The following is a 57,027-nucleotide window of genomic DNA, read 5'->3' as shown; positions in this document are numbered from 1 at the left end:
TAGCCCGTCGTGCCATCGATGGGCCAATCCCCGCGCAGATATTCGTGGGGCGCAAGGATCTTTTCGACAAGAAGGTAGATGGGCCGGGGAGCCTTGGCGCGCAGGGTCTGGAGATAAGCAAGCGGATCGCGCAGGCCATCGATATGGTCGATGCGCAGGCCGTCAACGAGACCTTCCGCGATCAGAGCAAAGATCAGCTGGTGGGCATGATCGAACACCTCTTCGCGGTCGATTCTGATGCCAGCCAGTTCGCTATTGATGAAGAAGCGGCGATAATTGATCTCGTCGGCCCCGGTGGCGTAGTGCGCGAGGCGCCAGTGCTGGCGCGAGATCAGGGCGTCGAGCCGATCCGGGCTGGCATGGGCGGCAATGATGGCTTCGACACCCCCATGCTGGACCAGGAGGGAGGAGAGATCGTCCGGCCGGACCGGAAGCTTCTCCTTGCCATAGACCCACACGGCGAGTTGCACCCCATCGGCCTTGAGCCCGATGTCGCCGTCCGCCAGGGTCTCGGCGTAGGATTTGCCGAGAAAGGGCACCAGCAGTTTCCCATCCATAAGGGGATGGGGCGGGTGCCAGTCGATATCGAACCAATCGGCATAGCGGCTTGCCGGACCATTGCGCAGCACGTCGAGCCAGAGCTCGTTGCTGGCACCGCCGACGCCCATGTGATTGGGCACGAAATCGAGGACGATCCCCATATCCGCAGCCCTTAGCGTTGCAGCAAGAGCGCGGAAATCATCGAGCGAGCCGATCTCGGGATTGATGCAGGTGTGATCGACCGTGTCATAGCCGTGGGTGCTGCCGGGCTGCGCCTTGAGAACCGGCGAGAGATAGACGTGGCTTATGCCGAGATCGGCAAGGTAAGGCACAAGGGCCTGGGCGTCGCGCAGGGTGAAGTCGGCATTGAGCTGCAGGCGATAGGTAGAGCGCGGCGGCATCACTGGCGCACCTCGGTGCCGAGGAGGAGCGCGCAGTCTGAAGGCAGGATCCAGAACTGCTCGGGATCGACCGGGCGGCGGCCCGCCCCATCATAGGCCGGATGTTCGCTCGACCAAGCAAGGGACCAGCGATGACCTTCGGGGGGAGCAAGGAGCGGTTCTGACGTAACGGCCATGGGCAGGTCTCTACCGAGATTGAAAAGGATCAGGCGGTGATCGGCGGGATTGGGCGTGAGGTAACGCAGCACGAGGGCATGCTCGCCGAGCACGGCGCCATCGATCCGCCTTTGCGATCGCTGGGAGAAAGCTTGGTCTTCACGCCGGATCCGGAGGAGATCGCGGTGCAGCTTGACCAAGTGCGCGCGGCTCACGGCTTCGGACCAGTCGAGCTTGCTGCGTTCGAAGGTGCTTACGTCGGTGGGATCGGCAAGAGCATCGCCCATGGCTGGATCGGCGACGCCGGGGAAATTCGCGAGCGAGGCCTTGCGCCCCTCGATCACCGCGCGGGCATGATCGCCATCGACGCCAAAGAAATAGAAGAATGGCCGCGTCGAGCCGAATTCCTGTCCCTGGAAGAGCGACGGAGTTTGCGGACCGAGCAGCAGCAAAGCCGAGATGGCACGCAACCGGGCTGGGCTGACAAGGCTCGACAGACGAAAGCCACGGGCAGAATTGGCCACCTGATCGTGATTTTCAAGGAAATGGACGAAGTGGCGGGCTGGGGTGTCCAGATTATAGGTGCCATAGGCCTTCTCGCGCATATCCGAGCGCTGGCCCTGATAAAGAAACCCATATTTAAGGCTCGAAACCAGTTCCTGCGCGGTGCCGCGATAATCGCGATAATAGAAATCGTCGTGTCCGGTTGCAGCGACGCGGACGGCATGCTGGAAATCGTCGTTATACATGCCATCGACGCCAGAACCGCCATTGTCAGGCGCCTCGATCATGCGGCGTTCCTGTGGCTGGTTCTCGACCACCACATAGGCGGAGCGCGGACTGGCCGCCTCGCGAACCGCGCGGGTGAGCGCTGAAAGGATATGATCCTCGCTCCCGTCGATCATGGCCTGGACGGCGTCGATCCGCAAACCGTCGATGTGGAAATCCCTGATCCAGTAGACGGCATTGCCGATGATGAAGTCGCGCACCGCCTGGGCGTGCTCACCATCGAAATTGAAGCCCGAACCCCATTCGTCTTCTTCCCGGCTCGTCAGGTAGTGGTCGGAATAGGCATGGTAATGCTCGCCAAGCCCGACATGGTTGTAAACGACATCGAGAATGACCCCGATCCCCAGGCTATGGGCGCGGTCGACAAAGACGCGCATGTCTTCCGGCGTCCCATAGGGGCCATGGGGAGCATAGGGCAGCACTGTGTCATAGCCCCAGCCGAAGGGTGCCGCGAAGGCACCCACGGGCATGACCTGCAGCACGGTCACGCCAAGATCGCTCAAAAAGGGAAGTCTTTCCGCCGCTGCGCGCCACGTACCTTCGGGCGTGAAAGTGCCGATGTGGACTTCGTAGATGACCTGGTCATGGTCCCGGACGCCAGGCCATTTTTCGTCGGTCCAGGCAAAATCAGAGGAGACGATAACCGAGGGCCCGGCGCTGTCCTCTGGCTGCCAGCGCGAGGCGAGGTCTGGAACTGCCGGTCCACCATCGATGCTGAAAGTATAACGCGCGCCCACCCCTGCTCCCGCGACCTCGGCGCTGAAATAGCCTGCACCTTCCGCCGCCAACGAGAAAGTGCCTAAGCCTTCAATGGTGACGGTGACATGATCGCGGCCCTGAGCCCAGACGCGAAAATAGGCACCGGTATCGTTGGGAACGGCACCGAATACTTGGACAGACGACATGACACGTTCCGGCGAAAAGGTGTTCTGACAACGAGCGCCCTCCCCGCTGGTTCCGCTGCGAACGTGTGTGTTGCCCACTGCAAACGGAAACGGCCACGGACGCATCGGTCGCCCACAGTTCTGCCGGGTCGAAGCTGACTTTGGCATCCTCGGCCAAGGTCGAGGTATTGGAAGTGTTAAGCGGATGCGTCGACATGAACAGCTCTGAACAGTCTGGGCATCCTAGGCAAGGTTGCGGGCACAAGTGCTGGACTGGCGAGGAGGCGCAGCATCAAGATGACCTAGCCTATGCGACTGTCCTTTTCGTCGCGCCACCGGCCGAAGCTGACTGCTCGGGGCGGGAGTAAAACAGCGTTGTGACGATCGTTCTGTATGCGAATGACGATTGGACGCCTGTGCAAATCGATGCGCGGCAGACAATTGCGGACTTGGCGCTGTTCGGACGGAACCAGAAGCCACGGCAACAATTTTCAATGGGCCAAACAGACGCTGTCCCTCCCCCGGTGGCGTGGTAAGAGGCATGACTCGTTGTTGCCGGAGACTTCATGCCGTTCTTGTCCAATCTGATTGCCGGCTACGAGCCCATCTTTGCCCTCCTAGTTTTGGCGGGGCTTTTTGCCGCCTTCGTGTGGGAGAAATATCCGCCTGAAGTGCCCGCGATTGCAGCTGCTGCGATCTATGTGGTTTTCGGGTTTCTCGACACCTCCCAGGTGATGGCGGTGTTCTCCAACTCAGCCCCGATCACCATTGCCGCCATGTTCGTCCTCTCCGGCGCGCTGGTGAGAACCGGTGTGATCGAAGCGGTGGCGGGCGCGATTACCGCCCGCGCAGGCGACCGGCCGATGCTGACGGTTGTGGTGGTGCTCGCCTGCGTCATGGTCGCCTCGGCTTTCATGAACAACACGCCCATGGTGCTGATCATGATTCCCATCGTGGTGCGTCTCGCCAAGGCGTCGGGCATCGCGCCGACCCGGCTTTTGATGCCGCTGTCCTTTGTCGCCATTCTGGGCGGAACCTGCACGCTGATCGGCACATCCACCAATCTCCTGGTCGATGGCGTCGCGCGCGACAACGGCATGCCGGCAATGAACATCTTCGACATCACGCCGGTGGGTATCGTTACAGCGCTCACGGGCTCTATCGTGCTGCTGCTGCTCGGCCCCTTGCTGCTGCCGAGGGTGGAAAAAGAAGCCAAAGCGGAGGGCGATCTCGAATTTCTTTCCGAAGTGCTGATCCGCGACGCCTCGGTCTTCGGCGAACGGACACTGTCCCAGATCGCGCGCTTCAACCGGCCCGGCGTGCGGGTGACCGGCATTCGCCGGGGCGGGGAAATCCTGCGCAGCGAGATCGGAGAGCTGCAGCTCCAGGACAAGGACGTGCTGATCGTTATGGGGACGACGGCCGAACTCCTTACGCTGAACGACATGCCCGACCTTTATCTCGGACGCGGCCGCAGGGGCGAAGGAGAATCCGTCATCGTCGAGGCGGTGGTGGCTCCCAACAAGCGCAGCGTCGGCTCCAAACTGTCCGATCTGTCGCTGGGGCGGCGCTTCGGCGTGCGCGTTCTCGGAGCCAATCGCTATAACCACATTCCCGGCCCAGACCTGGGCAATGTACGGCTCAAGCCGGCCGACAGGCTGCTGCTCGAAGGGCCGCCGGACGGCTTCGACACGCTTGCGGAGGATGCGACGCTTGTTTCGGTGACGCGCCCGACGGGCAGAGCGTTCCGCCGCTCGCGCGGCCCCATCACCATCGCAGCGCTCGCAGCGGTCGTGTCGCTTGCCGCCATCAACTTCATGGATATCGGTGTTCTCGCAATGATCGCCGTGGCCGTCATTCTGCTGATGCGCTGCATCGATGCGGACGAGGCGTGGGGCGCCATTGACGGCGCGATCCTGGTGCTGATTTTTGCCATGCTGATCGTCGGCCAGGGGCTCGAGAATGCCGGCGCGGTCAACTTGATTGTTTCTTGGCTTACGCCCTTTATCGCGCAATTACCGCCGCTTCTGATCCTGGGCGCGATCTATGTTCTGGCTTCGGTTTTGACCGAAACCGTCACCAATAACGCGGTGGCGGTGGTGCTGACCCCAATTGGGATCCAACTGGCCAATCAGCTGGGTATCGACCCCCTGCCGATCGTCGTCACCATCATGTTCGGTGCCAGCGCCAGCTTCGCAACACCGATCGGGTACCAGACCAATACCCTTGTTTATGGCGCTGGCGGCTACCGCTTCCTCGACTTCGTCAAGCTCGGCTTGCCCATGAATGTCATCGTCGGGATTGCCAGTGTCCTCGCCATCTCCGTCTTCTTCCCCTTCTAGGCGAAGGCGGCGCCCGTGAAGGATTATCCAGCCACGCCGGACGGGCGCTACTTCGTCGTGCGGGGCAGGCTCTGGCGGAAGAGCGATCCGGGGCTGAGTGCTAACATGCGGGAAGAACTTGTGCGCGAGCTGATGGCGGCGCGCAGCGCGGTGCGGCAGGCGCGCGACGACGGAATGGCACTCAAGATGGCACGCGCGAGAGTGCATGCGGCCAAGGTGGCGCTCGGTGAGCGCGGTGCGCCCTGGTGGACTGATGGCGCGCCCGACTATAACCGTCATATGGCGCGCAACACGCCCTATGCCGACTGGTTCGCCCAACTCGCCATGCGGGAGGAGTAACAGGCAGGACGCAGCGCACTGCGCCCGACCCAGAGGGAAAGTGCTGGATCAGTCTTTCCGGATCTGACTGATGAACTTGTTGATCCGATCCTGCTGCGGGGCAGTCAGCGGCCAGGCGGAGGGTGGTCGGGTTGGGCCGCAATCAAGTCCAATGGCCTGCAACGCTGCCTTGACGCCGGTGACATTGGTGCCGTTAAGCTCTTCAGCACGCACGGCCTCGAAATCGCTCATGCGGGCGATCAGCGCGTTGGCCTGCGTGTAATCGCCGCTTGAAAGTGCCGCGTGAATGGCGACGGAGTGCTCGGGCCAGATATTGATCAGGCCCGAAGTGAACCCCCTCGCCCCAACCGCATAGAGTGGCGGCGCCCAGACTTCGGCAAGTCCGCCGACCCAGACGATCGAGGGGTCGCAGGCAGCGATAGCATCGGCCAGCTTGAGGGGATTGGGCGTTGCCCATTTGACTCCCTTGACGCCCTCGACCGCACAGAGTTCGGCAATGGCTTTGGTGCCGATCGCATCATTGCGCAGGTAGAGCATCATCGGCAGGCCGGCAGCATCGGAGACGGCCTTGAGGTAATCAACCGTGCCGCGCGGGGACACGAACGGATCGGGCGGTTGGTGGATCATCAGCGCAGTCGCGCCCGCCTTTGCTGAGGCTTCCGCCAGGCGGCAGGCATCGCGAATACCGCGGCCGACACCGGCCAGAACCGGAGCGCGCCCGTCAACCATGGAGACGACCTCGCGCACCATGGTGCAGGCTTCATCCGTCGTCAGAGCATAAAATTCGCCGGTATTGCCATTGACCACGGGCATGTGCATGCCCGCACTCAGCGCGCGATCGATGATCGGCACCAGCTTTTCGGGCGCGATATCGCCCGAAGCGTCATAGGGCGTTACCAGAATTCCGGAAATGCCCGTAAGGGCCTGATCGAGTGTGAGTGTCATCAAAAATCCTCAGAAGATATCGGGTTCGCCGGCTGCGGGGCCGAAGCTGCGTTCCAGGAAATCGAAGTCGCAGCCCTTGTCGGCCTGGGTGACGTGCTTGGAATAGATCCAGCCCCAGCCCCGTTCGAAATGGGGGACCGGCGGGATCCAGGCCTCACGACGGCGGGCGATCTCAGCCTCGTCGACCAGCATGTCGAGCCGACGATTGGGCAGGTCGAGGCGGACGATGTCCCCGGTCTTGAGAAGGGCCAGCGGACCGCCCACAAAGCTTTCGGGCGCGACATGAAGCACGCAGGCGCCATAGGACGTGCCGGACATACGCGCATCTGAAATGCGCAGCATGTCGCGGTGCCCCTGCTTGATCAGCGCCTTGGGGATGGGCAGCATGCCCCATTCAGGCATGCCCGGCCCCCCTTGCGGACCGGCATTGCGAAGCACCAGCACGTGGTCGGGCGTCACCTCGAGATTTTCGTCCTCGATGGCCTTCTTCATCTCCGGATAGCTGTCGTAAACAAGGGCCGGCCCCTGATGGACATGGTATTTGGGATCGCACGCTGCAGGCTTGATCACCGCGCCATCGGGGCAAAGATTGCCCCGCAGCACGGCCAGCGAGCCCTCGGCATAAACCGGATTCGAAAGCGGGCGGATGACGTCGTCATTATAGATTTCTGCTCCTTCGAGCCCTTCGCCAAGGGTCTTGCCGGTGACGGTGAGGCAGGAGGTGTCGAGGCGCGCTTCGATCTGCTTCATCAGTGCACGCAGGCCGCCTGCATAGAAGAAGTCTTCCATGAGATAACCGGTGCCCGAAGGACGGACATTGGCGATGAGCGGCGTGGTGCGGCCAAGCGCATCGAGCGTATCGAGATCGAGATCAACTCCGGCCCGGCGCGCCATGGCGATGAGGTGAACGACCGCATTGGTCGAGCAGCCGGTCGCCATCGCCACAATGGCGGCGTTCTGGACAGCCGCTTCGGTGACGATTTTGTCGGGCGTGAGCCCTTCCCAGGCCATGTCGACGATACGCCGGCCGCAATCGGCGGACATGCGCTGGTGGCCTGAATCGACAGCCGGGATCGAGGATGCGCCGGGCAAGCTCAGTCCCATGGCTTCGGCGATGGCGGTCATGGTTGAGGCTGTGCCCATAGTCATGCAGACCCCGGCCGAGCGGGCAATGCCACCCTGGATGCCCAGCCATTCGGCGTCGGAAATATTGCCGGCGCGCCGCTCGTCCCAATATTTCCAGGCATCCGATCCCGAGCCGAGGATCTTGCCGGCATAGTGCCCGCGCAGCATGGGACCAGCGGGCAGATAGATGAAGGGTACCCCAGCGCTCAGAGCCCCCATGACGAGGCCCGGCGTGGTCTTGTCGCAGCCTCCCATCAGCACCACGCCATCGAAGGGGTGCGACCGGATCATCTCCTCCGCTTCCATCGCCAGCATGTTGCGATAGAGCATTGATGTGGGCTTGGTGAAGCTCTCGTCGACCGAAAGCGAGGGCATTTCGACGGCAAAGCCGCCGGCCTGCGCCACGCCGCGCTTGACGTCCTGGGCACGCTCGCGGAAGTGCGAATGGCAGGGGTTAATTTCGGACCAGGTATTGAGGACGCCGATCAGCGGTTTGTTCAAAAAGTCCGCTTCCGAATAGCCCAATTGCATCAGGCGCGAGCGGTGGCCGAAGCTGCGCAGATCATCGGGACCGAGCCAGCGAGCGCTGCGTAGTTCGTGGGGCAATTTGCGGTTCGATGTCATCGGAACGCCCTCCGGGCAAACAGGCTAAAGTCAAGGCGTGGCGGCATGGTCAATTCGAGACGTAGCCCGCTCCATGGGCGGCACGATCCCATTCAACGAGGGGCGCGCGCAGGGTCTCAAGCGCATCGAGATCGAGCTCCATGCCGAGCCCCGGACCGGTCGGAATGACGAGGCGGTTGCCTTCGAACCGAATGCGCTCCTTGACGACGTCTTCGACATAAAGGAGCGGCCCCACAGTGTCGGAGGCGACATGCAGATCCGGCACGGAAGCGCCGAGATGAGCATGGGCTGCACTGCCAATGCTCAGCTCCTGCGTGGTGCCGATCAGCACCCTGATGCCGGCGAGCTCGGCCAGCGCCATGAGCTTCTTGACCTGCAGGAGGCCACCGGAATTGACCGTGATATTGAACACGTCCACGGCACCGGCGCGGATCATCTGCATGGCCTGGGTTGCCGAGGAACAGTGTTCGGAAATTTCGACGTCGACACGCCGGCGCAGCTCCGACATGCCCTCGAAATCCTCGCGCCAGCTGGGGCTCTCGATCAGCTCGAAGCCAAACTGCTTGAGCCGGTCATAGGCACGGAGCGTGTCTTTCCAGTAATGGCGGGCCTGGAAATCGAGCGCCTTGAGCATGACGCGGTCGCCGAAGCGCTCCCGGACGGCGGCGAGAAATTTTCCGTCCTTGTTGAAGTCGACGCCGACATAGTAGCGGAAGCGGGAAATGCCCTTTTCCAGCAGTTCGGCTATATAGCCGAGGTTCTTTTCGTAATCCTCTTCTGCCCGGACCTGGAACAGCGGGTAGCAGATCTCCATCGTATCCCGGCTCTTGCCGCCGAGCAGATTGTAGACCGGAGTGTCCAGCGCCTTGCCCACGATGTCGTAGCAGGCCATGTCGATGCCCGCAGCGATCTGGGAGGCAGGCGTGAATGGCGGATAGCTCGGCGCGGACAGGAAATAGTTGTGCAGATACTGCGCCATTTCAGTGTGCAGCGCCTGAATGGCGAAGGGGTCCCGCCCGAGCACGATCTTCTCGATACCCAGCCGCACTGCGTCCACATCGGGCATATACATGCGGTAGCAATCAAGATCGGAAATTTCCCCGATGCCCGTCAGCCCCTCGTCGGTATGCAGCTGCAGGATCAGATGGGAGCTGATCGAGCCGGTGCGGCGATGGGTCTGGATGGGTGTAAGGGTGATGGACGAGATTTTCATGTAATATTCCGATAGGCTCCCAACGGGCGGTCATTGGGCTAGAATTGCAACGACTGGTGCGGAGGCAGTGCGGTCGAGATCAGGCCGCCGCCTTGCGCCGGCTCCGAATGGCACTCCAGACGCTGAAGACAAAGAACAGGGCGGCAAATGCAAGAAGCACCGCCGAGATCGGCCGGGTGACGAAAGTGCTCCAATCCCCATTGGCGAACATCAGCGCCCGGCGGAAATTGGTTTCAAGGATGGTCCCGAGAACGAAGCCGAGCACAGCCGGGCCCAGCGGGAAGCGGAAGCGCTCCATGCCATAGCCAAGAATGCCGAAGCCGAGCATGAGCCAGAGCTCAAAGGTGCGATATTCCGAGGCATAGACACCGACGACCATCAGGAGCGCTAGGATCGGCATCAAATAGTGGCGCGGCACCATCAGCACCTTGGGGAACAGCCTGATCGTTCCGAGCTGAATGACCAGGAGCATGATCGTGGCCAAAAAGAAGGCCGCATAGATCATGGCGATCAGATCGGGGCTTTGCTGGAACAGCATCGGTCCCGGCTGCAGTCCATGTATGGTAAAGCCGCCAATCATGACCGCTGTGACGCCGTCACCGGGAATGCCTAGGGTCAAAAGCGGCAGCAGCGCGCCGCCGACAGCGGCATTGTTGGCAGTTTCCGGCGCATAGATGCCGGCAACGCTACCCTTGCCGAACTCTTCAGGCTTCTTGGCCGCCGACCGGGCAGCGCCATAAGCCACGAGATTAGCGGCAGAACCGCCAATGCCCGGCAGAACGCCGATACCAATGCCGATAGCGGCCGACCGGAGCATGTTGGGAATATTGGCGATGAACTCTGCCGCCTTGATGCCGCCGCCGATCAGCTTCTTGCCGCTGCGCATGGAAATGCTGGACGAGGTCCCATCGCGAAGCAGCTGGGAAACGGCAAAGAGCCCGACCATGAACGGTATGATGCCGATACCCGCCATCAGATCGACATTTCCGAACGTGAAGCGCGAGGTTCCACCGATAGGCGCAAAGCCGATGGTGGCCAGCGACAGGCCCAGAACCGCTGAAATCAGGCCCTTGATGATGTCGGACTCGGATAGGACGATTACCAGCATCAGGGCCGCAACGGTGAGCGCGGTATATTCAGCCGGGCCGAACTGGATGGCATAACGGGCAATGACGGGCGCGAAGGCCACGAGCACCATTAGCCCGAGCATGCCGCCAACCGCGCTGGCCACCATGCCGGTAGCGAGTGCCTTGATCGGGTATCCCTTCTGCGCCAGCGGATAAGCATCAAAGGTCGTGGCAATGGAAGATGGCGTTCCAGGAATGCGCAGCAGCGTCGCGGCGACCAGCCCGCCTGAAACGCCACCGATATAGGTGCCCACGAGCATGGCGATGCCGGTATTGGGCTCCATGGCAAAGGTGAGCGGCAGCAGCAACGCCAGCGCCATGGTGGCCGAAAGGCCAGGCAGCGCACCGAAGATGAGACCGATACAGACACCAAGCGCCATCAAGCCCAAAGTGCTGATTTCAAGAAGGGCGCCGAAGCTGGAAAGGAAGTGATCGAACATGGAAGAAGCCTCGTTAGCCGATCCAGACGCCAGGAATTGTCAGGCCCAGAAGTCCGTTGAGGACATAGCCGACCGCCAGAGCAACGGCTGCCGACAAGAGGGTCGCGCGCACGGCATGAGCCAGAGTGAGCGGGCCGAGCAGCATCATGGTCGAGACCAGAAAGAGCAGGCTCGAGAGGGTGAAACCCAGGCGATCGAACAAGGCGATGTAAGCAACGAATGAAACGCCAAGAAGGATCTGCCTGAGCCGGGTTGGCGCAGCAATGCGCAACACCTGATCGTCGCTCGAGGCGCTGTCTGCTTCACCGTCCGCCGGTGTGCCGACTTCGGTCACTGCGAGCTTCGTCCGCCGAAACGCCAGAGCAAGGCCAAGGATGGCCAGAAGCGCGCCGAGCACCTGAGGCAGGATTGCCGGGCCCACATCGCCGCTGTTGGCGAAAGGCGCCGGAATGGTCGTGCTATAGGCGGCCATGGCGGCGCCCAGGACGGCGAGAAAGGCGCCGATCACCCGATCTTCAGACATCGTTTTCCCCTTGCATCAGGGACCGGCACGACTGCCGGTCCCCACCGCATCAATTGGCGAAATAGCTCTGCATCGTGTTGTATTCGCTGTCCAAGAACTGGGTCGTCTCGGCAGCATCGCGCAGCGCCAGTGTCTGGCCCTGCCGCTCGACCGTGGCCTTGAACTCGGGATCTTCGCGCATCTGGGCGACCAGCGCCTCGATGGCGGCGACGGCGGCCGGATCCATGTCCTTGGGGCCGTAAACGGTCTGCACCAGCGGCAAGGAGATATCGACGCCTTGCGACACCGTGGTCGGAATCTCGGGGGCAGTCACGTCTGCCACCTCGTTCATCACCGCCAGAGCCTTCATTTGCCCGGCTTCCACATATTGCCGGGCACTGCCGACGCTCATGGAGATCACATCGACCTGGCTGCCCAGAAGCGCCGCCACGCGGTCGGATTCGGTACCGGCATCGACGATGCGCATGGTGTTGTCAGCGGCAACGTTGAGCGCCTGCGCCTTGACCTGGGTCGTGCCACCCAGTTGGGTGCCGATGCTGAGGGTGTTGGGGCTTGCCTTGGCCGTTTCGATCAGATCGGCAAGCGTTTCATAGGGGGTATCTGCCCGCACCGCATAAACTTCATTGCTCTCGGTGACGGTGGCGACGGGCGTAAACTGATCCCATTTGAAGGGCGAATTGCCCGAAAGATTGGCGGTGTGGAACGCGGCATGGAAGAACAGCAGCGTCGCGCCATCGGGACTGGCGGTAGCAACCGTCTGTGCAGCAACGACGCCGCCCCCGGCTGCCTGATTGACTACGGCCGTGGCGGCATCGGAATGGCGCTGGAAATATTCGGCAAAGATGCGCGCGGCAGCATCAGTACCACCACCGGGATTGGCGGGAACGATAATGCGCACGGAATCGACAGGATAGTCGACCTGGGCAAAAGCAGCCTGCGGCACGAAAGGCAGGGCGAGGCAGACCAGGGTTTTCAGCAGTTTTGACATAACTTCCTCCTCAGGGGCAGCTCGGGGCGGTGGGCCGACATGACGGAGGACATAGGCGTCCGATCCGCAAAATAGCTTTGCGGTTCAATCCCTTCGGGATCGGTTAGCGATGTCAGCTGGTCCCCCAACCTGCCCCGATTTGTAGAAGCGGGCAGCGACCTGTGTCAATGGTCTTACCAATACAAAAGTTGATTTACCTTTTGCAGGGCAGCCGCTCTTGCGGGCTAACAGTCTGGTCGTGCTATAGGAAGCTCGGATCGGATAACTCGCTTACCGGAGGCGTCATGTCAGGACAAAACGATAGGCGCAGCGCCCCCGGCTCGCTCAGCGATGGGGTCTACGAGCACATCTATAAAGCGATCAGTGCCGGGGAATGGACGGTCGGCGCCAAGCTGCCGACCGAGGTTGAACTGGCGGTGCAATTCGGCGTTTCCCGTCCGGTCGTGCGCGAAGCAATGGTGCGGTTGCGCATCGACGGGCTGATCGAAAGCCGGCAGGGCGCGGGCACACGCGTGATCAGCGTGCCCAGCCGCTCGGTTGTCGAATTTGCCGAACCGGGCAGTATCGCGGACCTGCAGCGCTGCTACGAATTCCGGGTAGGCGTGGAAGGCGAGGCGGCGTTTGTTGCCGCGCAACGACAATCGCGCGCCAAGATCACCGAGATCCTCGCCATCGTCGACAAGCTGCGGATCGCAGCGCTTGAAGAGCGCGACATTCCCGCAGAGGACGACATCGCCTTTCACGTCGCGGTTGCTGAAGCCACAGAGAACAGCTACTATTTCTCCTCTGTCAAGGCGGCGACCGTGGCCCTTTATATCGGAACAAAGATTGCCCGGACGCTCGCTCACTCAACGGTGGGGCGCATCGCGCTCGTCTACGAAGAACATAGGCTCATCGCCGAAGCGATTTCGAGCGGGGATGCCGAAAGCGCACGGTCGGCCATGCGCGCTCATATCGAGAGCGCCAGGCGGCGCGTCTTCGTGGGCGCCTGAGCCTCAGCCCAGCGCTTCACGCACCGGCGCCACCAAGGCCGCGCCGATGGCCCGCGTATTGGCAGGGTCGAGATGAACCCCATCGACATCGCTGGCGCTCGCAACCGTTGCGGCGTCGAAGAAGCTGCAGCCCTGAGCCTGCGAGAGAAGCTGGTAGCCTTCTGCAAGCTTGTGCGATTCGGACACGAGGCGGCCAGATTGCGGCCCTTCGCCATTGGCGCGATTGCAGAAATGGGGCGGGGAAACCAGCATCACTTTGGGCGCCGCCATGCCCCAGCTATAGGGAAAGGTGCGAATGATTTCGACCAGCCGCGTCATGCCGGCAATTGCGCCATGGGCGGTGGGACTGATCTGCGCCTTGAGATCGTTGGCCCCAAGCATGATGATCACGAGATCAAGCGGAGAGTGGGTCGCGAGCAGCATCGGCAAGGCGCGGGCACCATTGCGCTCGAAGGCTGAGGTGAGGTCGTCAAATGCCGTCGTCCGCCCTCCAAGCCCCTCGGGGATGATGCGATATCCCGCGCCAAGGCCCTCGCCCAGAACGCTGGGCCAGCGATCTTCGTAGAGATGGCGCCCACCTGCGACGGGATTGGTACCCCAGGTCAAACTATCGCCGAACGCCATGATGGTCTTCATTATCTGTCCTCTCCCAAGCCGACCCAGAGCGTACGGTGCCGCATGAGTCGGCCGGCAAACTATGCAAGCGAATCTGCCCCTGCAAGCCGCAGCGGAGTGAATCCGCCTAATGGCCAATAGAGGGTCGGCTCGTGCCAGGAGATGGAACTCGGCGGCCTCCGCATTCTGAGAGGGGTGGTCTTCGTCTCGAGCTTTTCCGGCCGAAATAGGTGTTGGAGACGACGCCGGCTGTGCGCCTTGACCTAACGATAGTCGACCCAGACCCCACCCTGATCGGCAGACCGCACGCAGTTTTCCACCCAGCGAACCCCTTCAAGGCCCGCCTCGATACCCGGAAAGGTCAGAGTCTGGGACGAACCAGTGATGGCAAGGGCGAAGCGGCGATAAAGATTGGCCCAGGCATCGAACAGCCCTTCTGGGTGCCCTGCCCCGATCCGGTCTTCTTCTAACGCAGTTCCATGCAGATACGGCATGCCGCGATCCAGAAGGCGCGGTGGCTGTCCCTGTATCTCGAGGGAAAGCTGATTGGGATGCTCGTCCCACCACTCAAGGCTGCCGCGTGAGCCAACGACGCGGATTTTCTGGCTGTGCATGGCGCCTGCATTGACGGCTGAAATCCAGGCGGTGGCGACGGCGCCACTCTCGTATTCCATCAACACGGTGGCGTTGTCCTCAAGCGGCGCGCGGGACCCGACAAAGCTCTGGCGCGTGCACAGGAGGCGTTTGATGCGCAGGTGCGGCAGAATGACTTCCGAGAGGTAGAAGGGGTGCGTGCCCAGATCGCCCAGCACATAACTGGGGCCAGCAAATTCCGGCGTCACCCGCCAGCGGGTGGAAGGGCTTTCCTGCTCCACCGCCGTGTTGTGAAAGCCATGCGAGAACTGGAAATTGACAACGCGGATATCGCCGAGCTCGCCCGCCGCCACGAGCGCCCGCGCCTCTTCGATCATCTGGTAGCCCGAATAGCCATAGGCCACACCGACGGTGCGCTGGCGCGATTTCGCAAGACCCGCCAGCTCTTCGGCCTCTGCAACCGTGAAGCAAAGCGGCTTTTCGCAGATGACGTGAAGGTCGTGTTCGAGCGCTGCCTTGCAGATGACGAAATGGGTATTGTTGGGCGTCGCGATCGAGACGACCTCGATGCCGTCCTCGCGCCCGGCTTCGGCTGTAAACATGACTTTGTAGTCGGGATAGCTGCGGGAGGGGTCCATGCCGAGGGCGATGCCGAAGGCCCGTCCGCGTTCGCCGTCGACATCAAGCGCACCTGCGACCAGCGCGAAAATGCCATCGCGCGTGGCCGCCGAACGGTGCACATAGCCGATCTGGCTGCCGCGTCCTCCGCCCACCATGCCCCAGCGCAGCGATCGTCCACCGACACGGTCACCCACGATCATGTTGTCCTCCTTGGTCCCGTTCGATCGACTTGGCCAGGCGCTGGTGTCGCCTCGTAGCTTCATTTGCCTTTGGGCGGCTCCATCAACCACTCGTGCCGGGGATCGGCGACGAAGCGCCAGGCCCGGCGGGGACCGGCCATCACATTGAGGTAGTACATTTCGTAGCCATGCACCGCTCCGCATGGATGATGACCGCGCGGCACCAGCACCACGTCATGGTTCTGAACGGCCATGGTTTCATCCAGCGTTCCATCATCGGTATAAACGCGCTGCACCCCGAACCCCTGCTCGGGATTGATCCGGTGGTAGTAGGTCTCTTCGAGATAGGTGATGAGGGGAAAGTCATCCTCGTCGTGACGGTGGCTGGGATAGGAGGACCAGTGACCGGCGGGCGTAAAGACCTCGGTCACAAGCAGGCTGTCGCAATAGTCCTCGGCTTCCATGGCGATATTGTTGATCCAGCGTTCGTTGGACCCGGAGCCGCGCGCCGTCAGAGTGATCCCGTCCGGCCCGATCCGGCGCGCCGAGTGGCCGCTCCTCCCAGGCGCCGCGCAGACGGCCAGAGTGCAATCGCTTGTCGCCTCGGCGTTCCATTCGGCCCCATTAGGCAGGTAGAGGCAATGTGGCGGGGTCTTTTCAAAGACACTCATCCGCTCGCCCAGCTCGCCCCAATCCTTGCCGTCTGCAGTGATCCGGGCTCTGCCTTCAACGAGCACGAGGATGACCTCGTTGGTGCCCGTCGCCTCGCCGATCCGCTCGCCGGCGCGCAGACGATAAAGACTGAAACCGACATAGCGCCAGCCGGCCGATTGCGGGGTGATTTCATGAACCTTGCCATGGGCGCCAAAGGGGCGACGACGAAGATCGGGCATGAAGCGGCCTCCTAGTTGAATACCTGGCGAGCAAGGTTTTGCTCGTACTTGTCACGGGCTCTTTTGAGCGTATCGCCCTGCCCCACTTCGGGCACGGCAACGTCCCACCAGGTGCCGCCGACACCCGGCCCGGTTTCAGCTTCCGTATCGATCACGATCACCGTGGGTAGGTCGCGCCCGCGCGCTGCAACGAGTTCCGCCTCGAGCTCGGCTATGCCCCCCGCCTTCACCGCATGGGCGCCGAGGCTGCGCGCGTGCGCCACGAAGTCGATCTCGGGCTGCACCGCGACATTGCTGTGCCTGTAGAGATTGTTGAACTGGGCCCCGCCACATTCCTGCTGCAGGCGATTGATGCAGCCATAACCGCGATTGTCGGTGAGCACGATGGTGAAGGGCACGCGCATCATGGCGGCTGTGGCCAGTTCGGAATTGGCCATCATATAGCTGCCATCTCCGACGAAACAGACCACATCCTTATGTGGCGCCGCCAGCTTGATGCCCGTGGCCCCTGCCACTTCGTAGCCCATGCACGAATAGCCATATTCCATATGGTAGCCACCGGGGGCGGCACGCCAGAGCACCTGCAATGCACCGGGCATGGTGCCGGCCGCGCACATGACGAGGGTGTCCTCACCCGCCTGCCGCTGCACCGCGCCGATGACCTGCGCATCGGATGGAAGGAAATTGGGCGCGGCCGATTGCGGCGGCGCGAAGGCTTCATCGGTTCGTGCGAACCAGGCGTCCCGGCCGGCGAAATCCGGATCAGAGAAGCGTTTCCCAGCCAGCAGTGCTGAGAGGCGCTGCAGCGTCAGCCTGGCATCGCCCACAACCGGGATGGCGCCATGCTTGGCCGCGTCATAACCCGCCAGATTGACGGATATGAGCTTGCGTCCGGGACGCTGAAACGCGGCCCAGCTGCCGGTGGTGAAATCCTGAAAACGCGTACCGACGCCGAGAATGACATCAGCTTCGGCCACGAGCGCATTGCCGCAGTCTGAGCCGGTGACGCCCGGTGAGCCGAAATTGAGCCGCTCCTGCCAGTCGATGGCTCCCTTGCCGGCTTGAGTTTCGAGAACAGGGATATTGTGGGTCCGGGCAAAATCGACCAGCTCGGCCTCTGCATCCGAGTAGAGCACGCCGCCCCCGGCGATAAGTACGGGCCGCTCGGCTGCCGCCAGCGCCTCCGCTGCTTCGCCGACTTCGGCTGCATCTGCTTCTGGACGCCGGATGCGCCAGGTGCGTGGCTCGAAAAAAGCTTGCGGCCAGTCATAGGCCTCGGCCTGCACATCCTGGCAAAAAGCTAGTGTTACCGGCCCGCAATTGGCCGGATCGGTCATTACCTGCATGGCGCGGGGCAGCGCCGTCAGCAATTGCTCGGGCCGCATGATGCGATCGAAGTAGCGGCTGACCGGCCTGAAACAGTCATTGGCGCTTATCGTGCCGTCGTCGAAATCCTCGATCTGCTGCAGCACTGGATCGGGACGGCGATTGGCAAAGATATCGCCCGGGATCAGCAGCACCGGCAGGCGGTTGACATGGGCGAGCGCTGCCGCGGTGACCATATTGGTGGCGCCCGGCCCGATCGAAGACGTGACCGCCATGGCGCGTCGGCGGCGCTTGGTCTTGGCATAGGCGATGGCCGCATGGGCCATGGTCTGTTCGTTCTGGCCGCGCCAGGTCGGGAGTGCATCGCCGATCCCGTGGAGGGCTTCGCCGATCCCCGCGACATTGCCATGGCCGAAAATGGCCCAGACGCCTTCGATGAAGCGCTCGCTTTCCGGGGTCATCTGCACGGAAAGCCAGCGCATCATGGCCTGGGCGGCGGTCAGTCGGATTGTGGTCGTCATAGGTCTCTCCCAGGTCAGGCTTCAGGCGGGGTGGCTCGATGCAGCACGCGCCGCATCCCAGATCTGGCAGAGCCTTGCATAATTCTCGCGCATTTGCGCGACCGCTTGGTCATCGTCGATTTTATCGGCAAACCATGCGCGCGCTGCGGCCCCGAAAATGGTGCGCCCCACGGCAAAACCCTTGACCAGATCAAATTCCGCCGCGACGGCGAAACTCTGCCTGAGTTCGGCTTCGGGAGCATCGAGCCCCAGCACCACGATGCCGCGCACATAGGGGTCGTGATCGGTAATGGCAGCGCAGGTTTTCTCCCAGGCCGCACGGCTTGCCATCGGCTCGAGTTTCCACCAGTCGGGATAGATGCCGATCTCGTAAAAGCGCCGGATCAGCTTTGCCGTCGTGTCATCGTCCACGGAGCCGACTTTGGACGGAATGATCTCGAGCAGAAATTCAAGCCGGTTGCGGCGCGCAGCAGAGAACAAGCGCTGGAGGCTCGTTTCCTGGTCCTTGCGCAGTGCGGCGTCATCACCCGGGTGACAGAAGCACAGCACCTTGACGACGTTTTCGAGCGGCCATTCGCCGAGGCCACCGAGGTCCGGGCCCAATTCTGGTTCGAAGGCGAGAGGTCGCGATCCCGGCCATTCGACCGGCCGCCCGATCCAGAGCCCGGTTCCCGAGGCAGCCTGCAGCGCGTCGCGCCCGAGGCGATTGTCGCACAGGATGCCGTATCCCGCTTGCCCGGCCTGCACATCGAGCACCGCCCTGAGGCACAGCTGTTTGAACGCGCCGATCTTGTTCGGAGTCGCGCCAGCCATGTCCTCGAGCTGCATGCGATGATCGAAGGCGAAGACCCGCATGGTCGGCCAGCTCTTGTGGCGATTGGTCGACCAGTGGATCTGCTCAAGCTGCCGGTCCTTGCGCAGAGCCGGCTCCACCACGCCGCGCGCCAGAAAAAAGTCCAGCTCTTGAAGCGAGGGATAGGCTGGGGTGCAGCCATGGCGGCTGACGGCAAAGGCGCCGCAGGCATTGGCGTATTCAAGAGCCCGGCTCCAGGAGGCGTCTTCAAGCCAGCCCTTGATGAGGCCGGACATGAAGCCATCGCCGGCCCCAAGCACGTTGAAGACTTCGACCGCAAAGCCCGGCCCCGCCTCGCCCATATCCAATGTTTCAGGAATGTCGTCGGTAAAAGCGACAGCACCCGCTGCGCCGCGCTTGCAGACGATCACTGCCCCGCTGACAGCCCGCACCGCGCGCAGGGCCGCAATTGTGTCGGTCGTGCCCCCGGCGATGTGAAATTCCTCTTCGGTGCCGACGATCAGATCAAAGAGATGCAGGTGCGATTGCAGCTTGGCCGTAACCCTGGCGCTTTCCACAAACCGGCTTTCGCCATCTCCGTGACCTGCCACACCCCAGAGGTTGGGCCGATAATCGATATCAAGAGCGGTTCGGGCGCCGTGCGCCCGCGCCAGCCGCAATGCCTTGAGCACAGCGGCCTCGGTCTTGGGGTGGCTGAGATGGGTGCCTGTTGCCACCAAGGATCGGGTTTCGCCGATTAGGCTCTCCTCGATATCGTCTTCGCACAGAGCCATATCGGCGCAGTTTTCGCGATAAAAGATCAGCGGAAAGCTGTGCTCGTCGCGGATGCCGAGGAGGACGAGCGCGGTCAGCCGCTCGGGATCGGTCTTGACCCCGCGCGTATCGACGCCTTCGCGCGCGAGTTCCTCGCGAATGAAGCGCCCCATATGTTCGTTCCCGACCCGGGTGATCAGCGCAGATCGAAGACCCAGCCGCGCCGTGCCGGCAGCCATGTTCGTGGGCGAGCCACCGATATATTTTTCGAACGAGGCCATATCTTCGAGACGCCCGCCGACCTGAGTACCGTAAAGATCGACCGAGGAACGTCCGATGGTGATGACATCGAGCGGTTTTTGCGGCTGCGCCATAGTTCTTCTCCCCGCCCTACTGCAGGCCGACCCTGGCGGCGATGGCCTTGAGCGTTTCAAGGCCCATGCCCTGATACTTGAGCGGGTCGAAGCGCGCGCTGTCCTGCTCGGCCTCGATCACGACCCAACCCTGGTATCCGCGCTCGGCGGCGATTTGCAGCACGGGTTCGAAATCGATGCAGCCTTCGGGATCGCCGGGCACGGTGAAAGCACCACGCCGCACGCCTTCCAGAAAAGACAGATTGTTCTCGCGAACGTCCCGCATCTGGACTGCACGGATGTTCTTGCAGTGGATGTGCGTCACCCGGTCCATATAGCGGTCAGCCAGCTTCACGGGATCGGCACCGCCGAAATAGGCATGGCCTGTGTCGAGCAACAGCCTGGTATGAGGCCCGGCCATGCTCATGAACCGGTCGATATCGGCCTCGGATTCGATGATCGTGCCCATATGGTGATGGTAGCCCATCTTCACCCCTTCTGCGGCCGCCAGAGCCGACAGCGTGTCGTATCCGGAGGTGAACCGCTCCCATTCCTGATCGGACATGATCGGACGATCATTGACCGGCACGCCATCATTGCCGTGGACGGTGTTGGAGCACTCGCAGGCATTGATATGGCTGCCGCCGGCTGCCTTGGTGAAGTCGATCCAGGCCTTGAGCGCCTGGAGTTCGGTGTCGATGTCATTGCGCAGGAGATTGGTCGAGAACCAGCCGGCGGCAAAGCGCAGCCCGTATTCGCCAAGCCTGGCTTTGAGCGCGGTGCCTTCGTCGGGCATCTTGTGGCCCTTTTCGATGCCGTCGAAGCCTATGGCGCGGCAATCGGAGAGACAATCCTCGAGCGTCAGGTGATCGCCGATCGTCCAGTCATCGTCATTGGACCAGGCAATGGGGTTGGTGCCGTAGAAAATCATGGGCGTGCGCGGTCCTGAAGCTGGTTAGAAATGAAGTCCATGCTCTGCCGAATGGCCGTTTGGGGATCGGAGAGGGCATGGATTTCGGCCGAGAACGGCTCGAAACTGAACGGCCCCTCATAGCCTTGCGCCAAAAGGGCGCGGATCTGTCCCGCATTGTCCAGGCGGTCACCTTCGGTCACCAGCCCGCGGTGAGTGTCGAGCATGTCATCGACTGCCACGGCGGGATCGGTGACGCCCGAGATATGAACGAGACCCGTTTCTGCGGCGAAGATATCCGTTTCTCCCGCAAGACTATGGTGGAACGTGTCATGCACGAGGCGATAGGTCCCCTCTCCGCCACTCCGCGCGATAGCGTCGAGCGACCTGCGCTTGGTGCGCAGGGACGAAATGGGAAAGCCGAGAGGTTCGACAAGACCTTTGAGGCCACGGCTCACCAGGATCGGCTGCATGGCGGCAAGCGCCTCCACCAGATCCTCGTCAGACACGGATTGCCCATTGTTAAGCGGGCACATGACGAGACCCTTGGCGCCGCATTCAGCGGCATAGTCGGCAAGCTTTTCCGCGCGTTCCGGAAGGTCGCCAGACCAGAGATTGAAGGGATAAACCGCATTGATGCTGAGGATCGTCACCCCTGCATCGGCTGCGGCGGTACGGACCTCGCCCGCCGCACGCGTGCCGGCCACATCGGGCGTGTCGTTGCGAATTTCGACCTCGGTGATGTCGAGATTGCGGGCCAATGCAAAGAACGCTTCGAGCGATAGGCTCGGCACGGTGATATGGTTGAGCGCAAATCGCATGGCACCCTCACGCATAGAGCGCCGGACGCGCGGGCAATTCGATGGGGACGATCTCGCCCGTTTCCTGCGCCTTTACACAAGCATCGGAGGTGACCGCGGCGACATATCCGTCCCAGGAGGAGGGACCGCTGGCCGTGCCCTTGGCGGCTGCGTCGATGAAGTCCTGCAATTCGACATCATAGCTATCAATGAAGCGATGCTTCCAATCGGTCAGGATCGCGTTCTGCAGCTTGGCTTTTTTGCGGGTGACGATGGACATCGGCTCGGGCAGATTGGCGAGGCCTTCCTCTCCCACCACCTGGCATTGAATGTCGTAGCCATAGCGGCAGTTGACGAAAACCTCGACATCGATGCGCACGCCCTTGGCCGTCTCAAGCAGCACGATCTGTGGGTCGCGCAGCTTGCCATGGGCGTGCGAGGTCTTGCGGGGAAAGACCACCTGGGCTGAAACATAATCGTCATCAAGCAGCCAGCGGAACACGTCGATCTCGTGGATCAAGGTATCATGAATGGCCATGGGCGTGACATAGGCTTCGGCAACAGATGCATTGCGGTGGGCGGCATGTACCATCAGCGGCGTGCCGATCTCCTTGTCCACCACCGCCTTGAGCATCTTGTAGCCTTCATCGTAGCGGCGCATGAACCCTACCTGAACCAGTCGCTTGCCGGCTGCGCTCTCCGCTTCGACGATGCGGCGCGCGCCTTCGGCCGTTGTCGCTAAAGGCTTTTCGCAAAAGCATGGTTTTCCCGCGGCAATGGCGGCCAGGACATATTGCTCGTGCGTCGTGCCCCAGGAGGTAACGAGCACCGCGTCGATCTCGGGCGCGGCGATCAGTTCCTCGCCGGTGGCAAAGAGTGTCGCATCCGGCGCGACTTCACTCTGCAAGGCAGCGGCATTGCCGGCATTGACATCAGACACCGCGACGATGTGCGCGCCGGTCAAGACCTGGTTGATACGGCGCGCATGATCCTGGCCGATCGCTCCTGCGCCGATGACGCCAATTCTCAGGGCCATTCCGGCCTCCTACTTAAAATATGTGTCAATATAGCGCTGCATTTCCGAGCGCATGAACTTGCCGGATTGATCGGCCTTGTCTTCCCAGGCGAAGACACAGGCGGTCATGATCCCGTCAAAGCCGATCTCGGCGAGTGTGCCGAAGAAATCGTCCCAAGGCACCTCACCCTGGCCGATATTGAGATGCTGATGCACCCGCGCCTGCGTGCCGGGTGGATTGAGGATATAGCGCAGGCCAGAAGAGGCCCGGTGATTGAACGTGTCGCCGACATGGACATGGGCCAGCACATCGGCGCTCTCGCGCAGCATGGCGCGCGTATCGTCGCCGAAATAGAAGGTGTGGGGCGCGCAATAGAGGAATTTGACGTTCTTGGAATTGACCGTGCGGATGATGTCGAGCGCCGGCTGCAGCGTTTCGCACCAATCCTCGGGATGCGGCTCGATATGAAGCGCGATGCCTTCGCGTTCAAGGATCGGCACCAGTTCCTCCATCGAGCGCCACCAGGCATCCTCGCACGCCTCGATCATCGAGCCGGTGTGGCAGCAATAGCAGCCTCCCTTGTCCGGATGCGGCCCGCGCCCGAATTCGGAATTCATCACGTCGACCTCCATTTCCAGGGCAATCTCGATGGCGCGCTTCCAATGTTTGACGGCAGCCTGCCGTTCGGCCTCGTCATTGCTGGCCCAGCGATACATCGGCAAAAGGGAAGCGATGCCGACGCCATTGTCCCTCAGCGACTTCCTGAACGCGCGAATACGCTGAGGAAACACCCGCGGCGCCTTGAACCATTCGAGGAAATCCCCGCGCGGCGACATCTCGATCCACTCAAAACCAAGCTCGGCGACCTTGGCGGGCAGTTGGTCGAGCGGGAGATGCCGGTGCATGTGGGGATCAAGGGCGATCTTCATCTGGTGTCCTTTCGGAGCAGGCCCGGGTCAGGCCTTGGTCACAAGGTAGACTTGCCGCCCGCCCCGGAGCCGGGACAGGCAAAGCGATGATGGGTCGGGGTCTAGAGCGCGCCCTCGGCAAATTCGGCCCCGGTTTTGGCGCCTGTGATATAGGCCACGACATCCTGCCCATCGGTCTCGGACTTGTTCAGATTGGCCACGATCCGCCCGCGCCGGAACACCACGATCCGGTCCACGAGATCGAAGACCTGACGCATATTGTGCGAGATCAGGATCAGTGCCTCGCCATTGTTCTTGAGCGTGCGGACGATGTTTTCCACCTGCGCGGTTTCCTGCACCCCAAGAGCGGCCGTGGGCTCGTCCATGATGATGAGCTTGGAGGCGAAAGTGGCGGTGCGGGCTATAGCGACGCACTGACGCTGGCCTCCCGACATGTGCCGGATGGTGCTCGACAGATTGGGAATTTTGACCGCCGTCTTCTTGAGCGCCTGCAACGTTGCCTCGCGCATGCCCTTGCCATCGAGAATAGAAAACGGGCCGAGGTTGAACTTGATCTTTTCGCGCCCCAGAAACAGGTTCGAGGGCACATCGAGATCGTCGGCCAGCGCGAGGTTCTGGAACACCGCCTCGATGCCGCGGCGGCGGGCATCGAGCGGCCCGTCGAAGTTGACGACACTCCCATCGAAAGCGATTTCGCCGCTGGTCGGCTGTTCGACGCCGGTAATCTGGCGCACGAAGGTGGACTTGCCCGCACCATTATCACCCATGATGGCGACATGCTCGCCCTTGCGGATGACGAAATTGGCGTTCTCTAGGGCGTGGACGCCGCCATAGCGCTTGGTCAGCCCCCGGGTTTCCAGCACCACATCGTGCCCCATTGCGTGATCGCTCATGGCTAGGCTCCCATAGCCCGGCGGCGCTGCCGCCACTGATCGAACACCACGGCACCCACGATGATCGCGCCCTTGACCATGTCCTGGTAGTAGGCGTCGAGCCGGATCGAGGTGAAACCGGAAAGGATGACGCTGAAGATCATCGCCCCCAGGACCGTGCCCACCACCGAGCCGCGCCCACCAGCCAGAGACACGCCGCCGATCACAGCCATGGCAATGGCGTCGAGCTCATACATCACGCCCATGCCGGCCTGCGCCGTCAGGTTCTTGGAGGTCAGCAGGATTGCAGCGATGGCGGTGAACAGTCCGGCCATGGCATAGACCAGCAGCTTGTGCCGAGCGACATTGATGCCGGACATACGCGCCGCGGCTTCGTTGGAGCCGATGGCATAGCTGCGCTTGCCGTAAAGCGTATAGCGCATCACGAGGAACATCAGCACGGCCAGCAGTAGGAAGATGACGGCCGGGTTCTGGCCCGGCCAGCGAAACAAACCGAAGGTGATGGTGCCCAGAAGATCGCCATTGGCAAGACTTGCATAGGTCTCTGTAGGGAAGGACACGGGCTGACCGTTGGACCACCAGCGTGCCACCCCCCGGGCCGAGACCATCATGCCCAAGGTGGCGATAAAGGGCGGGATCTTGGTGTAGGCGATGAAAAAGCCGTTGATCAGTCCGGCGAAGACGCCGCAGGCAAGCCCTACCAGAATCGGCACGATAACCGGCAGATCCATGGCCCATGGGCCTAGGATCGCGCTTGGGTTGGGATTGCCGTTCACAAGGCCGGTTTGGGCAAAGCTCATCGTGATCATCGCCGTGGCGCCGACCACCGAGCCGGAGGAGAGATCGATACCCCCGAGGATAATCACCTGGGTGACACCAAGCGCGATGATGCCGGTGATGGCGACCTGCAGCAGCATGATATCGAGCCGCTGTTGATTAAAGAGCGCCGGTACGGACTCGCGCATGTTGAAGAGAAAGCTGCCGCCATTGAGACGGTTCAGCACTTCGAAAACGACGATGATGATGATCAGTGCAGCCAGAACGCCCAGTTCAGGCGGCAGGGAGCGCTTGCGCGGGTCATATTCCAAGCCGCCGATGCCTATTTGGGAGACTGCCATGGAGGTTCTCCAGTCCAGAGGAAAAAGGTCTCCGGGCGCAGTGCCCGGAGACTCCGTGCGGGATCAGTTCCGCTGGAGGTATTGCTCCATATTGGCAGGGGTCACGAGCTCGAAGGGTACATAGACCTTCTTTTCGACGGTTTCGCCTGCGGCAAGCTTGAGAGCCGCATCAAGCGATCCGGACCCTTGGGCTGCCGCATTCTGAAATACGGTGACGTCGAGGTCGCCGGCCTGCATCGCGGCAAGTGCATCCTGGGTAGCGTCGATGCCGGCGACGATCACACTGTCCATGCCGATGCCGGCCGCTTTCATCGCCTGAATTGCGCCCAAGGCCATTTCGTCGTTGTTGGAGATCACCGCGTCGAAGTCGGTGCCCGTCGAGAGCCAGTTGGTCATCAGGTTCTGGGCCTGATCGCGGCTCCAATTGGCTGTCTGCTGATCGATGACATTGAGCGTCACGCCGCAGTCTCCGCTCTCCATCACATCGTAGATGTCCTGGGTGCGCTGGATGGCGGCCTGGTTGGAAAGCTCGCCCTGCATCACATAGATATTGGCGTCGGTCTTGCCCGCTTCCGAAAGAAGGCGACAGACTTCCTGGGTTTCAAGCGTGCCCGACTCCACCTCATTGGAGGCAACGAAGGCCTGGCCGTCGGGCAAGGTGTCGACGTTGATCGGCTGGCGATTGACATAGACAAGCGGCACGCCTGCGGATGCTGCGGCATCGGACATGGCCTGGGTGGCCGAAGTATCGACCGGATTGACCACGATTGCATCGACGCCGGATGCAAGGAAATTCCTGATCTGATCGAGCTGCTTGGCGACGTCGTTCTGGGCATCCTCGATCTGAACGTCGATGCCCTGCTCGTCGGCACTGGCCTGAATGCCGTTGCGCAACACGGTCAGGAAATTGTCGTCGAACAGCGCCATGGAAACCCCGACGGTTTGCGCAGAGGCAGCGCCGGACAAGGTCAAGACAATCGCAGTCGAAAGCAGAAGCTTGTGCATAGTTCCTCCTTGGCAGCCAGCAGCGCCAGCGCCGGTTTCTGGAGTAATCGGGGTATGCAAAGCGGATGAAAGACGATCCTGCTCCGACGAGCCCTGAATACTCTCCTCCCAAACTGTGCAGATTTTTCTGCTCCAGCCGACCAAGAGATTTCATCAGCGCTTTGTCACGGTCAATCGGGTTTAAGCCGCGTCAGACCTCATAGATGATAGATTCACGCCTGATCCATGATGGGTTTTCGTCAAAGCGATTCAGGGGTCCAGATCTCGTGCGGGAGGAAGCGCTGACCAGGATCAGGGGACATCCCGTTTTCTGCCGCTGCGACCATCATGTTGGCCAATTCGGTGCAGAGAGCGCGCAGCGGCGTACCGATGACAATCGTCACGACGCGCTCCTGCAGAGCCAGTCTCGTTTCCTCTGTCAGTTCATTGACAACCAGGGCGACCTCACGCGATTTTCCTGCTTCGCGAAGCGCCGTGATCGCCCCTTCCTTGCCGCCGCCAGCACAATAGATCCCGGCAAGGTCAGGATGCTCCTCGAGCATCTGCACCGTGGCTTCATAGGTGAACTCTGCATTCTCCATGTTGACCTGAGGGTTAAGCAAGGTCAGGTGCGGCGCATATTCGCGCAAGGAGCTGCGAAAGCCGGTCTCGCGCAGTTCGTGGCCATGGAAGCGGGTGCCGCCGATGAAGATGCCCACCTTGCCCTGGCGCTGGATGAAACGCGACATCATCCAGCCGACAGTGCGGCCCACCTTGAGATTGTTGAGCCCCAGATACCGCTCGCGCACGCCCTGCGCAAAGTCCGACAGAAGCGAGAATGTCGGGATGCCATGGCTGCGCAGATCCTGTACCGCGAGAGTGACCTCGTGATGATCGAGTCCGCTGGCCGCCAAGGCCTGCACCTTTCCACTCAGGGAGCGGACGAGTTCGGCCAGTTCGCCCGGCTGCGTCGTTTCGGCAAAGCGCAAATGGATGCGGATCCGATGGCTCTGGCACGCCTCCATTGCCGCCTGCAGTTCCTCGGCAAAATGCTGATAGAATGCGTGCTGGCCCTTTTGCAGAATAAAACCGAATGCAAGTTCCGGACGGTGACCGTCCACACGGCTACTGATCGCATTGGCGCCGTGATAGCCCAATCGGCGGGCTGCCTGTTCGATCTTCAGGGCGGTTTCGGCTCTGACCTTTTCCCGACCATTCATCAGGCGATCAACAGTGGCAACGCTGACCCCCGCTTCGCGGGCGAGCTGTGCGATCGTGATTTTGGCCATGGATAACAACCAGAACGGAGGCGAGATCGATGACGATTATCGCCTAATCCATGACGAAGTTACAGCAAGCCCGACGCTTTTTCATAGTTCGCACGAAAGGCGTACGCGATCATCCGGTCCAGGATTCCGCCGAAGCATCCAGCGATCTTGTGGTCATTGAACGGGATGAACTGCGGCGCATCTTCGTCGCCACCAATCCTGGCAAAGACGAAGCGAACGCCGCGATTGCCAAATCAGTTTGTTGCATGTCGATGGTTCAGCTCACGCAGGCGCAGGCAAAATGGCGCCAAGCGCGTCTTAAAGGTCAGGCAGATCTGCTCAATCCCTTTTTTTGATCAGAAAGGTCGAAGGAGAGACCGAGCCGCCGTAGGCGTGAATCACCGGTTGAACAACATTCGCTGGAAGACGCCGTCACGCTTGATCAGGGCGTGGTGAAGGGCCGCTCCGATGTGGAGGGCGATGAGGCCAATAAGCGGGTAGCGCAGGGCTGCGTGAATGCTCTTGGCGGTCTCTGCTAGTGCTTCCGAGCGGGGCACCGGGCGCGGCAGTCCCAGTGGATCAAACACTTCAAGCGGAAACCCGCCGGCCGTGACACGGATATAGCCCGAGATCGCCATGGCGAGGAGAAGGCCATAGAGGAGCCAATGCGTGAGGGAAGCCACATGACGCTGCCAGGTTGGAACGCTGTCGGGTAACGGCGGCGGCGGATTAACGAGGCGATAGGCAAGACGCACCGCAACCAGAACAAAAATCACGACGCCGATATTCTTGTGAAAAGTGAAAAGCGGATCCTGCAGCGAACGCTCGATGCCTGGCCTGAGCATGATCAAAGCTGCAGGAATGGTGAGGAGCACGAGGAGCGCCGTCAGCCAATGAAAGGCTTTGGCGAGAGGCTTATAGTGCGCGATGCTCGTCATTTCACAATTCTCATGAAAGAGGTAAACCATGCTTACTTGGTGTGCGTAGCATGACATAAGTGTCATAGAAGGGCATCAAGGATGATCGATTAGGCATGAGCGAAGCGCAATCAGCAGAGCGATCAACCCTCGGACGCGCCCCCACAAGCCAGTCCGTCCTCCTTCGGTACGCTATCGCGTCCCTTCTCATCTGCATCCCCGTCCTGGCGCTTGGGTTTTTCCTGACCCAGACTCTGCTGGGCGCCACCATTGCACTTGTCGCTTTCCTTGTCATGGCTGGCACGGCGGGCCGGGGCCTGGCCCAAACCTATCCTCATGATCACCTGGGGATCGCCAACCTCGTGACGCTTGCGCGCACAGGAATCATTGCCGCCCTCTTCAGCCCCTTAGCGACACCTGGTCTTCTCGCTGCGGATCTGAGCCTGGCCTGGACCGTACTTGGCATTGCAGTGTTTTCGCTCTGCCTTGATGGTGTCGACGGCTTCTTTGCGCGGCGGCAGGGTTTGACCTCCGATTTCGGGGCGCGCTTCGACATGGAGATCGATTCCGTCTTCGCCCTTCTTCTGGCGCTGCTGTCCTGGCAATCGGGTAAGGCCGGCGCCTGGGTGCTGCTGCTCGGCAGCATGCGCTATCTTTTCCTGGCCGCGGCTCTCTTCTGCCCGTGGCTTATGGCGCCGCTGCCCGAACGGTTCAGCCGCAAGGCCATCTGCGTCATCCAGATCGGCATTCTGATCGCCCTTCTCGCCCCCATCATCAATGGCCTTCTGTCATGGACCATCGCGGCGATCGGCACTCTGCTCCTTATATATTCGTTCGGCCGCGACGTCGTCTGGCTGGCGAGGCACCGCTCTTGAGATCTCTTGGGACCGGACGCCTCAGCGTCGCTCAGGCGGGCTTGTCGATCTACGCCGTCTTGGCGCAGCCGAACCATCCGGATGCGCTCGGTGTCTGGGCGCTGTTTCAGCTGCCGCTCGAATGGTTCGTCATCGCCGGGCTGCTGATCGTCCTGCCTGCGCGCCGGTTTTTAAGCTACGCGCTCAGAGCCGTCATTACGCTCGCTTTGACGCTGGTTTCGGTGCTGAAATTTGCCGATCTTGCAACCTTCACTGCCTTTAACCGCCCCTTCAATCCGCTGATGGATCTGCCTCTGGCCGAAGCAGCGTTTCGGCTCGCCGGTGGATCCGTCGGCTGGCCGTTGGCCATTATCCTCGCGGTGCTGATCGGGCTCTTGCCATTCATGCTGGCCACACTTCTCTGGTGGAGCACGGGGCGGATCAACGGACTCAAGATCGCGGCGCCGATGCGTTGGGCCGCGTGCGCCGTTGGCACTTTCGCCATGGTGCTCGCCGTGGCGCAGGTGGGCGCGGCGCGCGGCGCGTGGACACTGCCGCCTGCAATGCCTGGCGACGCGTTTTCGGCCCAGTTGGCGATCGATCGCACAACGACGTTCCGCGCGCTATACGCCGATCTCGGCGCGTTCGAAGAGGAAGCGCAGATTGATCCGTTCGCCGGGCAGCAAGGTCTGTTGGACCGGCTTGATGGGCGCGATGTGTTCGTGATCTTTATCGAAAGCTACGGGGAGACGGCGCTGCGCAATCCGCTCTATGCGCCAACGCATCTCGCTCGGCTCGAGGAAGCGGAAACCAAACTCGCCGCGGCGGGGCTTTCCATGCGGTCGGCCTGGCTCACCTCGCCGGTGGCTGGCGGGCAAAGCTGGCTGGCGCATGCGACACTCGCCTCGGGTCTCTCGATCGACAACCAGGCGCGCTATCGCGCCATGCTCGCAAGCACGCGGCCCTCGCTCTACCATCTGGCGCAGACAGCCGGGTATCGGACCACGGTGCTGATGCCGGCCATCACCCTGCCCTGGCCCGAGGCGCAGTTCATGGGCTTCAACGACATCTATGAAGCCGCCGACTTCGGCTATCGCGGCGAGGCCTTCAATTGGACGACGATGCCCGACCAATACACGCTAAGTACGGTCGATCGCATCTTGCCGGAGGGCGGCGAGCCGCACTTTGCCATGACCGCGCTCCTTTCCTCGCACGCCCCATGGACGCCGGTACCCCGGATCGTCGCTTGGGATGAGATTGGTGATGGCACGATTTTCGACGAGAGCCAGCATGTCGGCCCGCCCGGTGGCGAGGTCTGGCCCAATCCGGAGCTCATGCGCGAGCAATACCGCCTGGCGCTCGACTATTCGCTCGAGATCGTCTTCGACTTTGCCGCGCGGCATGCCGGGCGGGACTGGCTAATAATAATCCTCGGCGATCACCCGCCGGCCCAACGGGTGTCGGAGATCGAGGGGCAGGACGTGCCGATCCATCTCGTCGGCTCACCCGCGGCACTGGCCGCGTTTGATGCCTGGGGTTTTTCGAACGGTCTCATCCCTGATGACACCGCCCCGGTCTGGCCCATGAGTTCCTTTCGCGATCGCTTCATTGCGGCGCTCTCGTCTGGAGGGGCGCCATGACCTCGGAAACACTCGAGCGCGAGCACTCACGTCCTCAGTCGAAGTGGCGTTATCTTTTCCGCCTTGCGCCGCCCGTCATCATCATCGGTCTCCTCTGGAGCCTCGCAGATGGGCCAAGCGCTCTGGCGCGTTTAACGGACGCCGATTGGCGTTATCTCATTCCGGCCTTCGCCGCCGTCAACCTGCAGACAATCGCCTCGGCCTGGCGCTGGCATCGCGTGGCGGCCCGGCTCGGCCAGGCCATTCCGCCGCGCCGCGCAGTAGCCGAATATTACCTTTCGCAACTGGTCAACCAGTCGCTTCCCGGCGGGGTGCTTGGCGACGCTGCACGCGCGGTACGGGCGCGGCACGAAGCCGGCCTTGGCATTGCGGCCAAGGCGGTGATCATCGAGCGGCTTGCGGGACAGATTGCCATGTTCGGTCTTCTCGCCCTTGCCGGGACATGGGCCATTCTGACCCCCGGCGGACTAACCCTGGCGGTCGATCAGAACCAACTGCTGATCGGTATGCTCGCTTTCATGGTCCTCGCGCTCGTTGTCTATGTCGGCCTTCGTTTCGCCCGCAAGAAACGGTCGGCGCGGTTAGGGCAATCGATCAGAACTGCGCTCGTCGCCAATGGTGCCTGGTTCGAGCAATCCCTGTTAAGCGCTGCCATTGTCGCCCTCAACCTCGCCAGTTTCACGCTTTGCGCGCTGGCCACGGGAACCGTCCTCGGCCTTGAAGCCGTTCTGGTGCTCGTGCCGCTGATCCTTTGCGCCATGCTCGTTCCGGCAACGGTTGCCGGCTGGGGATTTCGCGAAGGCGCGGCGGCGGGGCTGTTTCCCCTGGTGGGCGCAACGGCAGCGGCGGGTTTTGCCGCCAGCCTCGCCTTCGGGCTCGTCATTCTCGCAGCCAGCCTGCCTGGCCTCTTCGTCCTTTTTCGTCCCAACATAATCAGGAGACCGTCGTGACTATGTTCAAACTTTCTCGCCGTTCATTTGTCGGTGCCGGCCTCGGCACACTGGGTCTCGCCGCTTTTTCGCCACGGCTCCTCGCGCAGGACAGCAAGGACGTCGCCCTGCAACTGAGCTGGCTTCATTCGGTGCAGTTCGGCGGTAGTTATATCGCCAAGTCGAAGGGCTATTGGAGCGAAGCCGGGCTCAACGTGGCACTCAATCCCGGCGGCCCCAATGCGCCGGTCGATCCAGCTGTGGTCACGGGCCAGGCACTGATCGGTATCTCGGCCGCCGACTATGCCTCGGCCTCGGTGGAACAGGGCGCGCCGTTCAAGATCATCGGCGTAGCCATGCAGAAAAATCCTTTCGTCATCGCCTCGCTGCCGGAAAACCCTATCAATACGCCGGCGGATCTCGTGGGCAAGAAGATCGGCATGGCGCTCGCCAATACCCCGGTCCTGCAGGCGCTCTGCACCATCAACAATGTCGACATCAACGGGATCGAGATCGTGCCCACGCAGTATGATGCGGCGCCTTTGGTCGCGAACCAAGTCGATTGCCTTCTCTGCTGGCAGACCGACCTGCCGGTCGCCATGGCTATCCAGGGTATCGAGAGCGTCACCATGCTGATGGCCGACCATGGCTACGCCGTCCACTCGCAAACCTATATCGCGACCGAGGATAGCCTTGCCAATCGCCGCGCCGACCTCGTGGCCATGATGGCCGGCGAAGTGCGCGGCTGGAACGACTTCAGGGCCGATCCCAAGGCGGCTGCGGCGCTGACGCTTGAAATGTATCCCGACCAGGGCCTCGACCTGCCCACCCAGGAATTGCAGGCCGAGCGGCAGGTGCCGCTGATGTTTTCCGAATTGACCGATGCCAATGGCTTTGGCTGGTTCACCGACGAAACCGTGGCCCAGAATGTCGAGACGCTGGCGCTCTTGGGCCGCTCGGTCACGCCCGATCTCTGGGACCGTTCGATCCTTGAGGAAGTGCATGGCTGAAAGAGAGGCGTCCATGCCGCCCAAGGTTGTGTGCAAGGGGCTCGAAAAGACCTTCCACCTCGGCGGCCGTGCCGTCGATGCCGTTGGTCCGCTCGACCTCACCTTCGAGGCCGGCCGGACGACCGCTCTGGTTGGGCCATCGGGCTGCGGCAAGTCGACCTTGCTCCGCCTCGTCGCCGGGCTCGAGAAGCCGAGCGGCGGCGTGATTTCCATCGGCGATGAAACGCCAGAAGCCGTGACCAAAGCGGCAGGTCTCGCCTTCGCGTTTCAGGATGCCGCGCTCTTGCCGTGGCTGACGGTTCGGCAGAATGTTGCTCTGGCCCTCAAATTGGCGCGCCGGCCAGCCGATCGCGAACGCGTCGATCATCTGATCGCGCTTGTCGGCCTCAGGCACTTTGCCGAGACGCGACCCGCAGAACTGTCCGGCGGCATGCGACAGCGGGCCGCCATCGCACGTTGCCTTGTCACCCAGCCTGGGCTCCTGCTTCTTGATGAACCCTTTGGCGCGGTGGACGAATTGACCCGAACCCGCCTTAATGCCGAACTGCCGACGCTCTGGCAGGAGCGCGGCACGACGACGCTGCTCGTCACCCACTCCATCGCCGAAGCCGCTACGCTCAGCGACCGCGTGCTCGTGTTTTCACCAAGGCCGGCGCGGATCACCGGCGATTTTGACGGCGCCCGGCATAATCCGGCAGCCCGGCCCGCATTGATCGAGGCCATCGCGTCGGCCCTTGGGGCGAAAAGCGGAGTAGAGCCCGTCTCGTGACCACCCGCACCGCGCCTTTTTCGCCAAACGCCTTGCCGACGCTTTTTGCAGCTTGTGTCCTCATCGCCCTTTGGCAGGCGCTGGCCAGCGCAACAGCGGACATGTTTGTCTTTGCAGGGCCTCTCGCGGTCCTCGGCGCGATTGCCGAAGAAGGCTCGCTCCTCCTGCGGTCGTCCGGCATTACTCTGCAATCGGCTGCCATCGGCTTTTTCATCGGGAATGTCGCAGCGATCCTGCTCGCCGGCATCGCACTGGCCTTGCCGCGGCTCGAACAGCTTGTCTCGGGTCTAGCGCTCGTCTTCTTCTGCCTGCCCTTCGTTGCCACCGGGCCCATCCTGCGCGTGATCTTTGGCGTCGGCGACGGGCCGCAGATCACGCTTGCAGCCCTTGCCACCTATTACACAACCTATCTCTGCCTTCTCGTCGGCCTCCGGGCGACGCCCGGCAGCTGGCTCGATCTCGTGCGCAGCTATGGAAGAGGGCGCTTGAGCGAACTCATCCATGTCCGGGCCATGGCGTCCCTCCCCTATTTCATCGCCGGTCTCCAGATCGGCGCGCCGGCCGCATTTCTCGGCGCCATGGTGGGCGAATTCACCGGCGCCGAACGCGGCCTCGGGGTCCTCAGCATTCGCGCCATGCGCGGGCTGGACGTTGAAATGACCTGGGCTATTGCGACCACAGCCGCGGCACTTTCAGCAGCCGCCTTCTGGCTGTTCGGCTGGCTTGGCCGCTGTCTTGGCGCGGGTCCGCCGCCTTTGCTGCTCGCCTCACGGCAAGATGGGCCGAGCGTCGGCATGACCGCGCGAACCGGCTCGGGTTTGATTTACCTAATCCTCCTCATCCTCGCCGTGCTTGGCGTCTGGATCGGCCTCATCAAAGGTCTCAACCTCTCGCCTTTCTTCGCCAAAGGCCCACAGGACGTCTGGGCTTTCCTTGTCTCGGATCCTGCCGCCGCGACCAATCGCGCGGCACTTTTCACCGCCTTCTGGCAGACCCTTTCCCTGACCATTCCGGGATATCTCGTCGGCCTTGCCCTCGGCGCCGGACTGGCTGTTCTCCTCGTCACTCAACCGCGTCTCGCCTCGGCAACACTGCCAATCGCCATCGCCTTGCGCTCGATCCCCATCGTTACCACAGCGCCGCTTTTCGTCCTGGCGCTGGGCCGCGGCGCAGTCGGGACGATCACCATCGTGGCGGTCATGATCTTTTTTCCCACCCTTGCAGCCTGTCTCGAAGGCATGCGCCGCACCCCGCGCCCGGTGCTAGATCTTTTTTCGACCTATGCCGCCTCCCCCTGGCAAAGACTGGCGCATGCCCAGCTCCCCGCCATGGCCCCCGCCTTCTTCGCCTCGGCCCGCATGGCCGTGCCGAGCGCGCTCCTTGCCGCCACCACCGCCGAGTGGCTGGCCACCGGTACCGGCATGGGGAGCCTGATGGCCCTGACGGCCTCGACCTCGAACTACAACCTCCTCTGGAGCGCGATCGTTGTCCTCGCCGTCACCGCGAGCCTGATCTATGCGCTGGTGCACATCCTGGAGCAGCGTGTCCTCCACACCTTTGCCAGCGAGCAACTTGTCCAATGAGCACCAAGCGCCCCGCCGCCTTCGCCATTCCCGGCGACGCTACCCAGAAGACCGGCGGCTATATCTATGAATACGAACTGCTCCAAGCCTTGCGCCGCAATGGCAGGCCGGTTGAGCATATCGAACTCGGCGCTGGCTTTCCCGATCCGACGCCCGCCGAAACACAGGCCGCCATAGACGCCATGGCGGCCCTTTCGGAAGACACGCCGCTCATCATCGATGGTCTGGTCTTCGGGTCGATCGATACAGCGGGGCTGGCAACGGTCAAGGCGCCCATCATCGCCATGATCCACCATCCCCTTGGCCTCGAAACAGGTCTATCGCCCGAACGCTCCGCCTATCTGCTGCAGCGCGAAGCTGACAATCTCGCTCTCGCCCAGGCGGTGCTGGTGCCCAGCCCCCATACGGCGCGCATTCTCAAGGATCATTTCGGCGTCGCCGAAGACAAGATCACCATCGCACTGCCCGGCTTCCGCCCTTCGGATCCGGTCAAGACTCCGCTCTTCCCGCCGCTCATTCTCTCCGTCGGCCTCCTCGCTGAACGCAAAGGGCACGATGTCCTTGTCTCCGCTCTGGGAAAAATCCGCGATCTCGACTGGCAGGCACAGATCGTCGGCAAGACCCACGATCCCAGTGTTGAAGCAGGACTACGCAGCCAGATTGCCGACTTCAATCTCTCCGACCGGATAACCATGACGGGTCTGCTCAATGACGCCGAGGTCATCACCCGCTACCGCCAGGCCACGATCTTCGCCCTCGCCACCCGCTACGAAGGCTACGGCATTGTCCTCGGCGAAGCGCTGCTTCATGGCCTCCCGATCGTCACCTGCCGAACCGGCGCCGTGCCCGACACAGTCCCCGAAGGCGCCGGCATCCTCGTGCCCGTCGATGACGTGGAAGCCTTCGCCAACGCACTTCGTCGCTTGTTGAGCGATCATGACATGCGGCAAGCTATGTCCGCGACGTCAAGCCAGACTGGCCGAAGCTTGCCAAGCTGGAATGACACTTGCGGCGTCGTCGACCAGGTCTTGGGCCCCTAGCGCGCCATGATCTTAGGTCCGATGGTCAGTCCCACCCATATATGCGCCGGGAGCAGACGGAGAAGCTAGGCCATGCACCCGCTCCCAACGCCTGAAATTGCGATCAGCTGTCGGATGTCATGGATCGCTAAAGCGAAATTCCTCTGTTGCGGACATATGCCATGATGGTTCTGTTCAGCGTCATTATCTCGGCAATGCACGTCTCCAGTTCCCGCAATCCGATTTCGTCAATGTCCTCCAGCTTTCCGTACCGTAAATCGTTGCCGAAATCGGCGATGCGCATCAGCTGGGTCTTGTCGATCTCGCCGTCATCTCCGAACGAATAGATGCAGTGGATGAACTTGTTCCGGATCTTCGCCTCGCGCTTCATGGCGGCGACGATGCCCAATGCCTCTTCTCGCGATCCTTTAGGCGTCGACGCCATTCGTGCCAGGCGGTCAACAAGGTCGAGACGGGCGCGCGTCGTGTTTAAGGTCAGGAAAACCACGATGGCGGTTTCCTTGTCGGTCCGCATCAGATCGGCGATGAGGTAGATCAGCAAGCTTTCGGTATTTGACCAAGCATAATTGAGTTTACCGACGAGAAGCAGCAACCGTTCTGTTCGGGTGACGAAAGCATGATGCATGGGTGCCAAGACCTCCGCTACCTGCGGCTGAACGAGGCCCGCCACAGTCAGCTGTTGGTTGATTGGCTCCCACCTATCTGTCGTCCACCCCGGCCGCAATCGCCCGTCCGATCTAGCCCGAAGTGGCGACTTACCCCTGGGTGTCGAAGCAAACAAACTCCTTCCCGCCGACTGAGCCGAGATGGCGTCCAGGGCTAAGAGGGAAAGAGCGGCCACGATCTCTTGACAGAAAAACAGAGGTTCAGCCGACTTCCCATTTGGGAACGATCAAGATGGCAAGAGAAAATAACGGCATCATACAGGATGACGGCTACGCCAATCAGCAAAGCAACGTCACCAATGACAGTTCGATCGGTATCGGGATCGCCGACAGTCTCAATGGCGGCAACGACAGTTCGGACAACTCGATGAACGACTCGCAGAACGACAACAGCGACAACTCTCTGACGGTCGACCTCGACAATGTGGCGAACGGCGGGAACGACAGTTCGGATAACTCCGATAATTCAGATAACTCCGACAGCTCGAACAATTCGACCAACAGCAGCTACAACAACAACGCCAACAATTCGGTCAACGACACTGGCAACGACAGCAGCGACAATTCGCTCGATATCGCGCTCGACAATGCGTTCAACGGCGGGAACGACAGTTCGGATAACTCCGACAATTCCGACAATTCCACCAACGACAGCTACAACGACAATTCGGACAACTCAACGAATGACAGCAGCGATAATTCGCTGGACGTCAATCTTGAGAACGTCGCCAACGGCGGAAATGATAGTTCGGACAATTCCGACAATTCCGATAACTCAGACAACTCTGATAGCTCAGACAATTCGGACAATTCGATTGCCGACTCCTACAACGACAATTCCGACAACTCGCTGAACATCAGCGATTCCGGGAATAACAACAGCCGCAACTGGTCCAATCAGGAAACTTTCCAGCTGGATTCGTCTTTGACGGACAGCGGCAACCTGACCGACGCCTACAACAACAAGTCGACCAACGTCGCTGACAGCAACAACGACAACTCCGATAATTCGCTTGACGTGGCGATGGACAATGTCGGGAACGACAACTCCGACAATTCGATCGATGTCGCATTGGACAATGTCGGCAATGGTGGAAACGACAATTCCGACAATTCCACCCGCGACAGCAACAATGACAACTCCAACAACTCTGTCAACGACTCCAACAATGGCGGCAACGACAGTTCGACCAACTACGCCGACTCGTTCAACGACAATTCCGATAACTCGATGACCGACTCGGGCAATGACAACTCCGACAATTCGGTCAGTGACTCCAACAACGGCGGGAACGATAGCTCCTTCAACCTGGACGTCGCGATCAGCGACGCATTCAATTCCGCTGACGTGAGCGACTCCTATAATGACTCGAGCGAAAGTTTCGGCGATATCAGCTCGACCTTCGAGAATGTCTTCAGCGGTGCCGCCTTCGATGGTGGCATGGGCTTCGCGATGAATCAGATTGCCGACATCATCGACAACGACGCGCTTTCGGGCGTGAGCCAGTACAACGAGGGCAATTTCCAGGTCTACGCCACTGCCGCGGAAAGCACGTTGGGCACCGGTTGGGATGGTATCGGGGACAACCCGTTCTCGAGCTCGAGCGGCAATATCACGGCAGCCGCAGACAGCGACGCGACGATCAACGCCAACGCGTTCAACCTCGACATCGCAATGGGTGCCAACCTGCAGCAAAACGCCGTCGACATCAGCGTCGTTGGCGGCGACTCCGACAGCTCGGTCACCGACACAACCGACCATAGCTGACGCCTTCAGCCGAACCGGGACGCGCGGTCACCGCGCGTCCTTCGCTTCGCTGAAGGGAGACTGCGATGCATCAGGACGGAATTACCGAGACGATTACGCATTTCATAGGCCTCTTCGCCTCGGCCGAAGAAGACGCTCGCTTGCGGCACGATTACGATAAATTCGAGCGTACGGTCGACAGGCCCGCAGAGCCCCCCCTGCCCACGCCAGCGCATCCCGCCCCCCGTCAGGCGCTCGAACTTGCTCCCAATCATCCTCTGGTGCGCTACCAGCCTGAGGAAGCCTCGACGCCCAATTCTTATCGCGCTGAGCCATTTCATTCCCCTTCCCCCTCGATTCAGCAGGTCTCGTTCACACTGAGCGATCCCCCAAATGCTGTTTCGCCAGAGGGCGCTGGCGGTCGGTCTGGTCATGGCTTCGTGCCGCATGAAGGCGCCATCCCTGGGTCGGTCGCCATGCTCGCTGTTCAAGCGATTGATCTGACGGATAACGACGTCATCGTCATCGGCGAGATTTCCGGGCCTCTGCCGAACTACGCGCCGGACACAAGCGGCGTAGAGGCCATGCTGGCTGAAATCGGTGTCTTTAGTGGTGCACTGTCGGACCCGGCCCCAAGTGGCCTTTTTCACGCTATCCCGGAATTCATGGCAGCTGCGTCTGATGCTGCTTACGCAATGGTAAACGACAAAGAGACGTCAGTAGTGGCGACCTCGGCGATTGGCCCGGCCACCAAGGGCATGCATCTCGATGGCGAAAGCGTTGCGGACCTGCCGTCTCTCGATGAGGCAGTGCCCGATATCGCACCGGACGAGATTACGGTGACGACGGGGTCGGTCTCCCTGACCTCGGGGGACAACACAATGCAGGTCGCTACCGGTCAGAACCAACTCACCAACGAAGCATCGATACTGGATGCGTCGATCGCGCCTGCAATCGTGGCTGTCGCTGGCGATCACGTCCGCCTGGATGTCATCTCACAGATCAATGCTTTTTCGGACGCCGATAAGCTTGATGGCGCCTTCCAGAGCGGGGTGACCAGTCAAGGCAACACCGCTCACAACCTTGCTGGATTCACGTCCATTCTGACCAGCTCGAGTAGCTCGACAACACCGGCGGATATCGAGGCCATGCCTGCGAACTGGACGGTCAGCGTCTTCGAGGGCGATTTGGTTTTTCTCGAGTGGATAAGCCAGTACACCTTTTCGACCGACAACGACTTGATGGTTTTGACCGCAACCGGAGCGACCACCAACATCGAAAGCGGCGGCAACATAGGGCTCAACGACGCTTCGTTCTCCAATCTCGGCCTCTTCTACGATATCGTCATCATTGGTGGCGACCTCTACGAAGCCAATATCGTCTCCCAGGCGAATGTCCTTTACGACAATGACACCCTGCAGATGCTCGATGCCGCGGGCATCAGCGCCAGCGCCACGACATCCGACAACCTTCTGTGGAACCAGGCCTCCATCACCAGATATGGGCCAGAAGCTGCACTTGGCCCCCTGCCCGCACACTACATGGACGCGATGGAGTTGCTCGAAAGCGGAGCGCGCGCCATGCCGGAGGGTTTTGGCAAGGATCCGCTCCTCGCAGGACTGGATCATCTGCGCGTGCTTTATGTGACTGGCAGCATCTACGACCTGCATGTCGTGCAACAGACGAATGTTCTGGCTGACGCCGACCATGTGGCCGTTTATGCGCGGGGCCTGCTCGAGCATCCGGACAGCGGGTGGGAAATCAGCACTGGCCAGAATGCCCTAGTCAACCTTGCCAGCATCACTGACTATGCCAGTTCCGGCGACACTCTCTACGTAAATGGCGGGACCTATTCGGACGCCATACTTGTGCAGGCGGACCTGGTCGGTACGGCCGGCCCGGCCAATGGCAACTTTGCCAGCGAGCTCGTAGCCTTTCTGGATACCGAGACTGCGCTGCAGCCCATCCTTGACCATCACGCGACCTTGTCTGCCGCCTTCGATGCGACGCCGGCGCCCGCCGACGTCATGCAATCCGTCCTCGCCTGAACCGGAGCGACCAACCCATGCTCGACGAAACTCTTCCTCGCGTGTCGAGCCCTGGCACAAATGCACGCGCGGCCACGATGCAGGATGTGCTCGACGGCATCGATGCGGCCGTTTCAAAGCTCGATTTCCTTGCGTCTCAAGCAGCTCGTCAGGACGCCGAAGCGTCCGTGGTCGACCCGGAGCCGCCAAGGCACGTCATGTCACAACCTGCCCCCGAGGGGCTGAAGGGCGATGCCACGCATGCCGAGGCTCCAGCGGCAAAAGCTAACCCACGCGGCACGATACCTCCCATCATAGAGGCTGAACCCTCGCCTGGTCTGCGCAATGGCAACCCGCCGCCTGCAGGGCCGAAAGTTCCACCACGTCCGCCCGGCGGAGGCCGGTTCCACAAGCGCACACCGGTCCCCGATTTCGCGGAGAGTTTTCGGGCGGGCCTTGCCGCTGTCAGGCGCAACCTCGCCGTGGTGATGGCCTTCACCATCGTGATCAATGTCCTTGTTTTGGCAATCCCGGTCTATTTGTTTCAGATATCCGACCGGGTGCTGACAAGCCGCTCCCTCGACACGCTTGTGATGCTGACGGTCGTCGTAGTCGGCGCCGTGCTGCTGCAAGCGATGATCGATGCCATTCGGCGATTTATTCTGATGCGAACGGCAGTCGAAGTTGAAGCGCAGCTTGGCGCTCCGATCCTCTCGGCTGCTGCCCGTGCCTCCCTCAATGGCACCGGGCGCGAGTACCAGGTGCTGGGCGACCTGCAACAAATCCGGGCCTTCATCACGTCCGGCACGCTTCTGGCCTTCTTCGATGTGCCGATCGCCCCGCTTTTTGTGCTGGCGGTGTTTTTGGTCCACCCGCATCTTGGCTATATCGTTGTGGCCGCGTCATTGGTTCTCGTCGTGATCGCGTTTGTGAACCAACGCCTCACCGCCGGCCACTTTGCCGATTCCAGCGGATTCCTAGGTCGAGCCACGGCGCACCTCGATTCCATGTCGCGCAATGCTCAGATCATCAACGCCCTGGCGATGATTCCAGAGGCCGTCCGTATCTGGGGGCGTGACACAGCACTGTCGCTCCGCTCTCAAGTGCTCGCTCAAGACCGCAACATCATCATGGCCAGCTGCTCGAAAGCTGCTCGCATGCTGACTCAAGTGACGATGCTGGGTTGGGGAAGTTTTCTTGCGATCGAAGGCGAATTGACCGGCGGTATGGTGATCGCGGCCTCGATCATAGCCGCCAGGGCACTCACGCCCATCGAAGGAGCCATCGAGGGCTGGAATTCTTTCACTCAGTTCCGCAACGCCTTTAAACGCATTCGCCTTCTGCTTCAAACCTCTCCATTTGCCTTCGAGAGGTTGCTGCTGCCTGAACCGCGAGGCCAGCTCGATGTCGAACGGCTTCTCTTCGTTCCTCCTCCCAATAAGAAGGTCATTCTCAACGGCATCTCCTTTTCGCTCAGTCCAGGGGAATCTCTCGCCATTATCGGTAATTCGGGGGCCGGCAAAACGACGCTCGGCAAGATGTTGGTCGGCTCGATTCTTCCAACTTCGGGCAGTGTGCGCCTCGACCTCATGGACCTCAGAAACTGGGACCAGCGTCAGTTCGGCGAAAACATCGGCTATCTACCGCAGGATGTGCAGCTCTTCCCCGGAACGATCAAAGCAAACATTGCCCGGATGCGCGAAGATGTTGAGGATCGTGCAATTTTCGAGGCGGCCGTCCTTGCAGACGTACACCAGCTGATTGCCTCTTTCCCGCAGGGCTATGAGACGATCGTGGCCAGCGACGGTGCGCCGCTTTCGGGCGGCCAGAAACAACGCATCGCTTTGGCGCGCGCATTTTTTGGTTCGCCCAAGCTTGTCGTGCTGGATGAGCCCAACTCAAACCTAGACAGCAACGGCGAAAACGCGCTGGCCAAAGCGATCATGCATGCGCGCGAACAGAAGATCACCGTGGTGACTATCACGCAAAGGCCGGCTTTGCTGCGCGCGGTCGATAAGGTCCTGGTCCTCGATAATGGCATGGTGACCATGTTCGGCGAACGCGACGAGGTGATGGCCGCTCTGGCCAAGCCCAAATCGCAGGCCCAGTCGAGCAGCATCCCAGGAGGAAAGACGCCATGAATGCTGCAAGCGAGGGCAAGACGATCGAGTGGTACTCTGCGGTGCCGCGTTCGATCAGAACTCACACGATCATCGGGGGCACGCTTGTGGCCGTTGTCATGGGCGGCTTTGCGATTTGGGCCGCCACGGCGCCGTTGGCGGCTGCCGTGATCGCCCCGGGAAGCTTTGTCGCATCGGGCGAAAACAAGATCGTACAACATTTGGAAGGCGGGATCATCGGCGAGATCCTCGTGCGGGAAGGCCAGATGGTCCAGGAAGGGCAGGATCTCGTCAGGCTGGACGAGACCGCTGCCAGAGCGAGTGCGCGGCAGTTGATCTTGAGGGGCCTTCGGCTGGAAGCAACGCTGGCACGACTGACGGCGCGTGCTGCCGGCGACGGAAGCTATTTGTCCCCCGCCTCGGTCCTGGACGCCATTGCCGACCCCGAAGTAAAAGCGATCGACACCAGTCAGAGGGAGAACGCAGCGGCGGCAGCGGCAAAGCTCGCTAACGACATCGATATTCTCCAGCAAAACATCTCAGCGCTTGAGTACGAGCGTAACGGAAACGCCTCCCAGATCGTCGCCATTGATAGGCAGAAGACCCTACTCGAAGAGCAGCGCGTCAACCTTGCCAAGCTACTCGAAAGCCAGCTTGCAACACGATCTTCCCTCAATACGGTGGAAAGAGCCATTGCCGAGGCCGATGGTGCCATCGCCGAGCTACGCGCGGAGATGGAAGCGGACGACGCGCAGATCGCCAGGTTCGAACGCCAAATCATTCAATTGCGCGATGCCGCACGGCAATCTGCTTTTGCGGAATTGCAGGCGGTCGAAGCCGAACTCGACGCGGTCCGGGAGCAGATCAGACAGGCGCAGGATGTGCTGGGACGTACAGTCATCAAGGCTCCTGCTACAGGAACTGTCGTTCGCCTCTACTATCACACACCGGGTGGCGTGATCGAAACGGGTAAGGCCATCATGGAAATCCTGCCATCGGATGTTCCACTGATCATCGAGGCTCAGGTCTCGAGAATGCAGATCGACGAGGTCAGCGTGGGTGAGAGCGCCTCGATCCGCCTCACCTCTCTCAACCAGAGGACAACGCCGATCCTGACCGGGACCGTGGACTACGTTTCTGCCGACTCCGTGGTTAATTCAGCGGACACCTCGACGGGCGAGATCTACGTTGCCCGCGTTTCAGTTCCTGCCGAACAGATCGAAAGGGTCGAGGGTTTCAAGCCTACGCCCGGCATGCCGGCAGAAATCCTTATCCTCACGCACGAGCGAACCTTTTTGGAATATCTCGTAAAACCTATCGAAGACAGCATGTCACGCGCGTTTCGGGAGGAGTGAACGCGGGGTTATCTTGGGGCGCGGATCCCATGTCTGCCTTGATCGGAAAGAGAGCGCGCTTGACGCCATTGAGCATGGCGCCAGCAATGACCCTGCTCACCGCACCAAAGCCGAAAGCACTTTGCAATCATACAGAAGATAAGAAATGGCGCGCCCGAAGAGATTCGAACTCCTGACCCCCAGATTCGTAGTCTGGTGCTCTATCCAGCTGAGCTACGGGCGCGCAGGCCGCTTGGGAGCGGCGGGGCATTCGGCGGTGAGTGGCTCACCCGTCCGAAGCGGGGCAACCTATAGATCGGCGTTTGCCGCATTGCAAGCGTGTGACAGCGCATTTTTGGCAAAGCCGCTAAAGGCTGTGAATATCTTTGGGCAGGGTCAGCTCGAAACGGGTGCCGGGCGGGGGGCCGTCGAGATAGCGCAAGGTCCCCCCATTTGCCTCGGTCAGCTCACGCGCAATGGCAAGACCCAACCCCGTTCCACCTGCCCGGGCTGATCCCTCGAAAGCGACGAAAAGATTTTCCCGGGCACGCGGCGGTAGGCCCGGACCATTATCGGAAATAGTGAGAACAACCGTTTCGGCTTCCTCTGCCAGCGACACCTTGATCGCAGGCGCGCTGATCTGGTTGCTCGCTTCGAGCGCCTCGCGCGCATTCTTGAAGAGATTGACCAGCACCCGCCCCATCTGGCCGGGATCGACGTGGACAAGCAGACCTGCCGGAACATCGGCGAGAAACTGGACGCTGGGATGGCCCACGAGGCGCGCTTCGAATCCGGCATCATCGACCAGCGTCTTGAGATCGATGCTGGCTGGCTTGGGCACGCTGGTGGCCTCCCGGCCATAATCGAGCACCTGCTGGGCAAAGCCGATGGCCTTATCGAGCGTGGTCACAAGACGTGGCGCAAGGCGCTGCACCTTTGGATCATCGAGTGTCGCCACCTGATCGGACAGCAATTGGGCCGAAGTCAGCGTGTTGCGCAGATCATGGTTGATCTTGGCGACGGCAAGTCCGAGATCGGCCAGGTGCCGCTGCTGGCGCAGCATGGAGAACAACTCGCTTTCCATGGCAGACAATTCGCTTTCGAGCACGCCGATTTCGTCGCCCCGCCGTGTCGGCGCGAGAATCAGCGTGGCGTTCTCCGGAGCCTTGCGAAAGCGCAGGATGTTTCGTGTCAGGCGCTGCACCGGCAGGATAAAGAGCTGGCTCACGAGCATATAAAGCGCAAAGGCCGTAACCGCGGCGATGCCGAGCGACACCAGGACGATATTGCGTGAATAGTCGATGATGTCGGCCCGCAACGGCCGCTCGGGCATGAGAATCTCGACAAGGCTCTCGTCGAGATCGCCCTCGCCCACAATTCGTAGCGTCCGGTTGGGCGGGGCGAACAAGGTGTCAAGGGCACCGAGCACAAGGCTCGGCAGATCGCTCTGACGCAGGTCGGCAGTCACTACATTATCGAGCGTAACCGGGTCCGCCAGCTCTATAAGCTGGCTTTGCCCCGCACGCCGGTAAACGATCGCATAGGCTCCTGCGGAAGCAAGGAGACGATCGGTGAGGTTGCGCGGCAGCGCCATGACGTCAGGCACCGCGTCGAGCACACGCGCGGCAACAACCCCCACCCGCAGCCGGTCCTGCAGCCAGGAGGCGCGATAGGTGGCCAGGGAGGGCAAATAGATCACCACCTCGACAAGCAGAATCACCGCAATGATGGCGGCGATCAGCTTGTTGGATAGGCCCGAGAATCGGCTGGGTGTGACTTGGGGCTCGTCTGTCATCGCGACTCGATCATAGGGGACGAGGAACCCTGGCGTCAGCCCCCGAACGGATTTCGGACCACACGCCGCAGGGTCCGCGCGTGGCTGGTCCAGAGAGAAACGTTTTTCGAGCCGCTATAGGTTTCAGCCAGTTGCGTGATGATCGTGAAAAGACTCGGGCGCGGCAGCGGCAAAAAGGCAAGATCTGCAAGACTGATACGGCGATCCATGGCAAGGGCGAGAACCGCGGCAAGCTCGGGCGCTTGCAGCCCCAGAATCGCGCCTTCAAGGATTTCGCCCCTGGCGTCCACCGAAAGCTTGGCAAGGCCATGCCCTGCCCCCATGGCCACGGCGCGATCGTTTTCGCTGAATGATTGGCGCAGAAGCTGCTCGCCCGGTTTGAATTTGCCTTTACGCCCGGAAAGCGGACCGATTTCGGCCAGAGGCGGGGCCGTTTCGACGATCCGCGGCACAAGAGGCACAGCGCGGCGCTGACCGAGGAGGGAATCGATGGCAGCCCGGCCCTGCGCCTGTGCCTCCGCCCAGCGGCTTTGCCCCGCTCCGGCGCCAACCACGCGGACATGACGCAGGGAGGTTGCGCCGAGCGTGCCCCGAAGGCTCGGATATCCCGTTTCGCTGCTGGTTTTGATCTTGGTTTTTCCAAGATCGAGCGGCGCAAAATCAACCCTGCGGTCCATCGAGACAAGCAGATGCGAGGCGTCGAGCGATTCGAGTGTGCCATCGGCATGGCTGAGATCGACACCGATCCCCTGAGAGCGCGTGTTCACAGCAGCGATCTGCGCATCGCGCGCGATGACCACACCCTCCTGCGCGAGGATATTGGACAGAATCGCAACACATTCGGCATCGAAGCCTGCAAGTGCCGGGCCATGCGGCACGAGCGTGACCTGAGCTCCGAGACGCCTTTGCACCTGCGCCTGTTCAAAGGCAAAAGCATCGCCTCCGATGATCACGAGATGGGTCAGCTTGCGCTGATTGTCGAATATGGTGTCCGGCGTAAAGAACTCGGCCGCCTCAAGTCCGGCGATTGCCGGGATGACGGGATCGCCCCCCAGCGCCAGAACAACGGCGCGTGGCTGGATCGTCAGGTCACCGACGAGAAGCGAACGGCTGTCGAGGAAGCTGACCAATCCACGGATGACGGTTACGCCCGCTGCTGAAAGGATTTCCGGCGCGTCCGCCCGTCCCTGCTGCGCCGCCACGCGGGCGACGCGCTCGGCGACCTGGCGGGCCGTCAGTTTGACTTCTGTGGCGCCAAGCCCCATTTCGGCCCCCGCGCGCATCCCTTGCACAAGGGCCGCACTGGCCGACAAGGCAGCGGCGCGCACGGCCAGGGTGCGAGCGTCGCCCGGCTCCACCTGCTCACGATCGGCAAGAACAACGCTGGCGCCGAGCCGGCGCGCATAAAGCGCAAGGTCGATACCGAGCGCCCCGGCACCGACGATGCACAGGTCAGGATTTGTAGACACGTACCAGATTCCGCGGCAGGCTGAGCGATAGTGCAGTTATGCTGGCATATCCCCGGCTTGACAACAGCCGGGAAAGCGCGCCGGAACCGCCGTTGCCGCGTTGACTTGGCAGTGGCTTTTCCCTATAGACGCCTCGACCAAAGCTGGCGCGCCCTGCCCCGCCGGCCGGATAGATTTATGCGCAATTTGCGCCAGCAATAGAGGAACCGTGCACGAGCGCGGTTGAAAGTCATGAAGCGTACTTACCAGCCTTCCAAGCTCGTGCGTGCCCGTCGTCACGGTTTCCGCGCCCGCATGGCCACCAAGGACGGCCGCGCGATCCTGAACCGCCGCCGCGCGCTCGGCCGCAAGAAGCTGTCGGCCTAAGGTTTCGGGCCGGATGACGGCCGAAAAGAAACAGGCCGCGAAATTGCGCCGCCTCTTGCGGCGCTCGCAGTTTTTGAGGGCAGCCCGGGGCAATCGCGCCGGGCGCTCTGCGTTTGGGATGCAGGTTGTGCCTGTCGCCGAGGATTTGCCCGGCATAGGGATCACCGTCACCAAGAAGGTGGGCAATTCCCCCGAACGAAACCGGATGAAACGCCGGTTGCGCGCGGCTGCGGCAGCATGTGCCGATGACTTCCGTCCCGGACACGATTATGTGCTGCTGGCAAGGCGCGAGGCTCTGAGCCGACCCTTCGCCAAAATGATCACCGACCTTACCGGTCTTATCGCCCGCGTGCACGACACGAAGGCGGACGAAAACCAGACTCGGGCCGGGCGCGGCCAACGGAACTCGACACCATGAATGCTGACAATCGCAATGTGATTCTCGCTGTCGTGCTGAGCATGCTCGTGCTGTTCGGCTGGCAGTTTTTCATTGCCGGACCGCAACTCGAACGCGCCCAGCAGCAGGCCGAGATCGCCGCCCAGCAACAAAGGGAACAGGAAGCGCTTGCTGTTCCCACAACCGGCGTCGGCGGCACAGCGACTCCCGCGACCGAACAGCCACTCAGCACCCAGACCTTTGCCGATCGCGACAGCGCCATTGCCGCTTCAAACCGCATCCCCATCGACACCGTGGATCTTGCCGGCTCCATCAACCTGACCGGCGCCCGCATCGACGATCTCAAGCTCGAGAACTATCGCGAAACCACAGCCGATGATTCCCCGATCATCACCCTGTTGAGCCCCTCGGGTGCTCCGGGCGGCTATTTCGTCGAGCACGGCTGGGCGCCTGCAGCCGGTGCCAGCGTTGCCCTGCCCGATGCCAACACGGTCTGGACAGTCGAGGGCGACACGACGACGCTGACTGCGGCAACCCCGGTCACGCTGAGCTACGACAATGGCCAGGGCCTGATCTTCCGCCGCACCATTGCGGTCGACGACCACTACCTGTTCACCATCACTCAATCGGTTGAAAATACCGGTGCGGGCGATGTAGCGCTCTTCCCCTATTCGCGCGTTGTCCGTCAGGGCACTCCGCCGGTGCAGAATTTCTTTATCCAGCATGAAGGGCCTATCGGCGTTCTTGGCTCGAACAACTACGTCGCGCGCAAATATGGCGACCTCCAGAACGATCGTCAGGTCGATTTCTCCTCCACCACCGGCTGGCTCGGTATCGCCGACAAATATTGGGCGACCGCCGTTTTCCCCCAGCCGGGCAATGCGATCAATGCGCGCTTTGCCTATTCGACGACGGGTTCGACCCCGATCTATCAGACCAATTATGTCGAAACCCAACCGGTCGTCGTTCCCGCCGGCGGCACGGCAACAAGCGAAAGCTATGTCTTCGCGGGGGCCAAGGAAGACCAGGTCATTTCCGCCTATGAGAACGACCTGGGCGTTGATCGCCTCGAGCTTCTGATCGACTGGGGCTGGTTCCACTTCCTGACCAAGCCCATGCACTGGCTGCTGGTGGCGCTCGACGGTCTCTTCGGCAATTTCGGCCTCGCGATCCTCGCAGTGACCGTTATCGTCAAGGCTATCTTTTTCCCACTGGCCAACCGCTCCTATGCCTCCATGGCCGCGATGCGGCGCGTGCAGCCGGAAATGAAGGCAATTCAGGAGCGCCTGAAGGACGATCGCGCTGCCCAGCAACAGGCGATGATGGAGCTTTACCGCAAGGAAAAGATCAATCCGCTCTCCGGCTGCTGGCCGATCCTCATTCAGATCCCGGTCTTTTTCGCGCTCTACACCGTTATCTTCATCTCGATCGAGATGCGGCACGCGCCCTTCTTTGGCTGGATCCAGGATCTCGGCGCACCCGATCCGACCAATATTTTCACCCTGTTCGGCCTGATCCCGTGGAATCCAATGGCTCTGCCGGTCATCGGCTCGTTCCTCCACCTCGGCATCTGGCCGATCGTGATGGGCATCACCATGTGGGTGCAGATGAAGCTCAATCCGCCCCCGCCGGATCCGACCCAGGCGATGATCTTCAACTGGATGCCGGTGATCTTCACCTTCATGCTCGGCACGTTCCCTGCAGGTCTCGTGATCTACTGGGCCTGGAACAACCTGCTCTCGGTGACCCAGCAGTGGGTGATCATGAAGCGCCACGGTGCCGAGGTGAACCTTTTCGGCAATATCGTGGACAGCTTCCGCAAGAAGCCCAAGCCGGCCGAAAACTCCAAGAGCTAATCCCTTTCCGGAACTCTATGGGCCCGCTGGACACTCCAGCGGGCCTTGTCTTTGAGGGCGCAACGAATGACTGAAAAAAACTATCCCACCGACCTCATCGAGCGCGGCCGCCTGCTCTTTGCCCGGCCCATCGTGTTTGTGAAGGGCTGTGTCCGGCTCGCCGACCTGCCGCCGATGGACCGTGTCGAAATCGCCTTTGCCGGTCGTTCAAACGTGGGAAAGTCGAGCCTGATCAACGCTCTATGCGGCACCTCGAGCTTGGCGCGCACCTCCAACACGCCTGGCCGCACGCAGGAGCTGAACATTTTTGAAAGTCAGAGCGAAGAGCTGCGCATTGTCGACATGCCCGGCTATGGCTATGCCAAGGCGCCGGAGCCCAAGGTCAAGGCGTGGACACAATTGATCCACCAGTACCTGACCGGCCGCGCCACGCTGCGCCGCGTCTATGTGCTGATCGACAGCCGCCACGGGCCAAAAGACAATGATATCAGCGTGATGAACGAACTGGACCGCGCTGCCGTGAGCTATCAGGTGGTCTTGACCAAGGCAGACAAGCCCTTGTCCAAGGACGTGGAAAAGGTCGTTGCGATGACCCGTGCCGCCATCGCCAAGCGCCCCGCCGCGCATCCCGAGGTTCTGCTGACCTCCAGCGAGAAGGGCGAAGGCCTCAAGGAGCTTCGCACCGAAATCGCCATGCTGCTCGAAAGCAGCGGCGCCTAGCTAGCTTCGCCGGCGAAGAACCTGCCGATATAGCTGGCCAGGCGGGTGCTGTCGGAGGGTTGCCGGAAGGAGGCGACGCCCGCCTCGACCACATCGTCGGGTGCCCTCCCGCGGCGCAGTTCGACCAGGGCAAGTGCGTAATTGTCAAGAAATTCAGGGTGCGGCTGGAAGCTCAAGGCCTTGCCGGTCTTATAGAAAAGTCCGGCATTCGGGGTAAAGTCCGACGCGAGGACAACTTCGGCTTCCGCCGGCGGCACGATGACCTGATCCTGATGCGAACAGGCAATGGCAAGGGTTTGGGGTGCATCGGCCATGAAGGGCGGGCGACTGGTGACGCGATAGCGATGCCGGCCAAGACCCCAGCCTTTTTCGGATTTCCGCACCTCTCCGCCCAGCGCATCGGCCATGATCTGATGGCCGAAACAGATGCCGAGCATCGGTGTCTTGGCAGCGTAAGCGGCGCGGATAAAGTTGCGCAGGGGTGGCAACCAGGCGTGATCTTCGTAGACGCCGGCCGGTGAACCCGTCAGCACTATAGCGTCCATATGTGCCGGATCTGCTAGCATCTGGTTATCACAAACGGCGACAACTTCGTAACTAGACGCTGTTTTGGTCCCCTCAAACATGCGTTCGAACATGGCGTGGTAGGGACCGAAATGGGGACGGAGCGGTTCGGGCACGTCGCCGGTCTGGACGATGGTGAGACGCATCTTGTGAGAAGCCAGATTGGAAGATCCGCTCTCCTAGCCTCGAACGTCCTTGCCGGGCAACGCCGCCCTGCTCAACCCACCTATGTCAGGCCGCGACAAAGCGCAGCGACACGCCATTGATGCAGTAGCGCAGGCCCGTCGGCTGCGGGCCATCGTTGAAGACATGGCCCTGGTGACCGCCGCAATTGGCGCAATGGACTTCCGTGCGCACCATGCCGAAGCTGGTATCTTCCGTTGTGCCCAGCGAGCCGGGGACAAAATCCCAAAAGCTCGGCCAGCCGGTGCCGCTCTCGTACTTCTTGGCAGATTCGAACAGCAACTGGTCGCAGCCGGCACAGTGAAAGTTCCCTGCGCGCTTTTCGTCGTTGAGCGGAGAGGTAAAGGCGCGTTCGGTACCCTCGTGGCGGAGCACGTCATAGGCTAGCGGGTCGAGCCGCGCCTGCCATTCGGCATCGGTCAGCTTGAACGGGAAATCGCCTTCGGCTGCTATGGGCTGCAAGCGGTGAAACATCGAAAACGCCGACAGACCGATGGTTGCGGCACTGCCAAGCAAAACGCTGCGTCGAGATAACTGCATGATCATTCTCCATGCCCCGGCTGAGACCATAATCGAGATTTCCTCCAGATAAACGTCAACAATGCGAGAGGCTCCGCCAGGGGCAGGCGGAGCCTCGTAACCTCATACGTTGCGGCGTATTTCGAGGTTACATCTTGGGGGTGAGCACCGCGTCGATGACGTGGATCACACCATTGGACTGGATGACATCAGGAATGGTGACATTGGCCACGGTGCCGTTTTCGTCGGTCACGGTGATATTGCCGCCCTCATCCTTGAGGGTGAGCTTGCAGCCACCAACGGTATCGACGACATGCTCGCCGCCATCATCGGCAACCATCTGGGCAATGTCGGTCGACAGAGCCTTGGCCGGGATCACGTGACAGGTCAGCACCTGGGTCAGCATGTCCTTGTTTTCGGGCTTCAGCAGATCTTCCACCGTGCCGGCCGGAAGAGCTTCGAAAGCGGCATTGACCGGAGCCAGGACAGTGAACGGGCCTTCGCCGGACAGCGTGTCAACCAGGCCCGCTGCCTGAACGGCGGCAACCAGAGTGGTGTGATCGGCCGAATTGACGGCGTTTTCAACGATGTTCTTGTCGGCGAACATGGCAGCGCCGCCCACTTCAGGATTGTCCTGGGCAAAGGCCGAGCCAGAAAGAGCGCCAAAGCTGAGAACGGCAGCAACGGCAACGGCAACGGCACGCAGGGAAATGGTCATTTTTCAGAGTTCCTTCCTGTTATCTTGTTCCCGATGATCATCAGGACGCTGGTAGGTACGGGCTCTGTTCGGGTGCAGTTTTCGCGTTTTTGGCGGTTTCGGTGAGAAAAAGAGTGAAACTTTCGAGGTGAGAAAATCGTAGGCGCGCGGGGTCGTGCGGTTGGCCTCGAGCCCCCTCACCCGTCTCGGCCTGCGGCCGATCCACCCTCTCCCCGAGAGGGAGAGGAACAGGTTCAGCGCACCTTGGCCAGTATGTCATCTAGAGGGGGAAAGTCGCACGCATCTGGGACACACCCTAGTCCTCCGAGGCTTCGCTTTCGCTCCGCACCTCAGGATGGGGGTTGCTGGAGGAGGCTGCGGAGCCTAGATCCGCGTTACTGCGCCTTGCGCAACGACGGGGCCGGAGGGGATGCCGCCGGGCGCGCCGCCTTCGGGTTCGAGCGTAATGGCAAGCACCGAGCCTTCACCCCAGCCGGAGCGAACCGTGTCGGACAATTCGACAGTGCTGCGCGCATTGATGGGCACGAGACCCATAGAGATCGGCGCCGCGCCACCCTGGATGGCCCAGAGTTCATAAGCGCGGCCGGGCACTTCGGCGCCGGAGAGCGCGGTGAGGCGCACCTCGCCGGTGCCATCGTAGAGCGCGAGGAACTGGACGTCGCTGCCCTCGGCCTCAAGCGCGGCAACGAGCTGATTGGCAAGGGCCGCGGAATCGGGCCTGGGCTGGAGAACCGAAAAGCCGACTGCCGCAGCGGCTACGCAGAGCGCGCCGGCCGCGACGCTGCGCCAGAGAACCAGACTATCCCACCAGCCTGCTCTGTTGGCGCTGCCGAACAGTCTTTTTTCGATGGTGCCGAAAAGGTGCGGCGGCGGAGAGACGGGGGCGACCTGATCGTCGAGCGGGGCGAAATGATCGAGCCAGAAGGCTTCTTCCGCTTGCAGCGCCGGGCTCGCGGCGATCAGGGTCTTGGTAGCCTCATGCTCGCGAGCATTGAGCAAGCCCAGGACGTATTCGGCGACCCGCGAGCGGGCCTCGTCCCCTTTTGTTGCTTGTTCATGCTCGCTCATAGGCTCAGGCACTCTCTCAACCGGATCAGGCTGCGGCGCAGCCAGGTTCGCATCGTATTGATCGGCACGGCATGACGCTGCGCCAGTTCTTCATAACTGAAACCGTCGAGATAGGCGCCGCGCACCGCATCGGCACGATCGGGCTCGAGCGTAGCAAGGCAATGCTCTATGCGGGCGCTTTCCTGTCTGGCTTGTGCATGCCCTTCGGGACTGGGCCCGGCATCGGGGATATCGAGGGCAATGTCGATATCTTCCGAAACTGGCCGGCGCACCCGGACGATATCGAGGGCATGATTGCGGGCCACGGCGACAAGCCAGCTGATGGGACTTGTCTGGCCGGCAATGTAGCGATCGGCGCGCTGCCAGATCTTGATGTAGATTTCCTGGATTGCTTCCTCGGCTTCGGCTCTGTCCTTCAAAATACGGAGCACGACGCCAAAGAGTTTCGCGCTCGTGCGATCATAGAGCGTGCGGAACGCGGCCCTGTCGCGCAGCGCACAGCGCGCAATCAGGTCCGCTACGATGCGGGCATCCGGATTCATTGCCATATGGATATTGCGCCTCTCCCTGCGCGGGACACTGTATGTCGCTCATCGCTGCAACGCAAATGCGGGAATAATGGATCACCCGCCATGTTTTTGTCGTTGGGTATCATTTAAACGGCCAAAGAAATCGATTAGACCCTTTGCCGACCTTAGGCCTTGTGAGGAAACCGCCAAGCCCATGTCCGACCAGTCCGCTACCGACCGCTTCAGCCACGATGCTGGCATCCTCGCTCAGGCCCTGCCCTATATGCAGCGCTACGAAGGCAAGACCGTCGTCGTCAAATATGGCGGTCACGCCATGGGCGACCTGGCGCTGGGCCAGGCTTTCGCCCGCGATATCGCGCTCCTCAAGCAATCCAAGGTCAACCCGATCGTGGTGCATGGCGGGGGGCCGCAGATCGCCTCCATGCTCAAGAACCTGGGGATCGAATCCAAATTCGAAGGCGGCCTTCGCGTCACCGACAAGCGGACCATGGAAATCGTTGAGATGGTGCTGGCCGGCTCGATCAACAAGGAAATCGTCGCGCTGATCAATGCCGAAGGCGAATGGGCTATCGGTCTTTGCGGCAAGGACGGCAACATGGTCTTCGCCCGCAAGGCGGAAAAGAAGGTTAAAGATCCCGGCTCCAACATCGAGCGCGTGCTGGACCTCGGCTTTGTCGGCGAGCCGATGGAGGTGGACCGCACCCTGCTCGACCTCCTGGCCCGCTCGGAAATGATCCCGGTGATCGCGCCTGTGGCGCCCGGCCATGACGGCAATACCTATAACATCAACGCCGACACTTTTGCCGGTGCCATTGCCGGCTCGCTGGGCGCCAAGCGCCTGCTGTTCCTGACCGACGTGCCCGGCGTGCTCGATCGCGACGGCAAGCTCATCCCGGAACTGACGGTGAGCGATGCCAAGGCGCTGATCGCCGACGGAACGATTTCGGGCGGCATGATCCCCAAGGTCGAGACTTGCCTTGAAGCGCTCGACAATGGGGTCGAGGGCGTCGTGATCCTCAACGGCAAGCAGCCCCATGTCGTGCTGGTCGAGCTCTTCACCGAGTTCGGTGCTGGCACACTGATCGTCCGTTAAAACCGGACCATTCTGAAAACAAAGGCCGCTCCCCGGAAGCGGCCTTTTTCTTTACGCTTCGATCACCACCGGCTTGGGTCCGCCATGCTCCTGCGGCCTGGACGGCCGGAAGCGGAAGGACAGCAGCAGCACGATCAAGAACGAAGCAACCTGATACCAGAGCGCCAGCGCCGCAGCATCCGCAAAGGCGGCATTGGGTGCCTTGCCGGCAGCGAAGTTGCCCGCCAGCTGCGTGAAGAATATCTGCCCTACGATGGCGATGCCGATGGCGCCGCCCACCTGCTGGAAGGCCTGCAGCGCGCCCGACCCGGCCCCGGCATCGCGCGGCGGCACGTTGCGCAGCACCAGCTGGAACAGCGAGGAGAACCCCGTTCCAAGCCCAACGCCGGCAATCAGCAGAGGTAGCAGGAAACTCCAGGAATCGATCGTGTCACCCGCGCCCTGGATGATGAAATGCAGCCACAGGATGCCGCCGGCAAGCATTGCACCCGCCGCCGCCACACGCGCCCGCAAATAATGCGAGCCGAAGCGCGCTGCGATAAACGAGGCAAGAAGCACACCCACCGAAAACGGCGTGTTGGTGAGCCCCGATTGCAGCGGCGAGAACCCGAAGCCTGACTGCAGGAGCAGCGAGATCACCATGAACATGCCCGGGATGCCCGAGGCATAGATGGTGACGACGAAAGCGCCGAACATATAGTCCTTGTTGCGCAGGAGATCGTAGTTGAGAAGTTGCGACTGGCCGTGCTCCGCCCGCCGCTTCTGCCAGAGGTAGAAGCCGCCGATCAGCACGAGCCCGGCCCCGATCAGCGCCCAGATCCAGAGCGGCCAGCCAAGCGGTTCGCCTTCGACGATGCCGAAAACGATGGCCACGATACCGGCGCCGAAAAGGCCGATGCCGACATAGTCGTTCTTGAGCTCACGATGCCCCGGCAGGCGCGGAATCAGTATCCAGCCCGCGACAACAGCGAGCACGCCGATCGGTACATTGACCAGGAAAATGGGCTCCCAATCCATGCCAAAGATCTGCGCGTCGATAAGGAGGCCGCCCAGGATCGGGCCGCAGACCGAGGCAAGCCCAGCCGACAGACCGAACAGC

General features: G+C 61.4%; 52 protein-coding genes and 1 tRNA gene (2 of these 53 only partly in view). 20 read left to right on the top strand and 33 right to left on the bottom strand.

The window, feature by feature from the left end; all coding sequences use genetic code 11:
* On the bottom strand, positions 1-941 hold the 5' end (the start) of the coding sequence (gene treY, locus BM364_RS02620) for a malto-oligosyltrehalose synthase (protein WP_092420526.1). 1,492 nt of this gene lie to the left of the window's left edge; the window shows 941 of its 2,433 coding nt (coding positions 1-941); its start codon is at positions 939-941; its stop codon lies beyond the left edge, outside the window.
* On the bottom strand, positions 941-2,791 hold the full coding sequence (gene treZ, locus BM364_RS02615; RefSeq protein WP_175528428.1) for a malto-oligosyltrehalose trehalohydrolase: 1,851 nt from the start codon (positions 2,789-2,791) through the stop codon (positions 941-943). Before treZ ends, treY begins: the two co-directional genes overlap by 1 nt.
* Before the next feature lie 545 nt (positions 2,792-3,336).
* On the opposite strand from treZ, the gene BM364_RS02610 reads away from it, so the two are divergent.
* Together BM364_RS02610 and BM364_RS02605 are read left to right on the top strand one after the other, a co-directional pair.
* Positions 3,337-5,112: an SLC13 family permease gene (locus BM364_RS02610; RefSeq protein WP_092420520.1), complete on the top strand. Its 1,776-nt coding sequence runs from the start codon at positions 3,337-3,339 to the stop codon at positions 5,110-5,112.
* 15 nt (positions 5,113-5,127) lie between these two features.
* Positions 5,128-5,451 carry a hypothetical protein gene (locus BM364_RS02605; RefSeq protein WP_092420516.1) on the top strand — a complete coding sequence of 108 codons (324 nt, stop codon included), beginning with the start codon at positions 5,128-5,130 and terminating at the stop codon, positions 5,449-5,451.
* Positions 5,452-5,499: 48 nt separating this feature from the next.
* Here the strand turns inward: BM364_RS02605 and BM364_RS02600 are convergent, their stop codons facing one another.
* The 6 genes from BM364_RS02600 to BM364_RS02575 form a co-directional block, all read right to left on the bottom strand.
* A complete protein-coding gene (locus tag BM364_RS02600; RefSeq protein WP_092420513.1) occupies positions 5,500-6,396 on the bottom strand; it encodes a dihydrodipicolinate synthase family protein in 897 nt (298 codons plus the stop codon).
* A 9-nt stretch (positions 6,397-6,405) separates the two neighbouring features.
* Positions 6,406-8,145, bottom strand: coding sequence for an L-arabinonate dehydratase (araD, locus tag BM364_RS02595; RefSeq protein ID WP_092420510.1), 1,740 nt, complete (start codon positions 8,143-8,145; stop codon positions 6,406-6,408).
* Between the two features lie 49 nt (positions 8,146-8,194).
* Positions 8,195-9,358: a mandelate racemase/muconate lactonizing enzyme family protein gene (locus BM364_RS02590; RefSeq protein ID WP_092420507.1), complete on the bottom strand. Its 1,164-nt coding sequence runs from the start codon at positions 9,356-9,358 to the stop codon at positions 8,195-8,197.
* Positions 9,359-9,437: 79 nt separating this feature from the next.
* Positions 9,438-10,925, bottom strand: a complete 1,488-nt coding sequence (locus tag BM364_RS02585) for a tripartite tricarboxylate transporter permease (RefSeq protein WP_092420504.1) — start codon at positions 10,923-10,925, stop codon at positions 9,438-9,440.
* 13 nt (positions 10,926-10,938) lie between these two features.
* A complete protein-coding gene (locus BM364_RS02580) occupies positions 10,939-11,448 on the bottom strand; it encodes a tripartite tricarboxylate transporter TctB family protein (RefSeq protein WP_092420501.1) in 510 nt (169 codons plus the stop codon).
* Positions 11,449-11,497: 49 nt separating this feature from the next.
* Complete coding sequence (locus BM364_RS02575; RefSeq protein WP_092420499.1) at positions 11,498-12,436, bottom strand: tripartite tricarboxylate transporter substrate binding protein; 939 nt, start codon at positions 12,434-12,436, stop codon at positions 11,498-11,500.
* A gap of 284 nt (positions 12,437-12,720) precedes the next feature.
* Here BM364_RS02575 and BM364_RS02570 point away from each other — a divergent pair, with 284 nt between their 5' ends.
* Entirely contained in the window at positions 12,721-13,428 is a 708-nt protein-coding gene (locus tag BM364_RS02570) for a FadR/GntR family transcriptional regulator (RefSeq protein WP_175528427.1), read from the top strand.
* A 3-nt stretch (positions 13,429-13,431) separates the two neighbouring features.
* On the opposite strand, the gene BM364_RS02565 is transcribed toward BM364_RS02570, so the two are convergent.
* From BM364_RS02565 to BM364_RS02505, 13 genes are all read right to left on the bottom strand, one after another.
* Positions 13,432-14,064, bottom strand: a complete 633-nt coding sequence (locus tag BM364_RS02565) for an SGNH/GDSL hydrolase family protein (protein WP_175528426.1) — start codon at positions 14,062-14,064, stop codon at positions 13,432-13,434.
* A gap of 242 nt (positions 14,065-14,306) precedes the next feature.
* Positions 14,307-15,458 carry a Gfo/Idh/MocA family protein gene (locus tag BM364_RS02560; protein WP_092423789.1) on the bottom strand — a complete coding sequence of 384 codons (1,152 nt, stop codon included), beginning with the start codon at positions 15,456-15,458 and terminating at the stop codon, positions 14,307-14,309.
* 59 nt (positions 15,459-15,517) lie between these two features.
* A complete protein-coding gene (gene iolB, locus BM364_RS02555; RefSeq protein WP_092420493.1) occupies positions 15,518-16,330 on the bottom strand; it encodes a 5-deoxy-glucuronate isomerase in 813 nt (270 codons plus the stop codon).
* A gap of 11 nt (positions 16,331-16,341) precedes the next feature.
* On the bottom strand, positions 16,342-18,177 hold the full coding sequence (gene iolD, locus BM364_RS02550) for a 3D-(3,5/4)-trihydroxycyclohexane-1,2-dione acylhydrolase (decyclizing) (protein ID WP_092420490.1): 1,836 nt from the start codon (positions 18,175-18,177) through the stop codon (positions 16,342-16,344).
* A 21-nt stretch (positions 18,178-18,198) separates the two neighbouring features.
* Entirely contained in the window at positions 18,199-20,118 is a 1,920-nt protein-coding gene (locus tag BM364_RS02545; RefSeq protein WP_092420487.1) for a bifunctional 5-dehydro-2-deoxygluconokinase/5-dehydro-2-deoxyphosphogluconate aldolase, read from the bottom strand.
* 16 nt (positions 20,119-20,134) lie between these two features.
* Positions 20,135-21,028, bottom strand: coding sequence for a myo-inosose-2 dehydratase (gene iolE, locus BM364_RS02540; protein ID WP_092420484.1), 894 nt, complete (start codon positions 21,026-21,028; stop codon positions 20,135-20,137).
* Complete coding sequence (locus tag BM364_RS02535) at positions 21,025-21,828, bottom strand: TIM barrel protein (protein ID WP_092423787.1); 804 nt, start codon at positions 21,826-21,828, stop codon at positions 21,025-21,027. Before BM364_RS02535 ends, iolE begins: the two co-directional genes overlap by 4 nt.
* 7 nt (positions 21,829-21,835) lie before the next feature.
* Positions 21,836-22,843 carry a bifunctional inositol 2-dehydrogenase/D-chiro-inositol 1-dehydrogenase gene (gene iolG / locus BM364_RS02530; protein WP_092420481.1) on the bottom strand — a complete coding sequence of 336 codons (1,008 nt, stop codon included), beginning with the start codon at positions 22,841-22,843 and terminating at the stop codon, positions 21,836-21,838.
* A 9-nt stretch (positions 22,844-22,852) separates the two neighbouring features.
* Complete coding sequence (locus BM364_RS02525; protein ID WP_092420478.1) at positions 22,853-23,752, bottom strand: sugar phosphate isomerase/epimerase family protein; 900 nt, start codon at positions 23,750-23,752, stop codon at positions 22,853-22,855.
* Positions 23,753-23,853: 101 nt separating this feature from the next.
* Positions 23,854-24,645, bottom strand: a complete 792-nt coding sequence (locus BM364_RS02520; RefSeq protein WP_244542748.1) for an ATP-binding cassette domain-containing protein — start codon at positions 24,643-24,645, stop codon at positions 23,854-23,856.
* Between the two features lie 2 nt (positions 24,646-24,647).
* Positions 24,648-25,763: an ABC transporter permease gene (locus tag BM364_RS02515; protein ID WP_092420476.1), complete on the bottom strand. Its 1,116-nt coding sequence runs from the start codon at positions 25,761-25,763 to the stop codon at positions 24,648-24,650.
* 63 nt (positions 25,764-25,826) lie between these two features.
* Positions 25,827-26,768 carry a sugar ABC transporter substrate-binding protein gene (locus BM364_RS02510; protein ID WP_092420474.1) on the bottom strand — a complete coding sequence of 314 codons (942 nt, stop codon included), beginning with the start codon at positions 26,766-26,768 and terminating at the stop codon, positions 25,827-25,829.
* A 239-nt stretch (positions 26,769-27,007) separates the two neighbouring features.
* Positions 27,008-28,036 (bottom strand): LacI family DNA-binding transcriptional regulator, encoded by a 1,029-nt coding sequence (locus BM364_RS02505; protein ID WP_092420472.1) that lies wholly within the window; start codon positions 28,034-28,036, stop codon positions 27,008-27,010.
* A 50-nt stretch (positions 28,037-28,086) separates the two neighbouring features.
* Between BM364_RS02505 and BM364_RS18855 the strand changes: the two genes are divergently transcribed.
* Positions 28,087-28,371: a hypothetical protein gene (locus BM364_RS18855; protein ID WP_425284865.1), complete on the top strand. Its 285-nt coding sequence runs from the start codon at positions 28,087-28,089 to the stop codon at positions 28,369-28,371.
* Positions 28,372-28,413: 42 nt separating this feature from the next.
* Here BM364_RS18855 and BM364_RS02495 read toward each other — a convergent pair whose 3' ends face one another.
* Positions 28,414-28,953, bottom strand: coding sequence for a cytochrome b (locus BM364_RS02495; protein ID WP_092420469.1), 540 nt, complete (start codon positions 28,951-28,953; stop codon positions 28,414-28,416).
* A 95-nt stretch (positions 28,954-29,048) separates the two neighbouring features.
* Between BM364_RS02495 and BM364_RS02490 the strand changes: the two genes are divergently transcribed.
* Genes BM364_RS02490 through BM364_RS02460 form a run of 7 tightly spaced genes read left to right on the top strand, consistent with a single transcriptional unit; the run spans position 29,049 to position 36,757 of the window.
* Positions 29,049-29,807, top strand: a complete 759-nt coding sequence (locus BM364_RS02490) for a CDP-alcohol phosphatidyltransferase family protein (RefSeq protein ID WP_092420467.1) — start codon at positions 29,049-29,051, stop codon at positions 29,805-29,807.
* Positions 29,804-31,426: a sulfatase-like hydrolase/transferase gene (locus BM364_RS02485; protein ID WP_092420464.1), complete on the top strand. Its 1,623-nt coding sequence runs from the start codon at positions 29,804-29,806 to the stop codon at positions 31,424-31,426. The genes BM364_RS02490 and BM364_RS02485 overlap by 4 nt, the downstream gene beginning before the upstream one ends.
* Positions 31,423-32,376, top strand: a complete 954-nt coding sequence (locus BM364_RS02480) for a lysylphosphatidylglycerol synthase transmembrane domain-containing protein (protein ID WP_092420462.1) — start codon at positions 31,423-31,425, stop codon at positions 32,374-32,376. Before BM364_RS02485 ends, BM364_RS02480 begins: the two co-directional genes overlap by 4 nt.
* 2 nt (positions 32,377-32,378) lie before the next feature.
* Positions 32,379-33,365 (top strand): ABC transporter substrate-binding protein, encoded by a 987-nt coding sequence (locus BM364_RS02475; RefSeq protein ID WP_092420459.1) that lies wholly within the window; start codon positions 32,379-32,381, stop codon positions 33,363-33,365.
* 13 nt (positions 33,366-33,378) lie between these two features.
* Complete coding sequence (locus tag BM364_RS02470) at positions 33,379-34,134, top strand: ABC transporter ATP-binding protein (protein ID WP_092423783.1); 756 nt, start codon at positions 33,379-33,381, stop codon at positions 34,132-34,134.
* The gene (locus tag BM364_RS02465) at positions 34,131-35,717 is read left to right on the top strand and encodes an ABC transporter permease (RefSeq protein ID WP_210186374.1); all 1,587 of its coding nucleotides are present in this window, start codon (positions 34,131-34,133) and stop codon (positions 35,715-35,717) included. The genes BM364_RS02470 and BM364_RS02465 overlap by 4 nt, the downstream gene beginning before the upstream one ends.
* Entirely contained in the window at positions 35,714-36,757 is a 1,044-nt protein-coding gene (locus tag BM364_RS02460) for a glycosyltransferase family 4 protein (RefSeq protein ID WP_092420456.1), read from the top strand. Before BM364_RS02465 ends, BM364_RS02460 begins: the two co-directional genes overlap by 4 nt.
* 127 nt (positions 36,758-36,884) lie before the next feature.
* On the opposite strand, the gene BM364_RS02455 is transcribed toward BM364_RS02460, so the two are convergent.
* Positions 36,885-37,382 (bottom strand): hypothetical protein, encoded by a 498-nt coding sequence (locus BM364_RS02455; RefSeq protein WP_092420453.1) that lies wholly within the window; start codon positions 37,380-37,382, stop codon positions 36,885-36,887.
* 272 nt (positions 37,383-37,654) lie between these two features.
* Here BM364_RS02455 and BM364_RS02450 point away from each other — a divergent pair, with 272 nt between their 5' ends.
* The 4 genes from BM364_RS02450 to BM364_RS02435 all read left to right on the top strand — a co-directional run bounded on the left by BM364_RS02450 (position 37,655) and on the right by BM364_RS02435 (position 44,671).
* Positions 37,655-39,190, top strand: coding sequence for a hypothetical protein (locus BM364_RS02450; protein ID WP_092420451.1), 1,536 nt, complete (start codon positions 37,655-37,657; stop codon positions 39,188-39,190).
* A gap of 65 nt (positions 39,191-39,255) precedes the next feature.
* Positions 39,256-41,217 (top strand): hypothetical protein, encoded by a 1,962-nt coding sequence (locus BM364_RS02445; RefSeq protein WP_092420448.1) that lies wholly within the window; start codon positions 39,256-39,258, stop codon positions 41,215-41,217.
* A gap of 17 nt (positions 41,218-41,234) precedes the next feature.
* A complete protein-coding gene (locus BM364_RS02440) occupies positions 41,235-43,337 on the top strand; it encodes a type I secretion system permease/ATPase (RefSeq protein ID WP_092420445.1) in 2,103 nt (700 codons plus the stop codon).
* The gene (locus BM364_RS02435) at positions 43,334-44,671 is read left to right on the top strand and encodes an HlyD family type I secretion periplasmic adaptor subunit (protein WP_092420442.1); all 1,338 of its coding nucleotides are present in this window, start codon (positions 43,334-43,336) and stop codon (positions 44,669-44,671) included. Before BM364_RS02440 ends, BM364_RS02435 begins: the two co-directional genes overlap by 4 nt.
* On the opposite strand, the gene BM364_RS18915 is transcribed toward BM364_RS02435, so the two are convergent.
* From BM364_RS18915 to BM364_RS02420, 4 genes are all read right to left on the bottom strand, one after another.
* Positions 44,631-44,798: an alanine:cation symporter family protein gene (locus BM364_RS18915; RefSeq protein ID WP_483088804.1), complete on the bottom strand. Its 168-nt coding sequence runs from the start codon at positions 44,796-44,798 to the stop codon at positions 44,631-44,633. The two genes, BM364_RS02435 and BM364_RS18915, sit on opposite strands and share 41 nt — an antisense overlap.
* Before the next feature lie 19 nt (positions 44,799-44,817).
* Positions 44,818-44,894, bottom strand: a tRNA-Arg gene (locus BM364_RS02430).
* Positions 44,895-45,017: 123 nt separating this feature from the next.
* Positions 45,018-46,445: a sensor histidine kinase gene (locus BM364_RS02425; protein WP_092420439.1), complete on the bottom strand. Its 1,428-nt coding sequence runs from the start codon at positions 46,443-46,445 to the stop codon at positions 45,018-45,020.
* Positions 46,446-46,480: 35 nt separating this feature from the next.
* The gene (locus BM364_RS02420) at positions 46,481-47,914 is read right to left on the bottom strand and encodes an FAD-dependent oxidoreductase (protein ID WP_175528425.1); all 1,434 of its coding nucleotides are present in this window, start codon (positions 47,912-47,914) and stop codon (positions 46,481-46,483) included.
* Positions 47,915-48,145: 231 nt separating this feature from the next.
* On the opposite strand from BM364_RS02420, the gene rpmH reads away from it, so the two are divergent.
* From rpmH to yihA, 4 genes are all read left to right on the top strand, one after another.
* Positions 48,146-48,280, top strand: a complete 135-nt coding sequence (gene rpmH, locus BM364_RS02415) for a 50S ribosomal protein L34 (RefSeq protein ID WP_046105410.1) — start codon at positions 48,146-48,148, stop codon at positions 48,278-48,280.
* A 13-nt stretch (positions 48,281-48,293) separates the two neighbouring features.
* Positions 48,294-48,698 (top strand): ribonuclease P protein component, encoded by a 405-nt coding sequence (gene rnpA / locus BM364_RS02410; protein ID WP_092420433.1) that lies wholly within the window; start codon positions 48,294-48,296, stop codon positions 48,696-48,698.
* Positions 48,695-50,533, top strand: coding sequence for a membrane protein insertase YidC (gene yidC, locus BM364_RS02405; RefSeq protein ID WP_092420430.1), 1,839 nt, complete (start codon positions 48,695-48,697; stop codon positions 50,531-50,533). Before rnpA ends, yidC begins: the two co-directional genes overlap by 4 nt.
* A gap of 66 nt (positions 50,534-50,599) precedes the next feature.
* Positions 50,600-51,253, top strand: coding sequence for a ribosome biogenesis GTP-binding protein YihA/YsxC (gene yihA / locus BM364_RS02400; RefSeq protein ID WP_092420427.1), 654 nt, complete (start codon positions 50,600-50,602; stop codon positions 51,251-51,253).
* Here the strand turns inward: yihA and BM364_RS02395 are convergent.
* The 5 genes from BM364_RS02395 to BM364_RS02375 form a co-directional block, all read right to left on the bottom strand.
* On the bottom strand, positions 51,250-51,963 hold the full coding sequence (locus tag BM364_RS02395; RefSeq protein WP_092420424.1) for a glutamine amidotransferase-related protein: 714 nt from the start codon (positions 51,961-51,963) through the stop codon (positions 51,250-51,252). The two genes, yihA and BM364_RS02395, sit on opposite strands and share 4 nt — an antisense overlap.
* 85 nt (positions 51,964-52,048) lie before the next feature.
* Positions 52,049-52,540 (bottom strand): peptide-methionine (R)-S-oxide reductase MsrB, encoded by a 492-nt coding sequence (gene msrB / locus BM364_RS02390; protein ID WP_092423779.1) that lies wholly within the window; start codon positions 52,538-52,540, stop codon positions 52,049-52,051.
* A gap of 127 nt (positions 52,541-52,667) precedes the next feature.
* Positions 52,668-53,237: a fasciclin domain-containing protein gene (locus tag BM364_RS02385; protein ID WP_092420421.1), complete on the bottom strand. Its 570-nt coding sequence runs from the start codon at positions 53,235-53,237 to the stop codon at positions 52,668-52,670.
* Between the two features lie 363 nt (positions 53,238-53,600).
* Positions 53,601-54,305: an anti-sigma factor gene (locus BM364_RS02380; protein ID WP_092420418.1), complete on the bottom strand. Its 705-nt coding sequence runs from the start codon at positions 54,303-54,305 to the stop codon at positions 53,601-53,603.
* On the bottom strand, positions 54,302-54,847 hold the full coding sequence (locus tag BM364_RS02375; protein WP_092420415.1) for a sigma-70 family RNA polymerase sigma factor: 546 nt from the start codon (positions 54,845-54,847) through the stop codon (positions 54,302-54,304). The genes BM364_RS02380 and BM364_RS02375 overlap by 4 nt, the downstream gene beginning before the upstream one ends.
* A gap of 181 nt (positions 54,848-55,028) precedes the next feature.
* Between BM364_RS02375 and argB the strand changes: the two genes are divergently transcribed.
* Positions 55,029-55,928, top strand: coding sequence for an acetylglutamate kinase (argB, locus tag BM364_RS02370; RefSeq protein ID WP_092420412.1), 900 nt, complete (start codon positions 55,029-55,031; stop codon positions 55,926-55,928).
* A 51-nt stretch (positions 55,929-55,979) separates the two neighbouring features.
* On the opposite strand, the gene BM364_RS02365 is transcribed toward argB, so the two are convergent.
* Positions 55,980-57,027: the 3' portion of a DHA2 family efflux MFS transporter permease subunit gene (locus tag BM364_RS02365; protein WP_092420409.1), read on the bottom strand. 434 nt of this gene lie beyond the right edge of the window; the window shows 1,048 of its 1,482 coding nt (coding positions 435-1,482); its start codon lies beyond the right edge, outside the window — the gene reads right to left on this strand; its stop codon occupies positions 55,980-55,982.

The organism is Devosia crocina (assembly GCF_900116545.1).
Lineage (GTDB): Bacteria > Pseudomonadota > Alphaproteobacteria > Rhizobiales > Devosiaceae > Devosia > Devosia crocina.
Note: the sequence above shows the minus strand (reverse complement) of the source record. Positions and strands in the feature narration are given on the sequence as shown.

Bases quoted from the DNA above. Each gene is read 5' to 3' on its own strand.
- iolE (WP_092420484.1), bottom strand. From the start codon at position 21,028: ATGATTTTCTACGGCACCAACCCCATTGCCTGGTCCAATGACGATGAC.
- BM364_RS02380 (WP_092420418.1), bottom strand. From the start codon at position 54,305: ATGAGCGAGCATGAACAAGCAACAAAAGGGGACGAGGCCCGCTCGCGG.
- BM364_RS02470 (WP_092423783.1), top strand. From the start codon at position 33,379: ATGCCGCCCAAGGTTGTGTGCAAGGGGCTCGAAAAGACCTTCCACCTC.
- BM364_RS02535 (WP_092423787.1), bottom strand. From the start codon at position 21,828: ATGCGATTTGCGCTCAACCATATCACCGTGCCGAGCCTATCGCTCGAA.
- BM364_RS02575 (WP_092420499.1), bottom strand. From the start codon at position 12,436: ATGTCAAAACTGCTGAAAACCCTGGTCTGCCTCGCCCTGCCTTTCGTG.
- BM364_RS02560 (WP_092423789.1), bottom strand. From the start codon at position 15,458: ATGATCGTGGGTGACCGTGTCGGTGGACGATCGCTGCGCTGGGGCATG.
- rpmH (WP_046105410.1), top strand. From the start codon at position 48,146: ATGAAGCGTACTTACCAGCCTTCCAAGCTCGTGCGTGCCCGTCGTCAC.
- iolB (WP_092420493.1), bottom strand. From the start codon at position 16,330: ATGCCCGATCTTCGTCGTCGCCCCTTTGGCGCCCATGGCAAGGTTCAT.
- BM364_RS02495 (WP_092420469.1), bottom strand. From the start codon at position 28,953: ATGACGAGCATCGCGCACTATAAGCCTCTCGCCAAAGCCTTTCATTGG.
- iolG (WP_092420481.1), bottom strand. From the start codon at position 22,843: ATGGCCCTGAGAATTGGCGTCATCGGCGCAGGAGCGATCGGCCAGGAT.
- BM364_RS02490 (WP_092420467.1), top strand. From the start codon at position 29,049: ATGAGCGAAGCGCAATCAGCAGAGCGATCAACCCTCGGACGCGCCCCC.
- BM364_RS02510 (WP_092420474.1), bottom strand. From the start codon at position 26,768: ATGCACAAGCTTCTGCTTTCGACTGCGATTGTCTTGACCTTGTCCGGC.
- BM364_RS02445 (WP_092420448.1), top strand. From the start codon at position 39,256: ATGCATCAGGACGGAATTACCGAGACGATTACGCATTTCATAGGCCTC.
- iolD (WP_092420490.1), bottom strand. From the start codon at position 18,177: ATGACGACCACAATCCGACTGACCGCCGCCCAGGCCATGATGCGCTGG.
- BM364_RS18855 (WP_425284865.1), top strand. From the start codon at position 28,087: ATGACGAAGTTACAGCAAGCCCGACGCTTTTTCATAGTTCGCACGAAA.
- araD (WP_092420510.1), bottom strand. From the start codon at position 8,145: ATGACATCGAACCGCAAATTGCCCCACGAACTACGCAGCGCTCGCTGG.
- BM364_RS02585 (WP_092420504.1), bottom strand. From the start codon at position 10,925: ATGTTCGATCACTTCCTTTCCAGCTTCGGCGCCCTTCTTGAAATCAGC.
- yihA (WP_092420427.1), top strand. From the start codon at position 50,600: ATGACTGAAAAAAACTATCCCACCGACCTCATCGAGCGCGGCCGCCTG.
- BM364_RS02440 (WP_092420445.1), top strand. From the start codon at position 41,235: ATGCTCGACGAAACTCTTCCTCGCGTGTCGAGCCCTGGCACAAATGCA.
- BM364_RS02520 (WP_244542748.1), bottom strand. From the start codon at position 24,645: ATGAGCGATCACGCAATGGGGCACGATGTGGTGCTGGAAACCCGGGGG.
- BM364_RS02450 (WP_092420451.1), top strand. From the start codon at position 37,655: ATGGCAAGAGAAAATAACGGCATCATACAGGATGACGGCTACGCCAAT.
- BM364_RS02435 (WP_092420442.1), top strand. From the start codon at position 43,334: ATGAATGCTGCAAGCGAGGGCAAGACGATCGAGTGGTACTCTGCGGTG.
- BM364_RS02475 (WP_092420459.1), top strand. From the start codon at position 32,379: ATGTTCAAACTTTCTCGCCGTTCATTTGTCGGTGCCGGCCTCGGCACA.
- argB (WP_092420412.1), top strand. From the start codon at position 55,029: ATGTCCGACCAGTCCGCTACCGACCGCTTCAGCCACGATGCTGGCATC.
- BM364_RS02375 (WP_092420415.1), bottom strand. From the start codon at position 54,847: ATGAATCCGGATGCCCGCATCGTAGCGGACCTGATTGCGCGCTGTGCG.
- BM364_RS02525 (WP_092420478.1), bottom strand. From the start codon at position 23,752: ATGAAGATCGCCCTTGATCCCCACATGCACCGGCATCTCCCGCTCGAC.
- BM364_RS02600 (WP_092420513.1), bottom strand. From the start codon at position 6,396: ATGACACTCACACTCGATCAGGCCCTTACGGGCATTTCCGGAATTCTG.
- BM364_RS02565 (WP_175528426.1), bottom strand. From the start codon at position 14,064: ATGAAGACCATCATGGCGTTCGGCGATAGTTTGACCTGGGGTACCAAT.
- BM364_RS02455 (WP_092420453.1), bottom strand. From the start codon at position 37,382: ATGCATCATGCTTTCGTCACCCGAACAGAACGGTTGCTGCTTCTCGTC.
- BM364_RS02425 (WP_092420439.1), bottom strand. From the start codon at position 46,445: ATGACAGACGAGCCCCAAGTCACACCCAGCCGATTCTCGGGCCTATCC.
- treZ (WP_175528428.1), bottom strand. From the start codon at position 2,791: ATGTCGTCTGTCCAAGTATTCGGTGCCGTTCCCAACGATACCGGTGCC.
- rnpA (WP_092420433.1), top strand. From the start codon at position 48,294: ATGACGGCCGAAAAGAAACAGGCCGCGAAATTGCGCCGCCTCTTGCGG.
- BM364_RS02385 (WP_092420421.1), bottom strand. From the start codon at position 53,237: ATGACCATTTCCCTGCGTGCCGTTGCCGTTGCCGTTGCTGCCGTTCTC.
- BM364_RS02395 (WP_092420424.1), bottom strand. From the start codon at position 51,963: ATGCGTCTCACCATCGTCCAGACCGGCGACGTGCCCGAACCGCTCCGT.
- BM364_RS02610 (WP_092420520.1), top strand. From the start codon at position 3,337: ATGCCGTTCTTGTCCAATCTGATTGCCGGCTACGAGCCCATCTTTGCC.
- BM364_RS02570 (WP_175528427.1), top strand. From the start codon at position 12,721: ATGTCAGGACAAAACGATAGGCGCAGCGCCCCCGGCTCGCTCAGCGAT.
- msrB (WP_092423779.1), bottom strand. From the start codon at position 52,540: ATGCAGTTATCTCGACGCAGCGTTTTGCTTGGCAGTGCCGCAACCATC.
- BM364_RS02505 (WP_092420472.1), bottom strand. From the start codon at position 28,036: ATGGCCAAAATCACGATCGCACAGCTCGCCCGCGAAGCGGGGGTCAGC.
- BM364_RS02590 (WP_092420507.1), bottom strand. From the start codon at position 9,358: ATGAAAATCTCGTCCATCACCCTTACACCCATCCAGACCCATCGCCGC.
- yidC (WP_092420430.1), top strand. From the start codon at position 48,695: ATGAATGCTGACAATCGCAATGTGATTCTCGCTGTCGTGCTGAGCATG.
- BM364_RS02515 (WP_092420476.1), bottom strand. From the start codon at position 25,763: ATGGCAGTCTCCCAAATAGGCATCGGCGGCTTGGAATATGACCCGCGC.
- BM364_RS02480 (WP_092420462.1), top strand. From the start codon at position 31,423: ATGACCTCGGAAACACTCGAGCGCGAGCACTCACGTCCTCAGTCGAAG.
- BM364_RS02580 (WP_092420501.1), bottom strand. From the start codon at position 11,448: ATGTCTGAAGATCGGGTGATCGGCGCCTTTCTCGCCGTCCTGGGCGCC.
- BM364_RS02460 (WP_092420456.1), top strand. From the start codon at position 35,714: ATGAGCACCAAGCGCCCCGCCGCCTTCGCCATTCCCGGCGACGCTACC.
- BM364_RS02545 (WP_092420487.1), bottom strand. From the start codon at position 20,118: ATGGCGCAGCCGCAAAAACCGCTCGATGTCATCACCATCGGACGTTCC.